The following is a 57,671-nucleotide window of genomic DNA, read 5'->3' as shown; positions in this document are numbered from 1 at the left end:
GAACAGGCCAAGCTGTAATCGGATTGGCAGCGACTGATCAACCACTTGGGGTTACGATTGATGATGGTGGGTTAGTTGCGACAATTGAGAAATAGGTAGGGCACAATGAATCGAAAAAATAAATGGGTTTTGTTCTTCATGATTTTGCTAGGTGGTTATATTTTCTGGCGTGAAGGTCGCACGATTAATTTTCAGCAAGTCGTTCAAGGTTTTAGCCATATCAAATGGATTTGGCTGATCGTTGCGGTTTTGCTAATGTTGCTATCTTTTGCAGCAGAGTCCTTAGCACTAGAAAAATTACTCCACAAACCAGGAGAACCAAAACAACCACGTTGGAATTTATTACGAATTCCACCAATTGAAGCGGTTTTTAATGCGGTGACACCATTTTCTTCTGGTGGCCAACCAGCACAGTTAATCGCCTTGTTACAAATCGGCTATGAAGGCGGTCGAGCCAGTTCGGTTTTACTAATGAAATTTATTATCTATCAACTGATGGTCTTGATTAATTTCGTGTTCACGATGTTGATTGGTTTTCATGAAGTTGTGGGACGGTTTAAGGGACTGGCGGTTCTGATTACCTTCGGCTTTGTGATTCACGTGGTTACAATTAGTATGTTACTGATGATCATGTTTTATTATCGCTTTACAAAAGCAGCGACGATAGGCTTCTTTAATCTATTGCGGCGTTTGTTCCATGACCGGCCAAAATTTGATCAATGGCAGGCAACGTCGCTTGCTAAAATCGAAACCTTTCATGAAGAGAGTCTCAAACTAAAACGGGAAAAGAAAAAAGTCGCTCAAGCTGCTGCTTTAACTATGTTGCAATTATTAGCTTATTATTTAATTCCTTATTTTGTTTTATTAGCTTTGGCAGTACCACGAGTTGACCTCTTAACTGTCTTTAGCATGCACGTCATGATTGTAATGATTACGTCTATTTTCCCAGTGCCAGGTGGCGCCGGTGGTGCTGAATATAGCTTTAAAACACTGTTTTCGGCGTTTGTTTCCAATAACACGGCTTTAATTTTAGGGATGTTTTTGTGGCGGTTTATTACTTTTTATTTAGGCATTATTTTTGGTATTATTGCCACTGGGATTAAACCGACCCGAATTTTTCCTGCTAAAGCCGTTGCTGCTAAACCAACGACTACTGATAAGCCGGGTCTTGATTAGTTTGCTAGCTGCTAAAATATGATAAACTAGGCTCATCAGGAATTGTGATGAGCTATCAGTTTGAAGCAACGAAGTAATCGCTGATCAATTATCAAGAAGAATTGATCAGTTTTAACAAAAGTTTTGGTCCTAAATCTTTCGTGATTTTAGGACTTTCTTATTTTCATAGCTGGTGATTACTAAAGAATTAGTTATATTTGTGGTGTTTTTTTGGTGATTTAATTGATTTTTGGTAAAATCAAAGTTAGTTTATTATCTGATTCAGTAGCTAAAAGATAACAAGTGCTTATTAACTTGCTATTTATAACTTGAGGCATGGAGGATTTTCATGAAGCGTTGCACACAGAAATTAAGGTCATTTTGGAATAGTCGGTGGGGCTTTTTCATCCTGGCAGTGCTGTTATTTTGGGCTAAAACATACTATGCCTATACAACTAAGTTTAATTTAGGTGTTAAGGGAAGCATGCAATATTTATTGCTTGCTCTTAATCCATTACCGACAACGATTTTGTTGTTTGGGATAGCTTTATATTTCAAAGGTCGGAAATCATACATTATTTTAATGGTGATTGACTTCTTAACCAGTCTTTGGCTGTTCGCTAATATTCTTTATTATCGCGAATTCTCCGACTTTTTAACCACAACTTTGATTAAGGGGAGTGGGTCAGTTTCTAATAATTTAGGTAAGAGTGTTGCTGGAATTATTAATCCAACCGACTTTTTAGTCTTTCTTGATGTCGTTATTTTGATCATTTTATTAGCGACTAAGTTGATTAGAATTGATGTGAAGCCTATCAAGAAGGTCGTTGCCGGTTTGGTTTCCGCGCTGGCAGTGTTACTATTTGGTTTTAACTTGTCAATGGCAGAATCTGATCGTTCGGGATTATTGACGCGAACGTTTGATAATAACTATATTGTGAAATATTTGGGCCTGAATTCATATGCGGTTTATGACACCGTTAAGGCTGCCAAAACAAGTGCCGTTCGCGCCAATGCTGATGCGAGTGACTTACAATCCGTTTTGAAATATATTAATGCAAATTATGTACCTGGCAATCCACAATATACTGGGGTGGCAAAGGGTAAAAATGTTTTCGTGATTCATTTGGAAAGCTTGCAACAATTCATGATCGATTACAAGTGGCAAGGTCAGGAAGTCACACCTAATCTAAATAAGCTTTATCATGAAACGAACACCCTAAGTTTTGATAATTTCTTCCATCAAGTTGGTCAAGGTAAAACTGCCGATGCAGAATTGATGTTGGAAAATTCGCTTTTTGGCTTACCAGAAGGTGCAGCAATGGTTACCGCTGGGTCTACCAATACTTGGCAAGCAGCACCAGCCATGTTGGATCAACACGGCTACACAACGGCTGCTTTTCACGGCGATGTGCCTAGCTTCTGGAATCGTGATAATACTTACAAAACTTGGGGCTATGACTATTACTTCAGTAAGGCCTATTTCCAAAGTGGCAAAAACTTTGATGTTGGTTATGGCTTGAAGGATAAAATCTTTCTGAAGGATTCCGCTAAGTATATTGAGCAACTCCCACAGCCGTTTTATGCGAAGTTAATTACAGTCACGAATCATTATCCGTATTTGTTAGATAAAGCCAATCAGACAATTGAGAAAACCGACACTGGTGATAAAACAGTTGATGGTTATGTGCAAACAGCGCGCTACTTGGACGAAGCACTCGGCGAATTTATGAATTGGCTAAAAGCAACTGGCTTGGATAAAAATAGCATGCTCGTTCTTTATGGGGATCACTACGGTATTTCTAGTAACCATAAACCTGCCGTTGCCAAATTATTGGGCCAAAAGAAGTTTACTGATTTTGATAACGCCCAGTTCCAGAAGGTACCATTTATGATTCATATGGATGGGTTAAAAGGTGGCATCAATCATACTTATGGTGGCGAAATTGATGTTTTACCAACATTATTGAATTTATTAGGTATCTCCAATAAGAATGATGTTCAATTTGGGACTGATTTGTTGGCGACTGATCGTAATCAAACGGTTGCCTTTCGTAATGGTGATTATGTCACACCTGAGTACACCAAAGTTGGGAGTGCTTATTACGATACCAAGACAGGTAAAGCTGTTGATACCAGTGACGAGAAAGTTAAGGCAACTTTGGCCCAGTTAACCAATCATGTTGCCACCGAGTTGTCATTATCTGATCGTGTCATTAATGGTGATTTGTTGCGTTTCTATGATTTGAAAGGCTTTACAAAAGTGAAGGCTAGCGACTATAGTTATAAGTATAGTAAGGCCTTAGCTAAATTAAAGCGCAATCAAAAGAAAGACAAGAGTAGTCTACTTTATCGCAATGACAATAAATCAAGCCTTGATTTGTACAAAACTAACGCACCTGAGTTAGAATCGGAGTCAGATAGTAGTAAGAGTAGTGAATCAGCCAGCAGTACTTCAAGCAGTAGCTCTAGTAGTCAAGCTGATTAGTTTAGTGGCGTGATGGCTGTTCTGATTCAACTAATGGAGGAGGGAATTTTATGTCGGAGAAGCGTTATCAAGATGCTTTAACTGTTTTGCGTCGTAATCAAATTAGGATTACACCACAGCGACAGGCGGTGTTGAAGTTATTAGTCAATTCCCGAAGTCATCCTACAGCGGAAGCAATTTTTAATAAGTTGAAAGATGATTTTACTGGTATTAGTATTGGAACGGTTTATAATAATCTGCGCTTATTTAAGAAGTTAGGGATTATTCAAGAGCTGACTTATGGTAATGAACCTAGTCACTTTGATTATGCTCAGGTCCAGCACTTCCACGTTGTCTGTCAACATTGTGGTAAGGTGGTTGATGTCTTCTATCCCGATTTAACACGAATCGAGCGACTAGCGGAGAAAATAACTGGCTATCAAACTTCGGGTAATAATATTGAGGTTTATGGTTTATGCCCAGATTGCCAAGTATTATTGGCACAAGAACACAATCGAGAAGCTTAATGAAAGTTGCATTTGCTATAGCTGGTTAATGGTCGGTAGTATGTAAGTTCGCAATAAATTGGTTAACAATACAATGACAAGGACAATTCTTCGGGAATTGTCCTTTTTTGTTGCCGTTTGAGGATACGTTGCGGCAGTTAAAGTTCGTTTTATTTTTTGAGCAGCGACTTTTGTCATTGCCGCTTTTCTTGTCTAGTTGTAGGTGCACACTAGCAGGTCATTGGTTAGCAAGTTCGTACAATGTAAGTGAGAAAGAGTATTCAGGGAGGCTGTTTTATGAAAAAATTTAAAGCCTGGACTTTTGACTGTGAACGAATTTTATTGATGCTATTGCTAGGGACGGCATCAATTGCCGTCACTCAACCAAATAGTAACAAGGTGCAAGCAGCAACTACTGAAAATCCAACTGATTTGGTGACACCACCGACTGATCCAGTTGTCAGTCAAGCCACAGTTGGCAGTAATCGTTCATTACCAGTAGCAACTGGGATTAGTGGCACCGTCAAGTTGACCCAGGCAAGTCAGCAATTAGCGGCAATCAGCGCACCACAAACAACGGATCTGACGCCAACATTGGCGACTGATTTTAATTGGTCATTTGATGCGGCCACGAAAACAGCGATAATCCAAGGGTTCGTTCAAGGGATTGCGCCTGCAAATCTAGTCATTCCTGATACAGTAACTAATAATGGTGAAACCTATCAGGTTGCAGAAATTGCGGCTAATGCGTTCATTGGTTCTAAGACCTTGACCAGTGTGGTTTTAGGCGCCAATGTTCGTCAGATTGATAATGGGGCTTTTGGCTATTGTAATAATTTGACCACTTTTGATTTTAGTCATAATCATTTGTTAACATCAATTGGTGATAACGCCTTTGCGGACAATCAACTGGCAAGCATTACCTTACCTGACAGTGTGACGACTATTGGTTATCAGGCATTCGCAATTAGCAATCAGTTAACGACAATGGTTCTACCAGCTGGTCTGACTAGTTTGGGCGCGAGCGCTTTTATTTATTCAGGTAAATTGGCCACAGTAACTATTCCTGCTGGCCTACCGATTATTTCTACCCAAGCGTTTGCTAGCTGTAGTGCTTTAACAACGTTGAATTTTCCCAGCAATAGTCAACTGACCACCATTAGTAAAGCGGCGTTTATTTATGATGCCAGTCTACAAGATTTTGCGTTACCGACGTCATTACGTCTGATTGATGATGAAGCATTTTTGGGTGATGCCGCGTTAACAAAAGTGGCCTTCGGACCTAATTTACAAAGTATTGGTAATCAAGCTTTTACTTACGACAGTAGTTTAAAGCAAGCTGACTTTAGCCAAGCAACTAGTTTACAAATAGTTGGTGATAATAGCTTCGAATACGATGCGTTAAGTGGGCAACTTAATTTGCCTACTAGCTTAAAGACAGTTGGCACCGCGGCTTTTCTAGGTAATCATTTAAGTGGTCTTAATTTGAATCAGGGACTGACGACAATTGGTCAAGATGCCTTTGCTTATAATACTATTGCTGGTACATTAAGCGTGCCGGCAACTGTTAGTCTAATCGATAATGAAGCTTTTAAAGGTAATCAAATTGATCAAGTGGATATTCTGGGTCCAACAGTGGATCTGGGAACTAATGCTTTCACTTATAATCGAATTACGCGTTTTAACGCCAATCAATTGAGTAATAATGGCTCAATCGGCGTTCAAAATGAAGCCACGATTTTTACTGATCCAGCCCATGTTAGCCTATCTGATTTGTTTAATCTTAGTGCCGACCAACATCAGAATTTGGAGAATAATTTACAAATCAGCCAGATTAGTGATCAGGTCACCGAACAGGATAATAAATTTATTGTTCCTCAGGGCACGAACGCTTTTAGCTTTGATTGGGATGGTAAATATCAAGGCAGTGATCTGTATAGCGGTCATTATGATGTGGTTTTGAATAATCCCGATATTAAAGTGATTAATTCGCGGATCCATGCTGGTTCAGATTGGTCAGCAGCTGATAATTTACACAGCGCACAGTTGGCTGATGGCACGCCATTAACGTTAGCGCAATTACAGGTGACAATTACTGATCCAAGTGGGGCCCAAGTTGATCAAATTAATACGAGTCAACCCGGCACCTATCAAGTTACTTATGTATATGGTAATGACACTTCAACGGCAAGTGTTGATGTTTATAAAATGGATGGTACTTATCAGATTACTGGTAGCCAAAGCAAAGTTTATAACGGTAGTGCACAAACACCGGGCAGTACAGCCTATAAATTAAATCTGCCAGCGGGACTTAGCTGTCAGTTACAACCTGGTGATTTGACGTTACTGCCTAATCAGCCCGCAACTAATGCTGGCACTTATGCCGTGACATTAAGTGAACAGGGAATCAAAAATTTGGCGACCTCATCAAGTACAGCAGAACTATATAACTGGACAATGGCTAAAGACAGTGCGGCAACTTTTGAAATCAGTCAAGCTGCAGCTAGTTATTATTTAACTGGGCAACAAGTGGCTACTTATAATGGTCAAGTTCAGCAACCGACCACCAGTCATTATCAACTGAAACTATCAACAGGACAAACTATCACTGACTTAACGACTGCCGATTTGTTAGTTAGCACGAATCAAACAATTCAAAATGCTGGTACTTATCCTTTGACGATTAGTGGGGCGGCATTGGCACGTTACACAACGACCGGCAGTAATGCGAACTATCATTGGCAAGTGGCAACAGCTGATCAAGCTGCCACTTATACCGTCACACCTGCTCATGTGACGATTACCGCGAATAATGCCAGTCGTTATACAGGTCAGTCAGATCCTGCGTTCACTAGTGTGGTCATTTATCAGGATCCGGTTGCTACAGGAACAGTGTTGAATTATCAACTTGTCCGGGCGCCTGGTGAAGCCGCAGGTACGTATCCAATTAATGTGGTTCCAGGCAGTAATCCGAACTATCTGATTACGCCAGTTGCAGGCAACTTAACAATTAAGCAAAATCAACAGCTGATTGCTGGAAACGATTTTACGATGTACTTAGGTGATCCACAACCAACAGTGACAGATTTTCAGGCAGTAGCGACTAATATAGACGGTCTAAGTGAAGCTGTCAAAGCTGACCTTAGCCAAGTGAATTTCAATTTACCAGGCGATTATCCGGTAATTTTAACAACGGCTACTGGTCAAATTAAGCAGGTCACTTTGCATCTGCTAGCTAATCTGCAAAGTATTAGTGGCCAAGATGTTACGATTTATCAAGGTAGTCCGCAACCGACACTTGCGGATTTCAAAGCGACGGCCACCGATAAAACAGGGGCGCAGATTGCGGTAACTCAAGCTAATTTTTCTCAGGTTAACGATAATCAGCCGGGCAGATATGAGGTCATTTTAACGGCGGCAGATGGTCAACATCTAACCAAGACTTTAACCATTTTACCGAATCTGCAATCGTTAAGTGGTCATGATGTCACGATTTATCAGGGTGACGCGACACCAACATTAACCGACTTCGGGGCGACGGCCACGGATCAGGCTGGGGAGGCAGAGTCGGTCCAACTAGATTTAAGTCAAGTTGATTTTACTGAACCGGGCAACTACGCTGTCCGTTTAACGACCGCCGCTGGCCAACAAAAGACGGTCAAGTTAGTGATTCTAAAAAATCAGCAAAGTTTAACCAGTCATGATGTGACAATGTATCAATCGCAAACTGCACCAACCTTAGCTGATTTTGCGGCCACGGGCACTGATAAGACTGGGGCGCAGATTGCTGTTACTCAGGCAGACTTTTCAAAAGTTAAGTACAATCAGGTGGGGACTTATCCCGTTGTTCTAACGGCCGCTGATGGACAAAAGGCCACGTCAAAGTTAACCATTCTTGCTAATCAGCAAGCCATCACGGGGAAGGATTTAGCGATTTATCTTGGTGATGATCAAGCATTGGTTGCTAAGGACTTTCAAGCCAGCGCAACCGCTAAAGACGGTACACCAACACCAGTGAGCGCTGATTTGGCTAATGTTGATGCTCAACAGGCTGGCTCATATCTGGTCATACTTTATACGGCTGATGGTCAAACAAAAACAGTGCAGTTGCACGTGTTAGCGAATCAACAACGAATCTCCGCTGTTAATTTTGCGATGCACATTGGGCAAGCACGCCCAACAGTGACCGACTTTCAGGCTCAAGCAACGGACAAAGATGGTCATCCACTAACGGTGACGCAGAATACTAGTCAAGTTGATTTTCAGCGGCCAGGAGTTTATCCAGTCACCTTTACAACTGTGGATGGACAGCAAACTCAGGCGACTTTGACAATTGCTGCCAGCTTACAAGTCATCAGTGGTAGTGACTATACAATGTACTTGGGCGATCCGCGACCTACTGCGACTGCTTTTGCCGCTCAGGCCTTGGATGTTAATGGACAAAAAATGGTGGTTACGCCTGATTTCAGTCAGGTCAACTTTACCCAAGCTGGCAGCTATCCGGTTACGTTGAAAAGTGCTGATGGGCAAAGTAAAATTGTCACCTTGCATCTTTTAACGAATGCGAAGGGAATTAGCGGTCAAGCTGCCACAATTTATGCCGGGGATCCCTTACCAACAGTGACTGATTTTCAGGCTGTTGCTAAAAATGAAGCTGGTAATTCTTTAGCAGTTACGGCTAATTTTAGCCAAGTTAAGGCACAAATTCCTGGTAGTTATCCCGTTGTTTTAACGGCTAGCGATGGGCAAACTTTGACTGTTCAACTCAATGTTCTGACTAATCAGACGAGTATCCAAGGTAGCGATTATACAATGTACCTTGGTGATCCACTACCAACGGCACTTGACTTTCAAGCCCACGCTACTGATAAAAGTGGTCAAACTCTGACAATTGCGCCTGATTTCAGTCAGGTTAATTTTAAAGTAGCCGGGGTCTACCCAGTAAGACTAACGACTAGTGCTGGTCAGGAGTTGACAGTCCATCTGCGGTTATTAGTTAATCAAGAAAAAATGACGGCTAGTAATTATCAAATGACGCTGGGCGCACCTCGGCCGACGGTTGCCGATTTTCAAGCTGTGGCAACTGATAAGATGGGGCAGCCTGCAGTCATTACTCAGCTTGATGATCGCCGGGTCGATTTTACAAAAGTGGGTCAGTATCCCGTAACCTTAACGGCGAGTGATGGTCAAATGCGAACCGTGATTTTGACAATTATCCCGCGGACGCTACCGGCTAATAAGCCCAGCCAACCACAAATTAAACCAGTGCCTGCAACTAAGCCAACTGCCAGCAACGGGTTATCACAAACACAAAGTAAGGCAAAGTCTAGTAGTTCAGTAGTTGCCAACAAGGCAAAGGTAACGCGGGCGGCAACTAAATCCAAGCAATCCGTGCTACCTCAAACAGGTGACCAAACCAATCACAAATTAACAATTGGTGGTTGGATACTGGCCTTAGTTCTTAACAGCGTCACCTGGCTGGGATTTCGTGATAAAAAGCATGATCAAGACTAGTAAGTGAAATCGAAATCAGTTGATAGCTTTTACAAGTTTTACTTGTCGCAATAACGGGATAAGTGAACGGTCAGCCAGCACGTAACAATAACTGTTGGTTAATGGGCATTAACGTAAAATGAGTCTGGGTTATTAGCCATTTAGCCAAAATAAGGTCGAACTTTGGTTGGGAAACATGTTTTCAAAAGACAACTAGTTCACTTAGCGCAAAATAACGCGCAATTCGATTGCAGAATTGCGCGTTATTTTTACGCTTGACTAGCCTTATTTTAATACCGTTCGTCAACGCAGTTTGTTGCTGAGAAAGTTTTTTCAAGAATCAATTGCGCAATCATCACCACTGAAACCAAATTAAATTGTCCCCGCTGTGACGTGAATGGTAGGTAGTTAAATTCGTAGTCACAAATCTTGTCTAGAAGTGATTGCATATTAGTTCTGGTCTCGGACAACCGCCCGCTATAATGCGATTAGAGTGGTGCTGACTGTTTTCTAATTTAACAATTAATCTGGGGGGTGTCTGATTAATGAAGACGCAATTTGGTAGTTATCAAAGTGAGCGAGCGCTTTTAAAATTAATTAATTTTCGTGGTGCCACTGAGCCAGTAGCGACTGTGCCTAGTTATTCTAACTGGCAATCAACCAATCACCGGCAAGGGGAGCTTGATTTCAGGCCATCCATTCATTCAGTACCGCAAGAAGAAAGTCTGCCTAGGACTGCAAATTTGGCAGTGCAACGCCAGCAACAAGGTCAGTCGCCATCACCACTGATCAGGACTTTAAACGAGCAAGTTCAGGGCGAGGAGACGGAAAAGCCCAAGCAGACTGTTATGATTGATTCCGGTGAGCCGTTCAATAATTTAGCTGCGGCCGCTAACCATTTAACTAATCACAGTCAAGGCCCAATTCAATCAGCCAGCGGTACTTGCTTAAGTACCACCTTGGTTCGATCTGAGGTTCAATCTGAAACCAAGGTGGCAACGTTAGCGATAAATTTAGCCAGGATCACGGCTCAGTCTTATACAATGCATCTTGGTCAGGCGACAGCAACCTTGGCTGACTTTCGGGCCCAAGCGACAAATCAAATTGGCCAGATTATTCCTGTGGCGATGGATACAAGTCGGGTCAATTATCAACAGACCGGCAATTATCAGATTGCCTTTGCTACCAGTGATGGCCAACAAACTAGTGCAAATTTAACGATTAAACCAACTTTGCGGAAATTTTCAGTCACGTGGCCGCTAATTACGATTAATCTTGATGATTCCCGGCCTTCAGTTGCCAGTTTTGGCGCAATTGCGATTGATGTTAATGGTCACAGCAGCCCAATTTTTGCTGATTTTAGCCAGGTGAATTACCAACAGGTTGGTCGCTATCAGGTCAGTTTAATAGCGGACGATGGGCAAAGACAAACTGTCGAATTAATTATTCTACCCCGAAAGAATTGATCATCAGGAGAAAATGATATCGGTAAAATTTTATTTTTGAGGGCTAGTAAATAAAGTAATTCCGCTTTACACAAAAATAGCGAGCAATTCTCTCGCAGAATTGCTCGCTATTTTATGTTAGTGCGCACCGACTGACGATCTTTGGGCAGACACTTGCTTTGGTCGTTAAGCTATTTAAATTTGGCTGCGATAAAGACTAATGACCTTACCAAGAATTGTCACGTTAGGCAAAATAATCGGGGCCATGGTATCATTTTCCGGTTGTAGGCGAATGTGATCCTTTTCTTTGAAGAAACGTTTGCAAGTCGCTTCATTCTCTTCCGTCATGGCGATGACAATGTCGCCATTTTGCGCATCACGTTGCTGCCGGACGATGACCTGATCACCACTGAAAATTCCTGCGTTGATCATACTTTCACCGCGAATAGTTAACATGAATAAATTATTGTCATCTAAGTTCAAATCAGGTGGTAGCGGAAAATAGTCAGTGGCATCTTCAACGGCTAAGATTGGTTCACCGGCAGTGACAACTCCCAGCAAAGGAATCGCTTTTTTTTGAATGCCCAGTGCTTCAAGCCCAGCTTCCGTTACCTCAATTGCCCGAGGCTTTGTGGGATCACGTTGTAACAGGCCTTTTTTCTCAAGTCTAGACAAATGACCATGGACGGTTGAAGTTGAAGATAACTGGACTGCAGCGCCAATTTCTCTGACGGTTGGCGGATAACCGCAATCATTGACTGTTTCATAGATAAAACGTAATACATCAAGTTGTTTAGCACTTACCGGTTTAGTCATGGGACACCTCATTATTTTTACAAAAATCACGTGCAATGCAGTTCGCATACGAAAATTATTTCAATCAATTTTAAATTCTGATTAAAATGCGTTATGATAATACTATAGTAGCATACGCGACCTAGGTTATCAAACGGATGTTCGCGTAAATCCTAGGTTTGTTGCAATTATTCTGGAGGTTATCATGAGCGAAATTGATCCTAAATTAATTAGGCGTATTAATGAGTTAGCTGCAAAAGCCAAAACAAGTGAGTTGAGTCCCGCAGAAGAGCAAGAGCGTCAAGAATTACGTCAAGCGTATTTACAAGCTTTTCGGGATGGTTTTCGGACTCAAATTGAAGACCTAAGAATCTATAATCAAGCTGGCCAGGAAGTTACACCCGAAAAAGTTAAAAAAGTCCAGCGTGACAAAAATTTAAGAGACGATTAGTTACCATAAAAAAATTCATATTTTGTGATATTTTTTATGTGACTACTTGCATATTGTTAGTGAATCTGGGTAAAATAAGAATAGCATTTTTTAATTAAGGAGTTTTTTAAGATGAGCATGGGTTTAGCAATTACATTCATTATTTTAGCACTCTTAGTAGGTGCCGTTGCTGGTTTCTTTGGCGCGCGAGCTTACATGAAAAAATATTTCAAAGATAATCCACCGGTTAATACAGATATGATGCGGGCAATGATGGTCCAAATGGGCCAAAAACCATCTGAAAAGAAGTTACATCAGATGATGTCAGCGATGAAGGCACAACAAGCAAAGCAAGAAAAGAAGTAGCCTTTTTCTAATATCAAGTTGATTAATCGCAGGTGCATAGCGCCTGTTTTTTTGTGGCTTTTTTTATGATGTGAGGACAAAATATGGGAATTTTTAAGAAATTAGGCTGGTTTTTCCAAGCCGAAAAGAAACGTTATTTATGGGGATTATTTTTTCTATTAATGGCCGATTTGGCGGGTTTAGTGCCACCACGAGTTATTGGTATTTTAGCGGATAAAATGGGCGCAAAGCAGTTAACACTAACAACGCTATTTAGCTGGCTAGGTTTTCTGTTGCTTGCAGCTATCGTCCAATATTTAAGTCGCTTTGGTTGGCGTAACATGATTTGGGGTGGTGCGGCTACCCTTGAACGGGAATTGCGGACGCAACTTTTTAGTCATTTTTTGAAAATGGATGCGACGTTCTTTCAACGCCATCGAACTGGTGATCTCATGGCGCATGCGACCAATGATTTGAATGCCGTGCAAAATGTTGCTGGTGCCGGAATTTTAACATTTGCGGATTCAATTTTGACTGGCGGAACGACGATTGTTGCCATGTTGATTTTTGTGGATTGGCGTTTGACAGTGGTGGCACTGTTACCAATGCCACTTTTGGCAGTGATGGCCCGAGTTTTGGGTAAACATTTGCACAGTGCCTTTAGTGAATCGCAAGCCGCTTTTTCACGCTTAAATGATAAAACACAAGAGTCAGTTAGTGGTGTTAAGGTTATTAAAACCTTTGGTCAAGAAAACGAAGATGTTGCAGACTTTGAACAGATTGTTGCTAAAACAATTACGATCAATAAAAAAGTTTACCGAATTGATTCTTTGTTCGATCCCATTACAACTTTGATTATTGGGTTAACTTATGCAATTACGATTGCCTATGGTGGTCATTTAGTTGTCACCCAAGCAATCACCTTAGGACAATTAATTTCGTTTGTTGCTTACATTGGCGCGCTAGTTTGGCCGATGTTTGCCATCGGTCGGTTATTTAATGTCATCGAGCGGGGGAATGCTAGTTATGATCGTGTCCAAGCTTTACTCGGTGAACGAAGTGAAACCGTCATGGCCAAAACAACCACTAAACAGCCATTACATGGTGATCTTGATTATCAAGTCACTGCATTTAAATATCCAGATGATCAACGTCTAGCTTTGCAAAACATTCATTTTGAATTGAAACAAGGGCAAACGTTAGGCTTAGTGGGCCGCGTAGGTGCTGGTAAGACGACAATTATTAAGTTGCTGCTGCGAGAATTTGATCATTATCAAGGCAAAATCACCATTGGCGGCCGTGATATTCGTGATGAAACTTTAGATAGTGTTTTGGCTGGTATTGGTTATGTGCCTCAGGAGAACTTCCTTTTTTCAACCAATATTCGTGATAATATTCGGTTTGCCGCGATGACTAAATCTCAAGCTGAAGTAGAAGCCGCGGCCAAGGAAAGTGCCATTCATGATGATATTCTGAATTTTTCAAGCCAATACGACACTTTAGTTGGTGAAAAAGGGGTGTCTTTGTCTGGCGGGCAAAAGCAACGTTTGTCAATTGCTCGGGCAATCATGACTTTGCCAGAAATTCTCATCTTAGATGATGCACTTTCTGCAGTTGATGCGAAAACGGAAACAGAAATCTTAACCGACTTAAAACAAGATCGTGATCATAAGACAACAATTATTGCCGCGCATCGTTTAAGCAGCGTGGCCAATGCTGATGAAATTCTGGTCATTGATGACGGTCAAATCGTTGAACGTGGCAATCATCAGCAATTATTAGCTAATGATGGTTGGTACGCTGAGATGTGGCGTAAACAACAAATTGAATCACAGCTAGGAGGTGAGTCACGTGGCCCAGAAACCAACTAATAAAACAGTTTCAACCAAGAAGTCCGCAACAAATGATGATCAGCAATCAATTTGGTCGCAAAGTATTCCGGTTAAAGAACAAAGTCAAATTATTAAACGAATGCTTAAGTTCTCACTACCATTCAAGGGATTATTCATTAGTGCAATCTTGACCTCTGCAGCTTTGGCAATCGTCAATATTCTACTACCGAAATTGTTACAGGTGTTTATGGACAAGTATTTAACAGTCCGTACTGGCACTACTCGTGTTATTTTAGGTTTTGCCGCCCTTTATTTAATGGGGACGATTTTAAAAGCGATTTTGCAGTTTACCAGTAACTATACCTATTCTGTGGGGGCTGAAAAATCCTTGGAATCGGTGCGAGAGCAGTTGTTTCGTAAGTTACACACTTTAGGGATGCGTTATTTTGACTTGACGCCTGCTGGTTCGATTGTGTCGCGGGTGACCAATGATACGATGACGATTATGGATTTTCTGCAAGTGTTTGCCTCAATTTTAACTGGTACCTTTGCGATTGTGTCCGCGTTTATTGCGATGCATGCACTAAATGCGCGTGGCTCTTGGCTAGTGTTAGCCTTTTTGCCGTTGCTATTACTGGCAATTTGGTATTACGCTAAATATAGCTCCTGGGTTTATCGTAAAATGCGCGAAAAGCTGAGTGAGCTGAACATTAAATTGAATGAATCGATTGAAGGTATGTCGATTATTCGTCAATTTCGCCAAGAAAAACGGATCAGTCAGGAATTTGAAAAAACGAATGGTGAATATTTAGCAACGCGTAAAGCAATGATCCGAACTAATTCACTTTTGCTTTCGTCATTGATTAATTTACTTTATGCTTTAGCATTGACTTTGGTTTTGGGCCAATTTGGGTTATTGTCGCAACACCAATTTGTTGAGGCTGGCGTGATTTATGCTTTTACAACTTATGTTGCTAATTTCTTCAATCCAATGTCTGATATGATGGACTCACTTTCTGCACTACAAGATGGTGTTGTTGCTGGTAAACGGATTTTTCGAATTCTCGACGATGATCATCTCACACCGCAACAACATCCAGATGCTGCTGGGACGATTGAGACTGGTGAAATTGAATTTCGTCATGTTTCTTTCTCGTATGATGGACAACACGAAATTCTGCATGATGTTTCTTTTGTGGCCAAGCCAGGCGAAACTGTGGGAATTGTTGGTCATACAGGATCAGGCAAGAGTTCGATCATCAATATCATGATGCGCTTTTATGAGTTCTATCAAGGGCAGATTCTAATTGATGGTCGGGATATCAAAGATTATCCAATGCCTGAACTGCGGCGAAAGATGGGACTAGTTTTGCAAGACTCATTTATGTTTTACGGTGATGTTGCGTCAAATATCCGTTTATTTAATCCAAAAATTACTGATGCTGAGATTGAAGCTGCAGCGGAGTTTGTTCAAGCAGATACCTTTATTAATCAATTAACAAATCGGTATCATGCCCGAGTTATTGAAGGTGGGACGCAATTTTCTAGTGGTCAGCGGCAGTTGATTTCGTTTGCGCGAACAGTGGTCACAAATCCTAAGATTCTTGTTTTAGATGAAGCTACGGCTAATATTGACACTGAAACTGAAAGTTTAATTCAAGAAGGCTTACGTCGAATTCGCCGTGGTCGCACGACGATTGCCATTGCCCACCGGCTTTCAACAATTAAGGATGCTGAACAAATTATTGTGCTTGATGCTGGTAAGATTGTGGAACATGGGACCCACGACCAATTGCTGGCGCAACATGGGCGCTATTATCAGTTATATCAATTGCAACAAGGCCAAACGGAGTAGCACGACTATTTTAGTGCCTGCTAAATGACAGTTGCCTTTTGAGGATACGGTTCAGTAATGAAAGTTCGGTTGTTTTTTGGTGATAACACAGCCAATTTCAAAAGCAGTCGATCAAAAAAATAAAGCCGGCTTGGCAAATTCTCGTTAATTTCATTGCGAGAGTTTGTCAAGCTGGCTATTTGTTTGATCTTCAATTTTATTGTGAACGCTACTAAGTCACACCGGGGCACAATCCAATCTCAGAAATTTCGATTTTTGACAGGAAATAATTATTTGATTTTATCAGCGGCCTTTTCTTCAGCAAGTTTTTCCAAATTCGGCTGATATTTAAAATTAGGATCGATTTGTTGGTCTAATTGTTGCCAAGCATTGGTCATTGCCTCATTAACGGCGGCCAAACCAGCTTCATCCAATTTTTGACGAGGTGGAATTTCAATTGGTGTTCCAAAGCCAACAGTTACTTGCCGATGCTTTAAAAAATCTTTGAAAGTCACTGGCCCTTGATAGACTACTGGTAGTAGGGGAACTTTTGCCATTTTGGCAATTAAGACAGCGCCGCCCTTAAGCTGGGCTGAATAACGTGTCCCTGATGGAAACATAATTAAGGAAAGTTTGCCTTCTTTTAAGATACGAACTGGGGTTTTGATGGCTGAAGGGCCGGGATTGAAACGATCGACAGGAAAAGCATGAGCATGGACTAAAATCCAGCGCAAAATTGGGTTATGAAACAATTCCTTCTTGGCCATGAAACTAAATTCTCGTGGTCGCGCCGCAATTGCAAAGATAATCGGTTCCCACCAAGTCCGATGCGGCGCAACAAGGATATAAGGGCCATCAATCAAATTTTCACGATTCACCGTTTTGGTATGACCATTAAGGAGCCACACTAGGAAACGGGCAATTGGTCGAACAATTTTATAAAACATATTTTCACCTGAGTTTCTAAATGTTCAAGTAACACTTAAAAAAATTATATCAGAAAAAAAGAATTTGGTATAATTAAATTACTGACTCTTAACGGCAACTTTTTGAGAAAATTTGTTGTAGATAAACTGATTTTATATTTGAGGGGCGTTTTCCTGTGGAACGAATTGATCAATTAATCAATGGTGGCGTAAAAATTATTCAAAGTGATGAAGTTTTTTCTTTCTCATTAGATGCGGTATTACTGGCTGATTTTGTTCAAGTTCGCCAACGTGATCAGATTGTTGACTTGTGTGCTGGCAATGGAGCAGTGGGTCTTTTTCTTAGTCAAAAGACGCAAGGACAAATTACTATGGTTGAAATTCAAGAGAAATTGGCTGATATGGCTCGGCGTTCTGTGAGTCTAAATCAGTTGGATAACCAGATTCAAATTGCTACAATGGACTTAAAGGATTCACCACAAAAACTTGGCCATGATTTTGCTGACGTGGTGAGCTGTAATCCACCATATTTTGTGGACCATCAGCAAAGTATTAAGAATCCGAATCCGTACTATGCCATTGCCCGACATGAAATCAAAACTGATTTGGCAACAGTTCTGGCTACTAGTCAGCAACTTTTAAAGACCAATGGCCATTTCTACATGGTTCATCGGCCGGAACGGCTAGCGGATATTATGTTTGCCTGCCAAGCACATCGTTTGGCACCTAAGCGAATTCGTTTTGTTTATCCTAAGGCTGGACGCGAAGCTAATATGGTTCTATTTGAGGCAATTAAAAATGGTCGGCCTAATGGCATTCGTATTTTGCCGCCGTTAGTTGCTTATACGGATCAGAATGAATATACGCCAGAAGTGAAACGGATTTTGCATGGTGAATCAGTTACAGGAGGTTCGCCAAAGTGAGTTATTATTGTTACTTAGTTCAATGTGCTGATGGCACTTTCTACACGGGATCGACGAACGATGTGGCTAAGCGAGTGGCCACTCATAATGCGGGTAAGGGTGCGAAATATACGCGTAATCGTCGACCGGTTAAATTACTCTATCAGCAAGCGTTTGCCGAAAAACATGATGCATTAAGTTTTGAAGCAAAATTCAAACAATATTCGCGTCGCCAAAAGGAAGCTTTTTTGCGGGCCCACCATGTTACTTGGCGGTGAATTGACGCGGATAAATCTCTAATTTTAACTTGCATGTCATCGTATTTATCGGTATAATCATAAGCGGTGTTGTAACACCAAATTCACACACTTAGTGATTATTCGCTAGTTGCCGGGCTGCCCTGGTTGGCGGATAAAGCGAGCTAAGTGGCGGAATAAAACATTAGGAGGCTTTATCATGGCAGTATTATCAATGAAGCAATTACTAGAAGCAGGGGTTCACTTTGGTCACCAAACTCGTCGTTGGAATCCAAAGATGAAGCCATACATTTTTACAGAACGTAACGGTATCTACATTATCGATTTACAAAAAACTGTAAAAATGGTTGATGACGCTTATAACTTTGTCAAGGCTGTTGCCGCTGACGGTGGTGTTTTCTTATTTGTTGGTACTAAGAAACAAGCACAAGAAGCAATCGCTGAAGAAGCAACTCGCGCTGGTCAATTTTACGTTAACCATCGTTGGTTAGGTGGTACTTTAACTAACTGGAATACCATCCAAAGCCGGATCAAACATTTAAAAGATATCAAAAAGATGAGCGAAGATGGTACTTTCGATCTTTTACCAAAGAAAGAAGTTTCCCTCTTACGTAAGGAACAAGAAAAACTTGAGAAATTCTTAGGCGGTATCGAAGATATGCCTCGGATTCCTGATGTGATGTTCATCGTTGACCCTCGCAAAGAACGGATTGCTGTTAAAGAAGCTCAAAAGCTGAACATTCCAATCGTTGCAATGGTTGATACTAACACTGATCCTGATGATATCGATGTTATCATCCCTTCAAACGATGATGCTATTCGTGCCGTACGTTTGATTACTGCTAAAATGGCTGATGCTGTTATCGAAGGCCGTCAAGGTGAAGACCAAGGCGCTGACGAAGCACAACCAGAACCAGCAGCTAAAGCTGGCGACGAATCAATCGAAGAAATTGCAAATCAAGTTGAAGAATCAACTCCTGACGACGCTGAATAATTTCCCGTCAATGAATTAATTGGCATTCGGAAGAGTTTGAATCAAAACCTGGTTTTGGTGCAAGCTCTTTCTTTGTCAAAATAATGGTTTGATAAATTAGTGTGGGCAGAGCGCCAAAAGTTCGCTGCCCCTCACAACTGGATATAATCGTGTTCAGAACAGCAAATGACTATGCCCAACTTGAATAATTGCTCGATCGGTTGCACCGCTCAATCAATTATCCAAAGTTAGGCTACGTCAAAAAATCGCTGTTCTTCACAACTTAAATTTGGAGGTCATATACATGGCAAAAATTACTGCTGCTCAAGTTAAAGAATTACGTGAAAAAACCAGCGTTGGGATGATGGATGCTAAAAAAGCATTGGTCGCTACTGATGGTGACATGGAAAAAGCAATTGATGTTTTACGTGAAAAAGGTATGGCTAAAGCTGCTAAGAAGAGTGACCGTGTTGCCGCTGAAGGTTTAGCACAAATCGCTGTTAGTGGTGATACTGCAGCTATTATCGAAGTTAACTCAGAAACAGATTTCGTTGCAACCAATGACAAATTCACAACCTTAGTTGGTGAAATTGCTGATGCGATTGCTGCGAACAAACCAGCTGATAACGAAGCTGCTTTAGCATTACCAATTGCTGACGGCACAATTGCTGAACGAATCACTGGCCTTACTGCTGTAATCGGTGAAAAAATCAGCTTACGTCGTTTCCAATTAGTTGAAAAAACTAACAGCCAAAACTTCGGTTCATACTTACACAATGGTGGCCAAATTGCTGCTTTAGTTGTGATTGAAGGTGCTGATGAAGAAACTGCTCGTGACGTGGCAATGCACGTTGCTGCAATCAATCCTAAGTACGTTTCTCGTGAAGACGTTCCTACAGAAGTTTTGGATCACGAACGTGAAGTTTTAACTGAAGAAACTAAAAACGAAGGCAAGCCTGAAAAGATTATCGCTAAAATCGTTGATGGCCGCTTAAACAAGTTCTTGTCAGAAATTAGTTTAGCTGATCAAGAATTCGTTAAAGATCCTGACCAAACGGTTGCTAAATATGTTGCCAGCAAGAACGGCAAGTTAGTTAGCTTCACTCGCTTTGAAGTTGGCGAAGGTATTGAAAAACAAGCCGATAACTTTGCTGAAGAAGTTATGAGCCAAATTAAAGACTAATCATTGTAAAGGCATTCAAAAAATACAGTCATCCTGAATGGGAATGACTGTATTTTTTGAATTTTTTCATAGAATTACTAGTGCATAGTAGAATGAGTTTAATGAGTAGGAACTAAGCGAGGTGTGTAGTAAATAATCATATAACCAATTTGAAAAATAAGTAAAAATTGTTGTAGTGGCAGTTCACTAATGATTGCCCTAGATATTGTTTATCAATGGTTAGCTAAAAACGATTGATGGTCACTGTGTAATTTAAAACAGTATCAATTTGGTCAACTGTTGGTGCGGATCGGTTAACAGAGAGTATGATGTTTCTGAAACCCAAGGCGAATTTTCATTTAGCGTCGCTACTTTTTTTAATTGTCAGCCGAACCAGCACAATTTTCTTAAAAATTTCCGATGACATATGGTAGAATGTTATTTAGCAGACTACGGAGGCTAAAAAAATTATGACAAATGTTAAATATAAACGAATTGTATTAAAATTAAGCGGTGAAGCGCTGGCTGGGGAAAAAGGTTTTGGTATCAATCCGCCAGTGATCAAGGTTATTGCCAAGCAAATCAAAGATGTTCACGATTTAGGTGTTCAAATTGGGATCGTTGTTGGTGGCGGTAATATTTGGCGTGGTGAAACTGGTGCTGAAATGGGCATGGATCGGGCGCAGGCTGATTCTATGGGCATGTTAGCTACAGTGATGAACGGATTGGCCTTGCAAGATGGTTTGGAAAGTCTTGGCGTTGAAGTTAGAGTGCAAACTGCCATTGAAATGCGGCAGGTTGCCGAACCATATATCCGGCGGCGGGCAATTCGTAATTTAGAGAAAAATCGAGTTGTTATTTTTGCTGGTGGTACTGGTAATCCTTACTTCTCAACAGATTCAGCTGCAGCTTTACGTGCTGCTGAAATTGATGCGGACGTTATTTTAATGGCCAAGAACAACGTTGACGGGGTATACTCAGCTGATCCTAAGTTGGACCCAGAAGCTGTAAAATTTGAACAATTAACACAATTAGATATTATAAATAAAGGCCTTAATGTCATGGATTCAACTGCTAGCAGTTTATCAATGGATAATGATATTCCAGTCGTGGTATTTAATATGAATGAACCTGGGAATATCAAACGTGTCGTCGAAGGCGAAAATATTGGTACAACTATTGAAGGAGGTAAATAAACATGGCAACAGATCCAACAATTGAAAAAGTAAAAGAAACAATGGTGAAATCTGAAGAAGCACTTAAGCGTGAGTTGGCTAATATTCGTGCCGGTCGGGCTAACGCTTCTTTGTTGAACCGAATCAATGTTGATTACTATGGTGCGCCAACACCCTTGAACCAAATGGCGGCCATCAATGTCCCAGAACCACGAGTTTTAATGATCAAGCCTTATGATAAGTCTTCATTAGATAACATCGAAAAAGCAATTTTGGCATCTGATCTAGGGTTAAATCCAGCGAATGATGGCGATGTTATTCGGTTGGTTATTCCCCAATTAACTGGGGAACGCCGCCAAGAATTAGCCAAGGAAGTGGGCAAAGATGCTGAAGGCGCAAAAATTGCCGTCCGAAATATTCGGCGCGATGCCTTAGAAGTTATTCGTAAACAAGAGAAAAACAGTGAAATTTCTGAAGATGATCTTCATGATTTAGAAAATCAATTACAGCAAGTCACTGATGCGTCAATCAAGTCAATTGATGCCATTGCTGCAACAAAATCTAAAGAGATTACTGAAGGCTAGAACGAGTTAAACTAACAATGGAGCTGATCATTTGACCACTACTAAAGGACATTTTCCAGAACATATTGCAATTATCATGGATGGCAATGGTCGTTGGGCCAAGGCTCACCATCGTCCGCGTGCATTTGGTCATAAAGCGGGGATGGATAATGTTAAGACCTTAACCAAGGCCGCTAGCCGGATGGGTATTAAGGTCTTAACACTTTATGCCTTTTCGACAGAAAATTGGAAACGACCAACTGACGAAGTTAATTATCTGATGCAGTTACCAATTGACTTTTTCAATACTTTTATTCCTGAATTAATGGCGGAAAATGTTAAGGTCAACGTCATGGGCTTCTTGGAGGAATTACCGGAAAAGACGCGTCAGGTCACGTATCAGGCAATGGCTGATACCGCTGATAATGATGGCATGATTTTAAATTTTGCCTTAAACTATGGTAGCCGTGCCGAAATTACAGCTGCCGTTCAGCAAATTGGTCGGGAAGTTGCCAATCAAAAGCTTGATCCAGAGACGATTGATGAGGCAACAATTAGTCAGCATTTAATGACGACTAGTTTAGGCGCTTTAGCTGATCCAGATTTGTTGATTCGGACTAGCGGCGAATTGCGGTTGTCGAATTTCTTGCTGTGGCAATTAGCTTATAGTGAATTATATTTCAGCGATGCTTATTGGCCAGATTTTACGGCTGATGAATTAGCTTCAGCAATCGCTGTCTTTCAAGGCCGAGATCGTCGTTTCGGTGGTTTAGCAACAGAAAAAAAGTAGAAGGCAGGAAATTTTCATGAAGCAACGCGTAATCACAGCGGTAGTCGCTTTAATTATTTTTATTCCGATTATTTTACTGGGTGGAGTTTGGATTGATGTTGCCGCAATTCTTTTGGCAATCATTGGGCTCTCCGAAATTTTCATCATGCGGAAACGAATCATTATTTCACCAGACTTTTTCATTTCAAGTTTGGGGATCATTGCGCTAGTGTTACCAGATGGCGCTTTTGAACATTTACCGAAATACTTAAATCGATTTGATATTTTTGCGATTGCAATTGCGTTGTTATTAATCGTGACCGTTCTGACGAAGAATCGAACCAATATTGATGACATTGGGATCAATACTTTAGCCATTGTTTACATTGGCAATGGTTTTCACTCCCTGGTTGCTGTTCGTGGAGCGGCTGGTGGCCTGGCCTTGTTAGGCTATATTCTCGTGGTAATTTGGGCGACGGATATTGGCGCTTATTCATTTGGTCGTAAGATTGGCAAGCATAAACTTTGGCCAGCAATCAGTCCTAATAAAACTTGGGAAGGGAGTATTGCCGGTACGCTGTGTGCATTAGCAGGTGCTGCGATTTATTTATACTTCTTCCCAGTTGGTTATCACAATTACTTCTTGATGTTATTAGTCACTTTAGTTTTCTCAATCTTCGGCCAGATGGGTGATTTGGTTGAGTCAGCTTACAAACGTTATTATGGTGTCAAAGATTCAGGTAAAATTTTACCTGGGCACGGTGGTATCTTAGACCGGTTTGATAGTCTATTATTTGTTTTGCCAATGATGCATTGGTTTGGTTTACTTTAATTTGAACGGGTCAATTGTTGAACTACACATCGACTGAGGAGTGTTTTCTTGAAAACTGTTATTTCTTTTTTAATTATCTTTAGCATACTAGTTGTAGTTCACGAATTTGGCCATTATTTTATGGCACGCAAGTCGGGAATTCTGGTCCGTGAATTTGCAATTGGCTTTGGTCCAAAAATGGTCAGTTGGCGGCGACATCACACGACTTTTACTATTCGCTGGTTGCCAGTTGGTGGTTACGTGCGGATGGCTGGCGCCGAGGATGATGATTCAGCGATTGAGCCTGGGACGATGAGTACCATCCAAGTTAATGAGCAAGGCCTCGTTGATCGCATTGATATTAGTGAAGGTAGTGGCAACCTTTCTGGAATTCCCTTACAGATTGGTCAAGCCGATTTAGTTGATCAGTTAACCATTTCTGGTAATGAAAATGCAGATCCTGATCAGCCACGCCATTATCAAGTTGATCATGACGCGTTAATCGTTGAACGTGATGGTACCGAAGTTCAAATTGCGCCGCGCGATGTCCAATTTCAGTCAGCAACAGTTGGCCGGCGGATTTTAACCAACTTCGCTGGGCCATTCAATAATTTTATGTTGGCGATCCTAGGCTTTATGCTGGTAGCTTTTTTGCAAGGCGGTGTTCCCAGTAACAGTAACCAGATTGGATCAATTGAACCAAATTCTGTAGCTGCGGTTGCTGGTATTCGGCCTAATGATGAAATTGTTAAAGTCAATCAAACTAGGACGCCAGATTGGAATAGTCTGGTGGCAGCCATTCAAACTAAACCTGACCAGAAAATAACTGTCACGATCAAGCGCGGCCAACGTCAATTAACTACCAGCCTAACGCCAAAAGCAGTTAAGGAATCTGGGAAGAGTTATGGACAAATTGGTATCATGACCAAAGTTGATCGTTCAATCCTTGGTAAAATCAAGTATGGTTTTACGGCAACTTGGTCAATGGGAAGTCAAATTCTGAAAGTATTAGGGTCATTCTTTACTGGTGGCTTTAGTTTGAATAAACTATCCGGTCCAGTTGGTATTTTCAAGAGTACTTCCCAAGTTGTAGGTGCTGGGTTCACTAATATTGTTTGGTTCCTGGCAATGTTGTCCGTTAACTTAGGCTTGGTCAACTTAGTACCAATTCCTGGTCTTGACGGCGGCAAAATTCTTTTAAATCTGATTGAAGCTATTCGTCGCAAACCAATTCCAGCTGATAAAGAAGGTATTGTTACTTTAATCGGTGCTGGTTTCTTAGTATTACTGATGGTTGCTGTCACTTGGAATGATATCGTCCGTTATTTTATTAAATAGTAAAGTGTTCATCACAGTTGGCATCTGAGTGCCACTGTACATAGATTTAGGGGTCAGTTAGACTTATTTGGAGGAATTATTTAGTATGAAACAATCACAAATGTTTATCCCAACTTTGAAAGAAAATCCGGCTGACGCTGAGGCTCGTAGTCATCAGTTAATGTTGCGGGCAGGTTACATTCGTCAAACTTCCGCTGGTATTTATTCTTATTTACCTTTGGCAGTTCGAGTGTTACAAAAGATCGAAGCAATTATTCGTGACGCAATCAATGAAACTGGTGCCGTTGAAGTCTCACTACCGGAGATTATTCCGGCCGATTTATGGCGTGAAAGTGGGCGCTATGCAACTTACGGTGAAAATTTGTTTAAGCTGAAAGATCGCCATCAACGTGACTTTGTCTTAGGACCAACTCACGAAGAAACAATCACTGACTTGGTTCGCCATGAGATCCGATCATATAAAAAATTACCCTTAACTTTGTATCAAATTAAGACGAAATTCCGTGATGAAGATCGCCCACGCTATGGTTTATTACGTGGCCGTGAGTTTATTATGTACGATGCTTATTCTTTTTCAGCTAATCCGGCTCAATTAGATGATATTTTTGATAAACAAGAACAAGCTTATCGGACCATCTTTGACCAAGTTGGTTTGAATTATCGCATGATCATTGGCGATGCTGGTGCGATGGGTGGCAACGATTCTCGTGAATTTTCCGCGATTGCAGAAATTGGTGAAGATACGATTGCTTACAGTGACAATAATGCCTATGCTGCTAATCTGGAAATGGCTAAAAATCAAGATGATTATATTCCCGTACAGGAACAAGCAGCCGAATTGACCAAAGTCGCGACACCAAATGTTGGTAGTATCGAAGATGTTGCTAATTTCTTAAGTGTTGTGCCGCAAAAATTAATTAAAAGTGTTCTATTCATGGCTGATGGTGAACCTGTATTAGCTTTAATTCGTGGTGACTACGAAATCAATAACGTTAAGTTAAAGAATTTCTTGCAAGCTGACGCATTAACTTTAGCTTCTGAAGCGGAAGTTCAGGAATGGTTGCAAGCACCTGTAGGTTCAGTCGGACCTGTTAAAATCAATGATAAAATTCGTTTAGTTGCTGATGAAACAGTTATGAATTTAACAAACGCTGTGACTGGCGCTAATGAAGCTGAGCATCATTTCTTAAATGTTAATCCTGGCCGTGATTTCGAAGTTGCTGCGGATCAGGTGACTGATTTACGGGTTGTTCGTGAAGGTGATTTGGCGCTTGACGGGAAGAGTCGTTTACATTTCACTCGCGGAATTGAAATTGGTCATATCTTTAAACTAGGTACACGTTACACCAAGACGTTTCAGGCTACTTTCTTAGATGAGAACGGCCGAGAACAACCGCTGTTAATGGGTTGTTATGGAATTGGTGTTTCGCGCTTACTTTCAGCAATTATTGAACAACATTCTGATGATCATGGCATTATTTGGCCGCGGAATGTCGCACCATTTGATGTTCATTTGATCCCAGTTAATATTAAGAAGCAAGAACAGCTTGATGTTACTGCTGAATTAGAAAAAGTATTACATGATGCTGGCTATACTTATTTGACTGATGACCGCAATGAACGGGCTGGTGTTAAATTTGCTGATAGTGATTTGATCGGCTTACCACTTCGAATTACAGTTGGTAAGAAAGCTGCTGACGGTATTGTTGAAGTACAATTACGAGCAACTGGTGAGAAACTTGAAGTGAAGAAGGAAGATTTAGTTAACGTTATTCAAATCCTCTTAGCAAAAACAGAAGCATAGGTTTAACCTTTGAGTTTGGACTGAATTTTTCTGTCCAAACTCACTTTTTTAGTTGGGAAACGATGGTTTAGTAGTAAAGGAGTAACTCATTTGGCAGAAACAGATTTAATGGCGACCCTTTTAGAACAAATTAAGTGGCCCGACGCACAACAACATTTCTTTGCGGCTGGTGTTTTACAACAGCTAACAGTTCATGAAGCTTCAAAACGTTGGACGTTTACTTTAGAATTGGCACAGATTCTTCCCTATGATATTTTTAAACAATTTTTACAGCAGCTGACGACAACCTTCACTGATATTGCCACTGTTGAACTACAACTCAAAGTTAAACAACCACAAGTTACTCAAGAATTAATTAGTGATTATTGGGTTTACGTGCTGAGCCAGACTGGTTTGAAGTCGCCAATGATTAACGAAGTTTGCCAGAATCAAGTACCAGAATTAGTTGATCAACGTTTAATTTTGAATGTCGATAACGAAATTGTTAAGAGCTTTGTTGAGAAACAAGCTTTGGGACCAATTCAGGAGTCATTTGAACGGGTTGGCTTTCCGGCATTGAATTTCAAGATTGAACTGGATGATTCCAATGTTCAAGAAAAAATCGATGACCTGAAAGCTAAACAGGCTAAACGTGATCAGGAAATTGCTAAGAAAGCTGCCACCGTAATTGCTGAAAAGAAACAACAGCAGCAGGCACAGAGTAATCAAGGCGAAGCACCAACTGAAGCAATTCTAGGTGGTGGCGTCAATCCTAAATCACCACTGATTACTTTGGACCAAATTGATCAAGAAGAACGCTCGGTTTATGTGCAAGGTTATGTGTTCAATAGTGAAATTCGTACTTTCAATTCGGGACGCTCACTATTAACTTTGGAGATCACAGATTATACATCTTCAATTATGATCAAAGTATTTTCACGCAAACGTGGTGATGATGCGGCAATTTTCGAATTGTTCAAAAAAGGAATTTGGGTGCGCGCTCAAGGAAGCGTTCAAAATGATCAGTTTACTCATGAGTTAGTTTTGAATGCCAATGAAATGGAAGAATTTCAGCATCCAGAACCAGCGGAAGCTTATCAAGGCGAACAAAAGCGGGTTGAACTACACTTGCACACAAATATGAGTCAAATGGATGCGACCAATAGTATTGGTGACTTTGTTAAACGTGCCAAGTCTTGGGGCCAAACGGCGATTGCCTTAACTGATCATGTCGGGGCTCAGTCTTTCCCAGATGCACATGCAGCAAGTCAGAAGTTAGGCGTTAAAATGCTGTATGGTGTTGAGGTCAACTTAGTCGATGACGGTAATAATATTGCGTATAATTTGCGCGATGAAGTTGCTGATGCAGGTGAATACGTGGTTTTTGACGTGGAAACAACGGGTCTATCGGCGGTTTATGATACGGTCATTGAAATTGGGGCCGTAAAGATGAAGGATGGCCAAGTATTGGCCCGCTATGATCGTTTTATTAATCCCGGTCATCCCTTATCGGCAACCACGATCAATCTAACCAATATTACGGATGAAATGGTTCAAAGTGGTGAAGATGAAGCGACGACTATCAAAGAGTTTATGGACTTTGTTGGCGATGATGTGGTTGTTGGCCACAATGTTACCTTTGATATTGGGTTCATGAATGCGGCTTTAAACCGTTTGGGTCGTTCTTCAGTGCATAATCCAATTGTGGATACTCTGGAAATGTCGCGTACTTTACATCCTGAAAATAGTAATCATAAATTGGACACCTTAGCCAAACGTTATAATATTGTTCTGGAACATCATCATCGAGCTGACGCTGATGCTGAAGCAACGGGACTGCTGTATTACGCGCTACTGAAAGAATTAGAAAATAAATTTGGCACTACCAATATTAATCAGCTTAATGATCATGTCGGTGATGGTTCGGCCTACCGTCAATCCCGTCCGCACCATGCTATTTTGATTGCACAAACGCAGCCTGGTTTAAAGAATTTATTTAAAATCATTTCTGATTCGATGGTTAAATATTTTTATCGGGTGGCGCGAGTGCCTAAGTCATTGCTGAATGAATATCGCGAGGGCATTATTGTTGGCTCCGCTTGTGACTCCGGTGAGGTCTTTACCAGCATGATGCAAAAGGGCTATGAAGATGCTCGGCAGAAAGCCAACTATTATGATTATCTAGAAATTATGCCTAAAGCAGTTTATCAACCACTGATTCAGAAAGAATTGATCAATGATGATGCCGCTCTGGAGGATATTATCAAAAATATCGTTAAGCTCGGCGAGGATCTTAATAAGCCGGTGGTCGCAACTGGCGATGTTCATTATCTAGATCCTCATGACGCAATTTATCGAGAAATTTTGATTCGTGCTGACAAAAGTAATCCTTTAAGTCGGCAATTGCTGCCAGATGTGCATTTTCGGTCGACAGCGGAAATGTTAGCTGATTTTGCTTACTTAGGTGCTGACAAGGCCAAAGAAGTCGTCATCACCAATAGTAATAAAATCGCTGATTCGGTTGATGGCGATATTACCCCGGTGAAAGACAAACTTTACACGCCACATATGCCAGGTGCCGAGGAGGAAATTCGTTCTTTGGCAATGAACAAGGCCTATGATTTATACGGCAATCCCTTGCCACAATTGGTTAAGGACCGAGTTGAAAAGGAGCTTAAATCAATTATTGGTAATGGTTTCTCGGTTATTTATTTAATTGCCCAGAAATTAGTGTTTAAGAGCCGTAAAGATGGTTACTTGGTTGGTTCCCGTGGTTCGGTCGGTTCCAGTTTCGTTGCGACCATGACTGGGATTACTGAGGTTAATCCATTACCGCCCCATTATCGTTGTCCGAAGTGCAAGTATAGTAAGTTCTTCACTAAAGGTGAGTATGGCTCTGGTTTTGACTTGCCCGATAAGAACTGTCCTAATTGTGGCACTGAATTAGTTAAAGATGGTCACGATATTCCTTTCGAAACTTTCTTAGGTTTTAAAGGGGATAAAGTTCCCGATATTGATTTGAACTTCTCTGGTGACTACCAGCCAATTGCCCACAACTATACCAAAGTTTTGTTCGGCGAGAAATTCGTGTTCCGGGCCGGCACGATTGGTACCGTTGCTGATCGAACGGCCTATGGCTACGTTAAGCATTATGAGGAAGTTAACGACCGTCATTTTCGTGGTGCCGAGCTTGATCGTTTGGCCTCTGGTGCCACTGGTGTTAAGCGTACCACTGGTCAGCATCCGGCCGGCATTATCGTTGTGCCTGATGACATGGATATTTATGATTTCACGCCGATTCAGTTCCCAGCGAACAAAACCGATGCAGCTTGGAAGACCACTCATTTTGATTTTCATTCAATTCACGATAATATTCTCAAACTAGATATTTTGGGCCATGATGATCCAACCATGATCCGGATGCTCCAAGATTTATCTGGTGTTGATCCGGTTACCATTCCAACTGATGATCCACAAGTTATGTCCTTGTTCTCTGGGACTGACGCACTGGGGGTCACCCCAGAACAAATCAATTCGAAAACGGGTACTTTAGGCGTACCGGAATTCGGGACGGCTTTTGTTCGCGGCATGCTTGAAGAAACGCATCCCAGTACTTTCGCGGAATTACTGCAGATTTCTGGTTTGTCTCATGGGACTGACGTTTGGTTAGGTAATGCCGAAGAGCTGATTCAACAAGGGGTGGTTACCTTGAAGGACGTTATTGGTTGTCGGGATAACATCATGATGGATTTGATTCACTGGGATGTTGATTCACAGCTAAGCTTTCAAATCATGGAGCATGTTCGTAAGGGCCGGGGAATTCCTGATGAATGGCAGGAAACGCTAAGAGCCAATGAGAGTGTGCCTGATTGGTACATTGATTCTTGCTTAAAAATCAAGTACATGTTTCCTAAGGCCCATGCTACGGCCTATATTTTAATGGCACTGCGGATTGCCTACTTCAAGGTCTATTTCCCAATTATTTATTACACTTCATATTTCAGTGTGCGGGCCGATGATTATGATTTGGTTGCCATGAGTCATGGTAAGGAAGCCGTTAAAGCACGGATGAAAGAATTAACCGATGAAATTAATGAAAAGGGTAAAGGTCGCGCGGTTAAACAGGCTAATCTGTTGACGGTTCTGGAACTGGCCAATGAATGTCTGGAGCGGGGCATTGAAATCAAGATGGTCGATATTGAAAAATCTGATTCCGATGATTTCCAAATCATTGACGATCACACGATTTTAGCGCCATTTAAAGCTATTCCTGGGTTAGGCGCGAACGTTGCTAAACAAATTGTTGCAGCACGTGCTGAACGGCCATTCTTATCGAAAGAAGACTTGGCAACTCGTGGTAAAGTTTCCAAGACTTTGATTGATTATTTGACATTGAATGGCGTCCTTGATGATTTGCCCGATCAGAATCAGTTGTCGCTGTTTTAGATGGTTCTTGGTCGCGTCCTAGTTGAGGAACGGCAGGGGTCTAGCAATTTGATGGTCTTAAAACTGAATTAGTGCCAAGACTTCCCCAATTAGGGGTTGGTGGTGGCTGGGCGATTTAGAGGGCGTGGAGCATGGTGGGCATTGATTTGAGCTTATTGCTGCGCAACAATCTCAAATACAAGCCTTATTCTAACCGCTGAAGCGGCAAGAATAATTTCACCATTGACGCCAATCGCCCAGCCACCACCAGGATAAACTAACGGAACTGATCGCCACTGTTTAGAAAATCAGATTGGGGTGAACTAATAGTTTGATTGACAAGTTTTCTGGAGTTGACGAAATCAGCATGTTACAGAACTGGAAAGTGATGATCAATTAGACTATTTTGGTCTTACTGTTCAAATTTGATCGCGGTCTAACAGAGTTGATTAGCTTCACAATAACTGCCTCAACCACTAATAATAGTGAAATGAACTAACTCAACTCCAGACGGAATGGAGGGCGTGGTTGTCAGCCAATGGCTTTTATTTGAGCCCGAGCTTGCGAGTAGCAGCCAAATTCTCGTTGGTGCTTTAGCACTTACGAGAAGACTTGTATTTGAGACTTTGTGGAGCAAAGGCTCAAATCAATGTCGGCCGCGTTCCACAACCAGCAAGCCCGCAATGGAGTCAGAACCAATTCTGTTTCAAAACTTTGCTAGGTCTTAGCTTTTGTGGTGCTGAAACGTGTTCGGAGCGATAGACTGCTATGCCTAATTTAATTATTTGCTCGATCGGTTGGCACCGCTCAATCAAATAATCGAAATTACGCTACGCAGTCTGACCATCACTCCTCACACTCTTTGATAGTTGGCAGTTTTCAGAAACTATGCTATAATAAGTTCATGAATTGGTTCGAGTGAGCAGAGATGCTCACTCTTTTTATTGACCGATTTCCTGAAAGGAGGTTTAGTCTTGAGTTCAGTCATAGAAACCGTTCGGTCGCTCGTTATGCCGATTCTCAATGCTAACCATTTTCAATTAGTAGATATTGAATACCAAAAAGAAGGTCAAAGCTGGTACTTACGGCTTTATATTGATAAACCAGGTGGAATTGATATTGAGGAGTGTGTCACAGTTAGTGATGCGCTTAGTGAAAAACTTGATTCGTTAGATCCTGATCCAATCCCGCAAGCTTATTTCTTGGAGGTGTCGTCTCCAGGTGCTGAACGACCATTGAAGAATGAGCAGGACTATCAGAATGCTATTGATCAATATATCCACGTTTCCCTTTATCAAGCAATTGACAAGCGTAAGGTCTTTGAAGGCTATTTGCGTGAATTATCGGATCAAGAATTGAAACTGGCGTATCGTGATCGTGGCCGCGCTAAAAGTGTCGTTATTCCGCGGAAAAATATTGCACAAGCACGATTAGCGATTGAATTTTAACAAGGAGACATCGCATTATGAACGAAGAAATGCTCGGCGCGCTTGACGCGCTGGAAAAAGAGAAGGGCATCAAAAAAGAAGTTGTGATTGAAGCAATTCAAGCAGCTTTGATTTCAGCCTATAAGCGTAATTATGGTCAAGCTCAAAACGTTGATGTGGAATTTGATCAACAATCAGGGAATATCCATGTTTATGCAGTCAAAAAAGTTGTTGACGAAGTTGCTGATGATCGCCTAGAAATCAGTTTGACTGATGCATTGAAAATTAATCGGGCTTATGAAGTTGGCGATGATATCAAACGTGAAGTCACGCCAAAGAATTTTGGTCGAATTTCTGCGCAAACAGCCAAGCAAGTCATTATGCAACGGTTGCGTGAAGCAGAACGTTCTAAGATTTTCAATGAATATACGCAGTATGAACATGAGATTATTCAAGGAACAGTTTTGCGGCGTGACAACAAATTCATCTATGTTGATTTAGGTGATATTGAAGCGGTCATGGGTAAGCAGGATCAGATTCCTAATGAGGACTATCAAGTTCATGACCGAATCAAAGTTTTTGTTAGCAAAGTTGAAAACACGACTAAGGGACCACAAGTATTCGTTTCTCGGACGAATCCAGAATTAGTGAAACGCTTATTCGAACAAGAAATTCCTGAAGTTTACGATGGTACCGTCGAAATTGTTTCGATTGCTCGTGAAGCTGGTGATCGTTCCAAGGTTGCGGTTCGTTCGACTAACCCTAATGTTGATCCAGTCGGAACTTGCGTTGGACCTAAGGGACAGCGAGTTCAGGCAATCGTCAATGAATTAAATGGCGAAAATATGGATATTGTTAAGTGGGAAGAAGATCCATCAGATTACATTGCTAATGCGTTAAATCCAGCCGAAGTTATCGCGGTTCAATTTGATCAAGAGAAGCGTGAATGTATGGTGATTGTTCCTGATTATCAACTTTCCTTGGCCATTGGTAAACGGGGTCAAAATGCCCGGTTAGCCGCTAAATTAACTGGCTTTAAGATTGATATTAAACCAGAATCAGAAGTTGAATTTGTCAGTGATGATGACGAGACTGCTGATGAAGGCGCTGATGCTGATCAAACAAGTGATCAGACTGATGCAACAGCCACACCAACTGATTCTGAAGAATAGTGGGTGAGAAACAAATGAAAAAACGTAAGATTCCCATGCGACGAGATATTTTAACCAATGAAATGCGTCCCAAGAAAGCATTAGTTCGGATCGTGCGCAATAGTGACGGTGAAATTAGTTTGGATCCAACTGGTAAGAAGCCCGGTCGTGGCGCCTATGTCTCATTAGATCCAGTTGCTGTTGAACAAGCTAAAGCCAAACATTTATTAGATAAAACGTTTGGTCAGCGAATTGATGCTGAATTTTATGATGAGCTTTACGCTTATGTTGATCACCAGAAGGCGCGGCAAGAATTGTTTGGTGATCAAGGATGACCACAGGAATGAAGCCACAACAACAAGTTTTGCAACGTTTGGGTTTAGCTCGACGGGCGCAAAAATTAGTTTTGGGTGAAGAATTTGTGGTAGCCGCAGCACAGAAACAGCAACTAGCGTTGATTTTTTTAGCTAGTGATACTGGAACAAATACTTATAAACGAATTAAAAACAAAGCAAATTTCTATCAGATTCCCTTGATTGAAATTTTCACTGCAGATCAATTATCACAAGCAATCGGCCAAGCACGTAAAGTTATTGGTGTGACAGATGCCGGATTTGCTAAAGGTATGGTGGGTTTGATGCAGTAGTTGAGGAGTGTGAAATATGGGGAAAACACGCGTATATGAATTAGCGAAAGAACTTAATATTCCTAGTAAGTCAGTTATTGGTGAAGCCAAGGCGTTAGGAATTGATTTGAAGAATCACATGTCGACTTTAGATGATCAGCAAGTTGGCCAAGTAAAAAGTCATTTGGCTGGGGGGACAACCACTGTTGCCAAGAAACCGGCACCAGTCGCTAAACCAGCAGCAAGTCATCAGGATACAACTGCTAAGAAGCCAGTGGCTAAGCCAGCAACGACGAAACCAACAACTAGTCAGACAGCTAAACCAGCTGCGAAGACTAGTGAACATCAACAACATGATGATGGTAAAACTAAAATCAAAATTACTTCAATTCGCCGCGAATTTAGTCAAGATACTAAGAAGACTGAACGTCCTAATGGCAATCGCAATTCACAAAATCAAAATAATCATCGCCGTGAAAATAGCCAAAATCAGGTTAATAATCGGAACAATGATCGTCGACCAAATCATGCTAATAACACGGTTAACAACAATAATAGTGGTAGCACTAATAATGCAAACAATGCTAGCCGTTATAATAACAACGGTCGGCCACAAAGTCGTTACAATAACAGCACCAATAGTAATCGTAACGACAATAATCGGAACAATGATCGTAATCGCAATAACAATAATCAACGTCGTAATCAAAATAACGCAAGTACTGGGGCACCACGTCCAGCTGTTAATGCCGGGTTACGTCATTTGCAACAATATAAAGAACAGGCTGCACAAACGCAAGCTTCAATCAAGCAGGAACGTGATGATGAACAACGTCGCTTGAAGCGGCAGCGTCAGGAACGTGCAGAAGCTGCCAAGAAACGGGCTGAGCAGGCTAAACAGCCACGACCAGCCACGACTAATAAGAGCCATAATAGCAACAGCAATGGCAGCACTAATGGTAACAATGGTAATAATAATTATCGGCGTCCAGTAGCAAAGCCAGCAGCTGCTAAACCGGCTACTTCGGCAGCACCAGCGCAACCGCAAAAGAATGATCAATCACGTGAAGAAAAGAAAAAGGTTTATACGCACAGTGCACCTTCACGTCAAGATCGTAATTTTGGTGGTAATAATAATCCTGGTAGCAGCTACAATCCGAATAACCGTAAGAAAAATAAGCGGAAACAACGGGCGCAACAACGTCATCAAGTTAAGAAAGTCATGCCACAACGTAAAGATCGGCCATTGCCAGAAACATTGGTCTACACTGACGGGATGAACGCGCAAGACTTAGGGAAGTTATTGCATCGCGAACCAGCTGAGATTGTTAAAAAGTTATTCATGCTAGGCGTCATGATCAACCAAAATCAGTCACTTGATAAAGATACGATTGAATTATTAGCGACTGATTACGGTATCAATGCCCAACAAAAAATTGAAGAAGATTTATCAGATATTGATAAAATCTTTAACGAAGAAAACAGTAACCAAGATCATTTGGAATCACGGCCACCTGTTGTGACAATCATGGGTCACGTTGACCATGGTAAGACTACTTTACTAGATCGTCTCCGTCATTCCCACGTTACTGCCGGTGAAGCTGGTGGGATCACGCAGCATATTGGCGCTTATCAAGTTAAGCTTAAAGACCGTGTTATCACCTTCTTAGATACGCCTGGACATGCGGCCTTCACTAACATGCGGGCGCGTGGTGCTGATGTCACCGATATTGTTGTCTTAGTTGTTGCCGCAGATGATGGTGTTATGCCACAGACTATTGAAGCCATTAACCATGCGAAAGCAGCTAATGCGCCAATCATTGTTGCAGTTAATAAGATCGACAAGCCTGGCGCAAATCCTAACCATGTCATGGAACAATTAACTGAGTATGAATTGATTCCTGAATCATGGGGTGGCGATACTATTTTTGTAGAAATTTCTGCAAAAATGGGGACTAATATTGATGAACTTCTGGAAATGATTTTACTAGAAGCTGATATTCTTGAATTGAAAGCTAATCCAAGTCAGAAAGCAGTCGGAACCGTTTTGGAAGCTCGTTTGGATAAGGGCAAGGGGCCAGTGGCGTCATTACTTGTCCAACAAGGGACTTTGCATACAGGTGACCCAATCGTTGTTGGGAATACTTTCGGACGAGTTCGGGTTATGACTAACGATCATGGCCGTCGCGTTAAGGATGCACTTCCATCAGAACCAGTCGAAATTACTGGGTTAAATGATGTGCCTGATGCTGCTGATCACTTTGCGGTCTTTGAAGATGAAAAATCTGCACGGTCTGCTGGTGAAGAACGGGCTAAACGCGCACAATTAGTTGAACGTAGTAAATCTCACCGTGTTACCTTAGACAACCTCTTTGAAACGATGAAAGAGGGCGAACTTAAGGAAATCGATGTCATTATTAAAGCTGACGTTCAAGGTTCTGCAGAAGCATTAGCTGGCAGTTTACAAAAAATCGATGTTGCCGGCGTTCGGGTCAATATCATTCATCAGGCTGTTGGGGCCATCAATGAAAGTGATGTTACTTTGGCTTCAGCAAGTAACGCCATTATTATTGGCTTTAATGTACGCCCAACACCACAGGCTAAGGCTCAAGCTAAGACTGAAAACGTTGATATTCGCTTGCATAACGTTATTTATCGGGCAATTGATGAGATTGAACATGCTATGAAGGGTATGTTGGAACCTGAATACGAAGAACAAGTCACAGGTGATTTAACTGTTCGGGAACTCTATAAGGTTTCTAAGCTAGGAACAATTGCTGGTTGCTATGTTAATAACGGCAGTATTCAACGTAATTCCGGTGTTCGTTTGATTCGTAATGGGATCGTTATTTACGACGGTAAATTAGCTTCCTTGAAACGCTTCAAGGATGATGTTAAAGAAGTTGGTCAAGGCTTTGAATGTGGTCTTACAATTGAAAACTACAACGATATTAAAGTTGACGATCAAATTGAAGCTTATGTTATGAAGGAAGTTCCAGCCAAATAAGGCAGGAGGACTGAAAATGAAACATCGTATTGGTCGTGTTGAACAAGAAATTCAGCGGGAAGTCAATGACATACTTTTAAAACGGGTCCGTGATCCGCGAGTTGAAGGTGTGACTATTACTGGCGTTGGACTTACTGGTGATTTACAACACGCAAAAATTTATTACAGTATTTTATCCAATGCTGCGTCGGATGCTGAAAAAGCACAGGCTGGCTTAGATAAAGCAACTGGCTTGATTCGTCGGGAGCTCGGTGCTCGGATTAAGATTTATAAGATTCCTGATCTGACTTTTGTCCAAGATGAATCAGTTCGTTACGGCGAACATATTGATCAATTGATTAATCAATTGCATCAGCAAGAACGCGAAAAATAAGAGTATGCTATTACAAAACGGACAATTCTGCTGAATTGTCCGTTTTTTACGTTGGGTTAAAGCAGCTGTTGTTTAAAATCAGTGTCAATTGTTAAATTTTTTTTACTGTTGGCATCAGCACTAATGTACAGTTGCTTTTTATGGGTTGTTAGGGCCAGGCCTTATTATTGAACAAGTTGTGCTATACTAAAACTATTAAATTTTAGGGAGTTACAGCATGAACGGAATCATTCCACTCTATAAACCACGGGGCATGACTAGTGGCGATTGTGTTTACAAATTACGAAAAATTCTGCATGAACGACGAATAGGCCATACGGGTACATTAGACCCAGATGTCGACGGCGTTTTACCGATTTGTGTTGGTCAAGGTACCAAGTTAGTTAATCGTTTGTTGGCCGGTGGCAAAATTTATCAAGGTGAAATTACTTTAGGATTTGCGACAACGACTGAGGATTTAAGTGGTGAGGTCATCAAGCGAGTCGAACTAAATCAAGCACCTACAGCGACAGTCATTAATCAGGCACTCAGTCAATTAACGGGGGCAATCAAACAAATCCCGCCGATGTATTCAGCGGTTAAGGTGGCTGGTCGGCGCTTGTATGACTATGCTCGTGCTGGAGAAACCGTTGAACGTCCGGTTCGACAGATTGAGGTGAGTCAGTTTACTCGCACATCGCCAGTGACTTTTGATGCGTCTAACGGTGTTGCTCGGTTTAATTTCGAAGTCCATTGTTCCAAGGGGACCTATGTGCGTACGTTGGCAACTGATTGTGGGGTTATTCTCGGAATCCCGTCAGTTATGTCAGCCTTGACTCGCCTTGAAAGTGGTGGCATTGATTTAAAACAGACTGTGACCTTAGCTGAAGTAGCGACCGCTGTTGACCAGCAACAATTAGCAACAGTATTATGGCCCTTAGAGCAAGTTTTGGCTAATTTACCCCAGGTTGACTTAACAACTGAGCAGTGGGAAAAAGTCAAAAACGGTAACGCCTTAAGCTTAACTTGTACTGCGCCAGAGGTGGCCTTAACATACCAACGAAAAATTAAGGCGATTTATCAAGCTAGTGTTGATCAAGCACAGCTATATCGTGCCCAAACAATGCTACTACAAAACGATTAACAGAGAAGGAGTTTCTTGCCTTGCAAGTGATTCAATTAAAATATCCAATTAATTTGGTGTCAACCAATTCGGCGGCTAAGGTAATGGCCTTAGGTTTCTTCGATGGAGTTCATCGGGGCCATCAAGCAGTCATTAAGCGTGCTGTTAAAATTGGTCGGGAAAAACAATTACCTGTAGCAGTAATGACATTCAACTTGTATCCTGGGATTGTCTTTAATAAGGTCAAGGCCAGTGAATTCACTTATCTGTCTACCATTACGCGTAAGGCCGAATTGATGGCTGAGCTAGGGGTCGATATACTTTATGTTGTTGATTTTACACAGGCAGTTGCTAGCTTACAGCCACAAGATTTTGTCGATAAATTTTTAGTTGCCTTAGGTGTTAAGGTAGCAGTTGCTGGTTTTGATTATACTTATGGTCGACCAATTGAACGGGCGAATATGGCTGCATTACCTGGCTATGCTCAGGAAAGATTTACAGTAGTGACAGTTGCGGAACAGACCTATCAGGATCATAAAATATCTTCAACAGCCATTCGCACTGCTTTGACAGCGGGGCAGGTTGATTTCGCTGATCAGTTGTTAGGTTACCCCTATCAAACACAAGGTGTCGTCGTTCACGGTGAGGCTCGTGGCCGTGAGCTAGGCTATCCGACTGCGAATATTCAACCAACAGATAATCAGCGTTGGCCGGGCATTGGTATTTATGCAACGGCGCTGCAAGTTGCCGGAAAATGGTATCCAGCGATGACATCAGTCGGGCGTAATGTGACATTCGGTGATCATCGTCCGGTAACAGTTGAAGTTAATATTCTTGATTTTAATCAAGATATTTATGAACAAACGGTTAATCTTCGCTGGTATCACTATTTGCGTGGTGAAGTGAAGTTTACTAGCGCAGCCGGCTTAATCGCCCAACTCCAACAGGATGAACAGGACACACGTGATTATTTCGCGACTCAGCCAATTGAGAAAGAGGCCAATTATGACCGGACGTAAGCAACCGCAAAAAGCCGCCGTTTATATCCATATTCCCTTTTGCAGTCATCTTTGCTATTATTGCAATTTTAATAAAGTATTGCTTCAGGGACAACCGGTTCAAGCTTACTTAACGGCGCTATTAAAAGAAATTAAGTTGACTTTAGCACAGCATCCCGACACAGAAATTGGCACGATTTATATTGGCGGTGGCACACCTAGTGCACTTACTGTTCCCCAGTTAGACTACCTCCTGACCGGTTTAAACGAGTTGCTGCCGATTCATGGGCAAGAGTTCACCTTTGAGGCGAACCCTAATGATTTATTAGGCCAAGAAAAACTTAATTTGCTCCAAGCAGCAGGAGTTAATCGCCTTAGTATTGGTGTCCAGTCCTTTAATGATGATGTGTTAAAAAAAATCGGTCGCACGCATACCGCTGCTGAAGCTAAACAGGCGGTTTTTAATGCGAAAACAGCCGGGTTTGATAATTTATCAATTGATTTGATTTATCGTTTACCTGGGCAAGATACCGTTGATTTTAAAAACAGTTTGACTCAGGCTTTGGCATTAAAAATTCCCCATTATGCGACGTATTCCTTAATTTTGGAACAGCGAACGGTCTTCTATAATTTAATGCGGCGTGGTAAGTTGCAGCTACCATCGCAAGATATGGAAGCTGATATGTATCAATTAGCTATGGATATGTTTGCTGAACACGGGATTGAGCAGTATGAAATTAGTAACTTTGCCAAACCAGGCTTTCAGTCACAACATAATTTAGTTTATTGGCATAACGAACATTATTTTGGCTTTGGTGCGGGGGCATCAGGTTATTTAGGTAATACCCGTTATCAAAACTTTGGTCCAATCCAACAATATCTCAAACCACTGCAGCGCGATCAATTGCCGATTTTAACAACTGAAAATATTACCATCGACCAGCAAATTGAGGAACAAATGTTTCTTGGACTACGATTAAATGCTGGGGTCAGTAAGAAACGATTTGAACAACGTTTTGGCCGTTCTATTCGTGCAGTTTATCCGGAGGTAATTCCTAAGTTGCTCGCGGAAGATTTGATTTCTGAGTCAGCAGCGGCATATACGTTGACCCCACATGGTCGTTTCATTGGTAACGATGTTTTCGAGGAGTTTATGTTAGTTTAAAATGTGATGATCAGCCCGAGAATACGACAAAAGATGGTTAGCCAATAATGGTTAATGAAAAAACGTATGACAAAAGACAATTAGCTGGTGCACATTAACGTAAAATACCGAGCAATTCTGCAATAGAATTGCTCGGTATTTTGCGTTAAGCAGCGCCGAGAACCAATTGCCTTTTGAGCACTTGTTTCAGCAACTAAAGTAGGGGGTATTTTTGTCTGATCAGGCAAGATTTACGAGGGTTGCGAAGCTGTCCTACGTTAACGCAGTTATCAAGTTGCGCACTTTAGAATTTTAGGTTGTCATTGGCCTGAGGTCGGCTCAGTCTGGAGTCTGATTTTGATTTTTTTCGAAAATAATTGGTGTGTTTCCTTGACTTTAAAGGCGGTGATTGTTATATTTTATAGTGTTGTTAGCACTCATAACAATCAAGTGCTAAAAAGAGGTGATTTCGATGCCGACGAAACGTCAGGCAATGATTTTAGCTGAGATCGTTAGAATTTACAATGAGACAGGACAACCTGTGGGTTCGAAAACTTTGATGAACCAATTGCCAATTCATATTAGTTCAGCAACGATTCGTAACGAAATGGCCGTACTGGAAGATGATGGCTTAATTACTAAGAATCATACTTCTTCTGGTCGGGTTCCCTCAACAGCCGGTTATCGGTATTACTTGGACAATTTAGTTCAGCCGAGCGCCGTACCGCGACCTGTGTTTGATAAGATTGCGCAGAATTTTAATCATGACTATCGTGAAATCGATGATATTGTCAAACAAGCGGCAACGATTTTGTCCAGTTTGACGAATTATACCGCGATTTCCCTAGGACCAGAAAATGCTCAAGTGACGTTAACCGGTTTTCGGGTCATTCCGCTAGGTAGTGATCAAATTATTGCAATTCTTGCTACTAGCGCTGGTACCGTTGAGAGTCGGGTTTACCGAATTACGGGACAGCTTGATACAGACGACTTAGAGAAGGCCGTCCGGATCATCAATGATCAGCTTGTTGGTTTACCAATTAATCAGGTTAAAACTAAACTGGTAACGGAAATTCCAAGATTGTTGAGTCAATATTTACATTCAGCAACAGGTTTTCTTGATTTGTTTGGTGATGTGCTCAAGCGTGCCGCTGCTCAGCATTATTACATTGGTGGCCGTTCGAATTTGCTGAATTTTGTGCAACCGGATGAGCTGGATCAGTTGAAATCAATTTATCAATTATTAGATAAAGAGAGTGTGTTACCGTCGTTACTTGATCTCGATCAGGCGGCAACTGATGATGAAATCAAGCAACCACCAATGACTGATCATCGAATCTTGGGACCGATTTCTGTGCGCTTAGGCGATGAATTTAATAATTCGTTGCTAAGTGATTATGGGCTCATTACCGCGAAGTATCACGTTGGTCAGCATGGTGATGGGATGATTGCTATTTTAGGTCCCACAAGTATGCCATATTCGCAATTGATCGGGTTGATGCAGCTATTCAGTGATGAATTAGTGAAGAAGTTATTTGAATATTATGGGTATTTTCATACTGATGATAGTTAGGTAAAATTGCGTTTGCGATGTCGATTTGCTTGATCTAATTCAAATGACTGACCAATCAGTTACTTGAATTAGATCAAGCAATCTAAACGGTACCACAGACAGCTTAATTTTTAAGGAGTGATGTTGTTGACGAAAAAAGCGAACCAACAGCGCCCGGTAGATTTTCCATCTGAGAAAGATGCTAAGTTTGCTGAGAAGGCCGCTCAGGCTGAGCATAGTCAAAAGACTAAGGCAGCGACTGAGTCAACGAAGGAACAAGTTGAAGAATTAAATCAGGAAGATCTTGAGGAAATTGTTGCCGCTGATCAACCTGAATTAGAAAAGGAATTAGCGGCTGCTCAAGCTAAGGCTGACGAGTTTGAAGATAAGTACCTCCGTGCAGAAGCTGAGATTCAAAACATGCATACTCGTCATCAAAAAGAGCGTGCTAGTCATGAAAAATATGCTTCACAGAAGTTGGGAACGGCGATTTTACCGGTTGTTGATAATTTACAACGTGCATTGGCGGTACCAGCTGATGATGAAGCTGCCCAGCAACTGCATAAGGGTGTTGCGATGGTCTTAGAGCATTTGCAACAAGCTTTAACAGAGAATAATATCACCCCAGTTGGGCAAGTTGGCGATCAATTTGATCCGCAATTTCATCAAGCTGTACAAACGGTACCAGCTGATGATGAACATCCAGCTGATACTATTTATCAAGTTTTACAAACAGGTTATTGTTTGAAAGATCGGACGATTCGACCAGCAATGGTTGTTGTTGCAAAATAATTAATATAAAAGTGAGGTAACAAGTATGTCAAAAGTTATTGGGATTGATTTAGGTACTACAAACTCAGCTGTCGCCGTTCTTGAAGGTGGCAAGCCAAAAATTATTGAAAACCCAGAAGGTAATCGGACGACACCTTCAGTTGTTGCTTTTAAAGATGGTGAAATTCAAGTTGGTGAAGTTGCTAAGCGTCAAGCAATTACTAACCCAGACACTGTTTCTTCAATCAAGCGTCATATGGGCGAAGCTGGCTACAAAGTAACTGTTGCTGGTAAGTCATATACACCACAAGAGATTTCCGCAATGATTTTACAATACATTAAGAAATTCTCTGAAGATTACTTAGGTGAGACGGTGACAGATGCTGTTATTACCGTGCCTGCTTATTTCAATGATAGCCAACGTCAAGCCACTAAAGATGCTGGTAAGATTGCCGGTTTAAATGTTCAACGGATCATCAACGAACCAACTGCTAGTGCATTAGCGTACGGCTTGGACAAGTCTGACGCTGATGAAAAGATTTTAGTTTATGACCTTGGTGGTGGTACATTTGATGTATCCATCTTGGAATTAGGCGATGGTGTTTTCCAAGTATTGTCTACTAATGGTGATACTCATCTTGGTGGTGATGATTTTGATAACAAGATCATTGACTGGTTAGTTGCGCAATTCAAACAAGCTCATGGCATCGATTTGTCACAAGACAAGATGGCAATGCAACGTTTGAAAGATGCTGCTGAAAAGGCTAAGAAGGATTTATCTGGTGTTAGCCAAACACAAATCAGCTTACCATTTATTTCTGCTGGCGCTAACGGACCTTTGCATTTGGAAGAAACTTTAACACGGGCTAAGTTTGATCAATTAACTTCTGACTTAGTTGAAAAGACACGGATTCCAGTTGAAAATGCTTTACGTGACGCTGGTTTAACAAATGCAGATATTGATAAAGTTATTTTAAATGGTGGTTCAACACGGACACCTGCTGTTCAAGCTGCTGTTAAGGAATGGACTGGCAAAGAACCAGACCACTCAATCAACCCTGATGAAGCCGTTGCTATTGGTGCTGCTATTCAAGGTGGGGTGATTACTGGTGATGTTAAGGATGTCGTTTTACTTGATGTCACACCATTGTCATTAGGTATTGAAACCATGGGTGGTGTCTTCACTAAGTTGATCGATCGTAATACAACAATTCCAACTTCGAAGTCACAAACTTTCTCAACTGCCGCTGATAACCAACCAGCTGTTGACATCCATGTTTTACAAGGTGAACGGCCAATGGCAGCTGACGACAAGACTTTAGGTCGCTTCCAATTAACAGATATCCCTGCTGCACCTCGTGGCATCCCACAAATCCAAGTAACTTTCGATATTGACAAAAACGGTATCGTTAACGTTTCTGCTAAAGATATGGGTACTGGTAAGGAACAAAAGATTACAATCAAGAGTTCATCAGGCTTGTCTGACGAAGAAATTGACAAGATGAAGAAGGAAGCCGAAGAAAACGCTGAAGAGGATAAGAAGCGTAAAGAAGCGGTTGACTTGAAGAACGACGTGGATCAATTATTGTTCCAGACTGATAAGACTTTAGGCGAATTAAAGGGTAAAGTTTCTGATGAAGAAATCAAGAAAGCCGAAGACGCTCGCGATGCTTTGAAGAAAGCTCAAGAAGCAGACGACGCTGAAGACATGAAAGCTAAACGTGATGAATTAAGCAAGATTGTCCAAGACTTGACTGTTAAACTTTATCAACAAGCTCAAGAAGCACAACAAGCACAAGGTGATCAAGGCCAAGCTAAGCCAAATCCTGATCAAGGTTCAACTGATGGTAAGGGTAATGACGACGGCACTGTTGATGGTGATTTTGAAGAAGTCGATAAAGATAAAAAATAATTAAGAACTAGTTTAATTGGTTTTTAATTATTGCAGGGGGATTGGATCCTAGGATCCAACCCCTTTTTTATTAAACGTGTTCGGGGTGCCAAATGGCTATGGCTAATTTAAATAATCACTCGATCTGCTAGTGCAGCTCAAGCAATTATTTGAAATTATCCTACGCCAAAAGATCGGCACCCCTCACACTCTATTGAAACGTGTTCGGGCTGGTAAATGGCAGGCCTAACTTAAATAATGCTGCGATCTGGTTAGCACCAGCTCAAAGCATTATTTGAAGTTACGCTACGCCAAAAGACCACCAGCCCCTCACACTCTGAGTTTAAACGTGTTCGGGCTGGTAAATGGCAGGCCTAACTTAAATAATGCTGCGATCTGGTTAGCGCCAGCTCAAATCATTATTTGAAGTTACGCTACGCCAAAAGACCACTAGCCCTCACACTCTCTTTTATTGAATTTTGCAAAATTGATGCTTTATGCTATAGTTTTGTGAGTAAAGTCTTTCGACAGTAGTCGATGAGGAGGAAAATGATGGCAGACGAACAAGATCTTTATGACACGCTTGGTTTGCAAAAAGATGCTTCAGAAGCGGATATCAAAAAGGCCTATCGACAATTATCCAAGAAGTATCATCCTGATATTAATAAGGCACCTGGTGCAGAAGAGAAATTTAAGAAAATTAATGAAGCTTATGAAACTTTATCTGATCCTCAGAAGCGTTCGGCCTATGACCAATATGGTTCAGCAGGAATGAACGGTGCTGGCGGCGGTAATCCTTTTGGTGGAGGTTATGGCCAAGCTGGTGGTGATTTTGGCGGTGGTTTCGGTGACTTTGGTGATATCTTCAGCCAATTTTTCGGTGGCGGTGGTGGCCGTGCCGCAAGTGCTACTGCACCACGACAAGGCGCCGACCTGCAGTATCGGATGGATTTAGAGTTTGAAGAGGCTATCTTCGGTAAAGATACCGAGATCACTTATACGCGCGAGGCTTCTTGTCACACTTGTAATGGTAGCGGCGCCAAGCCCGGAACTAGTCCAATTACTTGTCCGAAATGTCATGGCACTGGTTTTATGGAAGTTGAGCAACAGTCACCACTTGGCCGGATTCGTACACGGGTGGCGTGTGATCGTTGCCAAGGCAAAGGTAAGATTGTTGAATATCCTTGCCCAACTTGTCACGGAACTGGTAAAGAAAAGCAAAATCACGAAGTTAAAGTTAAGATTCCGGCCGGAATTGAAGACGGTCAACAGATGCGGTTAGAAGGTCAAGGCGAGGCTGGCGAAAATGGTGGCCCTTATGGGGATCTCTATATTGTTTTCCGCGTTAAACCAAGTAGCAAATTCCAACGTGATGGCGCTGAAATCTCAATTACGGTTGCGATTAGTTTCCCACAAGCTGCTTTAGGGGATGAAATCCAAGTGGATACTGTCCACGGACCAGTTAAATTGAAAATTCCTGCTGGTACACAGTCGGGAACTGATTTCCGTTTACGTGGCAAAGGCGCACCACGTTTGCACAGTAAAACCAATGGTGATGAAACAGTCACGGTTAATGTCGTGACGCCTAAACACTTAAGTGATAAGCAAAAGAATGCTTTGAAGGACTTCGTTGAGGCCAGTGGTGAAAAAATTGATCCACAAAATGGTGGTTTCTTCAGCCGGTTTAAAGAAAAATTCCAATAAATAGATTAAGTAGGTCACTTTAGATGATCTACTTTTTTATTGGTTTTAGGTAGAATAGTGCCAAGACTTCTCCAATTAAGAGTTGGTGGTGGCTGGGTGATTAAAGGGGCGTGGTTGTCAGCCAATGATTTTTATTTGCGCCGCCGATCGAGCAAATAATTAAGTTAGGCATAGCCATTTGTCGCCCTGAACTCATTTGGTGCTTCAGTATTTATAATAAAACCTGTCTTGATGACAATTTGGTTTATAATTGGTATTAGTCAGCGGCGGCCGCGTTCCACAACTAGCAAGCCCACAACGAAGTCTGAACCATTCTGTTTTAGCACATTTATCGGGGATTAATGGTTTTTGATTTTTACCTATAATTGTCAGAAATCACTTTCAGTTATGTTTAAGTCTGATTACTGAGACCAACGTCACTGCATCAAATCTGGTATAATATAACTAGTTTGAAATGGCTCTCTATTTCAATTTCGATGAATTGGGTGTAAATAAATGAATCTTGAAGAGTTAAAGGAACGACAAAAACATATTCGTAATTTTTCAATTGTGGCGCATATTGACCATGGTAAATCAACAATTGCTGATCGGATTCTGGAATTAACAGATAGCGTGGCACCGCGGGATATGCAGGCACAATTACTGGATAACATGGACTTAGAGCGTGAACGTGGTATTACCATTAAGTTAAATGCTGTTGAGTTACACTATCACGCTAAAGATGATCAAACCTATATTTTCCATTTAATTGATACACCAGGTCATGTCGACTTTTCATATGAGGTTTCGCGTTCTTTAGCGGCGTGCGAGGGTGCCGTACTAGTTGTCGATGCAGCGCAAGGTGTTGAGGCGCAAACTTTGGCCAACGTGTACTTGGCGATTGATAATGATTTGGAAATTCTGCCAGTCATCAATAAAATCGATTTACCTTCTGCTGACCCAGACAAGGTCAAAAAAGAAATTGAAGATATGATTGGTATTGATGCCAGTGAGGCTGTCCTAACCAGCGCTAAGGTTGGGACCGGTATTCCTGAATTGTTGGAGCGGATCGTGACTGACGTGCCAGCACCAACTGGTGATTTAACTGCGCCTTTAAAAGCGCTGATTTTTGATTCGGTTTACGATAGTTATCGCGGCGTGGTGTTAAGTATTCGAGTGGTCGATGGTGTTGTTAAACCTGGTGATCAGATTAAATTAATGAGTCACGGCCATGAATACGAAGTAACTGAAGTTGGGGTCATGTCGCCGAAAGCAGTGCAGCGTGACTATTTAATGGCTGGCGATGTCGGTTATTTAACGGCGTCGATTAAATCAGTTCAAGAAACCGACGTTGGTGATACGATAACCTCAGCTGAAACACCGGCTGACAAGCCATTGCCTGGTTATCGAAAGATTCAACCCATGGTTTATTCCGGGATGTACCCCGTTGATAATGCCAAATACAATGATTTGCGCGAATCACTGGAAAAATTACGGCTTAATGACGCAGCACTTGAGTTTGAACCTGAAACTTCACAGGCTTTAGGCTTTGGCTTCCGCTGCGGTTTTTTAGGGCTGTTGCATATGGATGTGATTCAGGAACGCTTGGAGCGTGAGTTTAATCTTGACTTGATTATGACAGCACCATCAGTTGATTATCACATTGAAATGACTGATGGTACCGAGAAAGTAATTGATAATCCTGCGCAATTACCTGATCCATCACTCATTAAAGAAATACGCGAGCCATATGTGAAAGCAGAAATTATGGTGCCCAATGATTACGTGGGTGCGGTCATGGAATTGGCCCAACGTAAGCGTGGCGAGTTTGTGACAATGGATTATTTGGATACTTATCGGGTTAATGTCATTTATCAATTACCTTTGTCAGAGATTATTTATGACTTCTTTGATGATTTGAAATCAAGCACGCGTGGCTATGCCTCTTTGGACTATGAAATTAGTGATTATCGGGCCAGTGACCTGATTAAAATGGATATTCTATTAAATGGCGAACCAGTGGATGCATTGAGTTTCATCGTTCATCGTGATTTTGCTGCTGATCGTGGCCGTTTAATTGTTTCCAAACTAAAAGAAGTTATTCCACGGCAACAATTCGAGGTGCCGATTCAAGCCGCAATTGGCAATAAAGTTGTTTCACGTGCGACAATTAAAGCATATCGGAAAAACGTGCTAGCAAAATGTTATGGTGGCGATATTACCCGGAAACGTAAACTACTGGAGAAACAGAAAGCCGGTAAAAAACGGATGAAGGCTGTGGGGAATGTTGAAATTCCTCAAGAAGCATTCATGACTGTTTTAAAATTAAATGATGACGATATTAAAGGGAAATAATTTAAAAGTTGGCGCTCAAATTTGAGGACTGGGGGTATCTCATGAAAAAACTACGAATTACTGGCTATATTTTATTATTGCTGGTAGCCTTGGCTTTGATTTTTAACCAACAGATCAAAGACTTTACTGTTGGCTGGCTCGGTCAGAATCGCAACGCACAAGTTACTCGAACGACAATTGCCAAAAGTCGTCAAGTAAAAGGTGAATTCGATTTCAGTAAAGTCAAAAGTATTGATACTAAGCAAGTGGCGGCAGCAACGTTTAATCGTGATGATGTCGGGACACTTGGAAAAATTGCAATCCCAGCGGTTAATTTATACTTACCAATTCTCAAAGGGCTTAGTGATACAGCACTATCTACAGGTGCTGGGACGATGAAGGCTGATCAGGTAATGGGCCAAGGCAATTATGCCTTAGCTGGTCATTACATGACGAACAAGGGCATTCTATTCTCGCCGATTGCGGATACCAGTCTGGGTGAAAAAATCTATATTACCGATTTAACGAAGGTTTATACTTACCAAATTGATGTTAAAAAAGTGGTTGACCCCACTCAAGTCAGCATCATAGATGATGTACCCGGTAAAAAAATGATTACTTTGATTACTTGTGCTGATGGTGGTGCCAATCGTTGGTCAGTTCAGGGAGAGCTCGTGAAAGTTCAAAAAGCAACTAAGAAATCATTAGCTGTTTTTAATTCATAATTGTTTGGAGTTTTATAGTTGCAAGAACAATGGCAAGAACCAGAAAAAATTGAACAAGCAACGATTGATGAAATTGCGACGACATTGGATTTACCGCCAATTATCGTCGCAATTATGGTTAATCGTGGTTTTAAAACAAGCGCGGCAATTAAGCAGTTTTTAACTGTTGATTTAAATCAGTTAACCGCGCCAGACCAATTTAATGACATGACTAAGGCCGTTGCTCGAATTGAAAGTGCCATTGAAAACGAAGAAAAAATCATGATTTATGGTGACTATGACGCTGACGGTGTGACCAGTGTATCAATTCTGCATGAAGCATTTATGAGCTTAGGCATTGAGGTTGATTATTATGTGCCTAGCCGTTTTACTGATGGTTATGGGCCGAATATGAGCCGTTATCATGAATTTGTTGAGCAAGGATATCAGCTATTAATTACTGTCGATAATGGCATCACTGGGGTGGCAGAGGTGGCCTATGCGCAAAGTCATGGGCTAGATGTTATTATTACAGATCACCATGATTTACCAGCTGAGTTACCTGAGGCAACAGCAATTGTGCATCCCCGTCATCCTAATTCTCATTGTGAGTTTGGCTATTTTTCTGGCGCTGGCGTCGCCTTTTATTTAGCGTGGGGACTGCTAGGTGATCTACCTCAGGAATTAATTGATTTGGCAGCTATTGGAACAATTGGCGATGTCATGCCAATTGTGGCTGACAATCGGATTATTGTGGCGGCAGGTTTACAACAGATGAGTCAGGATCCTCGTTTAGGAATTTTAGCATTGGCTAAACAAGCTAAACTCGACTTGGCTCGTTTAACAACCCGCGAAGTTAGTTTTGGCATTGTGCCACGGCTAAATTCATTGGGGCGTGTCGGTAGTGCTCGTCCCGCAGTGGCGCTGTTGACCACTTATGATGAAACTGAGGCTGATCAGATTGCGCAGCAAGTTGAGCAAGTCAATGCTGAACGCCAAAATTTGGTTAAAGAAGTAGCACAGGCCGCAGCTGCCACGATTACTTCATCAGATCCAGCTGCCTTAGTGGTTGCAGGAGAGGGCTGGGCCGAAGGTGTTCTCGGCATCGTCGCCAGCCGTTTAGTTGATCAATATCATTGTCCGACTTTAGTTTTGAGTATTGACCCTGCTACTCAGTCAGCTAAGGGTTCCGGCCGTTCAGTTGGCGATTTTAATTTGTTTCAGGCACTTAATGAGTATCGCGACCATTTTACAAAATTTGGCGGTCATGCAGGCGCCGTGGGTTTAACATTACCCGTGGCAGCAATTGACGGTCTGCGCGAACATTTAGTTCAGCAAAGTACTCAGCAACAAGCAGCCATCAATTCAAGTGCTGACCTGGTCGTTGATTACCGGTTAAATGCTCAGCAATTGCCGCAGTTAACACCAGCATTAGTTAATGATTTACAGCGCTATTTAGGCCCCTTTGGTGAACAAAATCCGGAACCAGTTTTCGAGTTTGATCAATTTCCTTGGCAAGGGTGGCAGGCCATTGGTAAAACTGGCCAAACATTAAAAGCACGTTTAAACGCTGATGTTGAATTGATTGGCTTTCGTCACGGCGCAGAGGCGCAGACGCTAAATCAGCAAACTCATTTAAAAGTGGCCGGTACTTTAGGGTTGAATATTTGGCAAAATAAGACGAAAGTTCAGATTACTTTCCTGGCCGCGCAGAGTACTGCTTCAAGCGTGAGCCAAGCAACAATGCCAGCTGATCAGTCAGGTAGTACTAGTGCCAATTCTGCACCAACTACAGTCGCCGGCGCAACAACCGTGCCGACCGAACTGTCGGGAAAATTTCCGCAAACTGAATGGCATTGGGCCCAGCACCGCTACCAAGTAACTGACTTGCGTCGGCAAACATTTAAACCACAATTGTTGCAACAAGATTGGAATTATATCTGTTTTGACCAACATTTGGCACAACAATTAACTCGTAAAATGACGACTAAAATTTATACTCGTCCGGATCAACTTGATCGCACTGCGACTAGGTCAAGTACTTTGTTTATTGACTTACCTTTGAATCATCAGCAGTTGACCAGTTATTTGGATGTGCTAACTAGTCCGAGCCTGTATTTGTTATTTTATACTTCACCACAGCGACGAGAACGGCTGCAACTACAAGTACCACAATTACGTTTAATTTTAAAAGAAATTTATCAGCAACCAGCAATTGCTCGACCACAACTCCCACAATTCGCGCAGCATTGCCAAGTTACTGAAGCACAACTTCATTTTGGAATACAGGTGTTTTCTGAATTGAATTTTGTTAAAATGGATAAGGAACGTTTGACGGCAAATCGCCAAGCACCAAAAACGCCACTACTCAATTCGGCTACTTTCCGGCGGCAACAGGCGTTACAACAGAGTTATCGCCAACTTGCTATGGGTAACCTAAATCAGTTAGAGGCTTTTCTCAAAACAAGTCAAAAAGATAGATAGGATGTAAATAATGGTCAAAAAAGAGATTGATTTTCATGATTATATTGCGTCGGTCCCTGATTTTCCTGAGCCAGGGATTGTTTTCCGTGATATTTCCCCATTAATGGCCGATGGCGCTGCTTATTCAGCAGCGACTGATCGGATTACTGAATTCGCCAAAGCACATGGTGCCGAAATGATTTGTGGCCCAGAAGCACGTGGATTTATTGTTGGCTGTCCCGTTGCCGATCGTTTAGGAATTGGCTTCGCACCAGCACGTAAAAAAGGTAAGTTACCTCGGGAAACTATTTCAGTTTCTTATGATCTTGAATATGGTGAAGCGCAGCTATTTATGCACAAAGATGCCGTTAAGCCTGGACAACGGGTGCTAGTTGTTGATGATTTGTTAGCAACTGGCGGAACGATTGCCGCCACAATCAAGTTAGTTGAACAATTGGGCGGCATCGTTGTTGGAACGGCCTTCTTGATTGAATTAACTGATTTGCACGGTCGCGATAAAATCAAAGATTATGATTTATTTACGTTATTACAATATAGTGGTAGCTAAACTGATAACGAGTTTGGGACATCAGTTATTTAAATAAAATAAGACCGAACTTTGGTTGCTGAAACGTGTTTTCAAGAGGCAACCGGCTCTGCTTAACGCCAAATGCCGATCAATTCTGACGAATTGTTCGGTATTTTACGTTAATGCTCACCGGCCGATCGCCTTTTGTCACACGCTTTTTTGTGGTTAATTTATAGATTCTTGCTAGTAATAGCGGCACAATTTAATTTTAAGTTGTTGCCTAGTTTGGTTATGACCACATACAGGCCGCGACAACCAATTGAAATGTCGTCAAAACTGGTTTTGTTTCTAAACATCATTAGTTTTATGCCAGTGTTGGAAAAAATCAAAAAAAGACAAAAAAATAATCCTTTCATTTTTTGAAAGAATTAGGTACTACAGAATGCTGTTATTTAAGTACGAATCGATTATGACCAGAGTTTGAAGTGACTGTCAACATCGCGGTCAATCCGTACAACATTGTAATGATGGCCGGGGCGACGCTTAACTTGGCCAGCGGGACGGTTTTGGTAGACAAGATAGACAATCAGTGGCTCAAGAATCAACGTTGCTAAACAGGCACCAACCAAGTAGAGGGCAGCTGTCTGCACTTGTTGCTGCGTAAAGTGCACCGACATTTTTCGTTCAACATAAGCTTCAAAATCTGTTAACTGGTCTTCGTTCTTCTCATGTCGGACCAATTTCTGTTGTTGGTGACTGACACTGATGACTGGTATTTCAAGAACAGATTGTTTATAAAGATAACCACCGGCCAATAAGCCGATCACTAAAACAACGAAGCAGAGATAGCCATGTTGTTTAATAAATTTCATCATAATCTACTAATCGCTCACAATGCTAAAATAATAAATTTCTTATCTATCAAGTATAGCACTTATTCCAATTAAGTGTAACCGGTTTCGCTAAAATTATCCGAATTGCTGGTCAGTCATTTAAGCGTTTTACTAGATTCTAAGTAGAGACAGATGATTAGGTTATAAGGTGCGCTGAAAGTGTCCAAAATTCATGCTAGAGGTTGATGGGGAAATCAGGCATAATATGGTATACTATTAGCCGATGATTGGGATTTATCAATTTAAAAATTATTGGAGGGATCTTTTATGCAAACAGAAGTTGTTCAAGATCAAGGCTTAAAACGCTTCTTTAACCAAGTTTATCTCTTTATGGCAATCGGTGTTGCTATTTCCGCAGGGGTGGCTTTCTTACTGAATTTCCTGTGGGCTAGCCAAGTGATGACCATTTTAGGCCAGCATTCTTGGTTAATGTGGGTCGTTTTTGGTGGTGAATTGGCACTAGTGCTTGGTTTGAGTCATGCCCAGATGATGTCAAAGTCTAAAATGGTCAGCTATTTCATTCTTTACTCCGTGTTACAGGGACTGACGTTTACGATTATTCCCTGGGTTTATGATTTAGGCTCAATTACTGCGGCCTTTCTCACTGCGGTCGTGGTTTTCGTCACGATGGCGATTTATGGGCGTTTAACGACTAAGTCTTTAGCACGTAGCGGTCAAATTACGATGATGGCATTGATTGGTATTCTAGCGGCAACGCTGATCAATATTTTCATGCATTCTTCAACCATGGAATATATTTTATCTTATGCGACTTTAATTGTTTTTATTGCCTTAACAGCATGGGATAATCAAAAGCTTAAGGTCATGTACCAACAGGCAACCACGACAGAAGGTGGGATTCCCGTTGATAACTTAGCCATTTGGGGTGCGTTGGAATTGTACCTTGATTTCATTAACATTTTCTTATCGATCTTACGAATTTTCTCACGGAACAATTAGTTAAAATACGTGCTATTAACAGTTGAAACCACGCTATTATCGCGTGGTTTTTTAGTCGTCAGTGAAAGTGTGGAAGGTAAATGAAAATTGCTTTAATTGGTTCACCTGGCAGTGGTAAGTCAACTTTTGCGAAAAAATTAACGACAGCAACTGCCTGGCCAGTTCTTTCGTTAGATTATTATTGGCATCAAATGGATTACAGTGAGACTGCCAGTGAGAAGCTGTTACAGATTCAAATGGATTTTATGGCCCAAAATAAGGATTGGGTGATTGACGGCAATTATTCGCATACCATGGCGCCAAGAATGGTCCAGGCCGATATCACAATTTGGTTTCAAATATCGCCATTGGTTGCGGTGAAGCGGGTGGTTGGTCGGTCTTTACAAGATCGGCACAATGGCCATAATCGTCCGGAAATGGCACCTAACTTTGAAGAACATTTTGATCGAGAATATTGGGAATTTATAAAGTTTATTTGGCATTATCCCAAGTCACACAACCAATATGTTCGTGAATTACATCAAAAGGTTGCACCTAATAAACCACTATTATTACTGCATCAGGCTGACAAAGCACAAGTTTTACAACAGTTAGTGACTAATCCAGGAACATTGTTAACCAAGTTATCCGAACTTTGAAAGTGCAGGGAATTTGTGGAACACTCAGCTCAGCGCTTTTACTGCTGGTCAAAGACTTCACACCTATTTCAGGCACGCATTAGAAATAAGAACTGACATTCATTTAGGGAAGGCTTTTACTAAACTTTTGTCAGTCAGTAAGTTACACTGGTATTAGTTAACTAAGGCTTGATTGAAGGAGGAGTTTAGATGAAAGTTTTCGTAGTTGGTGCTAATGGTCAAATTGGCCAACAGTTAGTTGCTAAGTTAAGTGCAAAGGGTGATCAGGTTACTGCCGGTGTGCGGCGGCCTGCCGAGCAAGCGGTTGTTAAGGCTGCTAACGTTCAGTATGTTTTATTTAATTTAACTTGGTCAGTTGCTAAAATGGCGACTGCTTTTGCTGATCAAGAAGCCATTATATTTGCGGCTGGTTCAGCCGGTAAAGATTTATTGCGAGTTGATTTAGATGGTGCTGTAAAAACCATGCAGGCAGCCACGCAAGTTCACGTTAAGCGTTATTTATTGGTCAGCTCAGTCAATGCCGACCAGCCAGACAAATGGGCGGGTAGTTTGGAAAATTACTTCATTGCCAAGCATTATGCAGACGAATGGTTATTACATCGGACTGATTTGGACTATTTGTTAATTAGACCAGTCTCATTAACGAATCAGGCTGGCAGTGGCAAAATCGCTTTAAATGCCGGCACGGCTGATCTTCAGCAACAAGTTAGTCGAGAAAATGTGGCCAGTTTGTTGGCAGAGCTTATACATCGACCTGAATTACAGCAGCTGGAATTAACGGTTACAGATGGTGATACCCCAATTGCTATGGCTTTGGACCAATTGAGCGCCCAAGAATGGCGAGTTTAGGCTAATCTTTGCGATGATGCATAGGCCTGTTTGACAATCTCTCAAGATCAAATCAGAGATTGCCAGACAGGCTTTTTGATTTGACTATTTTAAATTTCTCGGACTGATTAAATTTTGCTGACTAGACATGGTCTAGACTATTAAGATTGCTATAACAGTAAAATAAAACAATTGGTCTAGTGCATATTACTAAAGATTTTCAGGAAAATCGGTTACACTATCAGGGTAATGTTGGCAACCTTGAAGGAGGTAATTTGATGAAAGTATTTGTTGTTGGTGCCAATGGTCAAACTGGCCGGCAAATCGTTGCTAAATTAGTAGCTGCTGGCGACCAAGTGACGGCTGGTGTTCGCAAGCCAGAGGAGCAAGGGGTGATTCAGGATGACCAGGTTAAATATGTCTTGTTTGACTTAGAGTGGCCAGTTGCCCAAATCGCCAAGACCATTGCTGGTAATGAAGCGATTATTTTCGCTGCGGCTTCTACGGGACCACATTTTATTCGAATTGATTTAAATGGGGCAGTGAAAACCATGATTGCAGCCGAAAATAGTCAGATTAAGCGCTATCTGTTATTAAGTGCTGTTGGGGCTAGTCAACCTGATCAGACGGCCAATCCCTATGAGGATTTTGATTTGGCAAAATATTATGCAGAGCAATGGTTAATGCATCGCACTCAGCTTGATTATGTAATTTTGCGGCCGATTTATCTAACCAATGATGCTGGTAGTGGTCAGATTACCTTAAGCCACAGTGACACCACAGATTCTCCACAAGTAAGTCGAGAAAATTTAGGTCGTGTTTTAACGGCTTTGATTCATCATCCTGAACTTAGCCAACAAGCAATGACTATTTCCGATGGTCAGACACCAATCGAAACGGCCTTGAAACAGTTTAAATAGTTTTTGATTAGCTGTTTTTCGTTTTGTTGATGGCTGATTCTACTGAAACATCCTTCACGTTCTGCTGTTGCTGCTTTTCTTGCAACGGTCGCCGCGCAAGGATGTTTTTTTGCGTAGATGATAAGTTTTACTTATCAACGACTATCATTAATCGGTATTAGACATCTTGCTAAGTATGGACTAACATAAAATTGTAGTCGTTAATTATTATTACGCCTGAATTATTCATAGTTCATAAAAATCCCGTCAGTTTTCGTATTTTTTCGAAAACTGACGGGTATGTCTTTATCTT

General features: G+C 41.5%; 45 protein-coding genes and 1 pseudogene (1 of these 46 running past the window's edge). 43 read left to right on the top strand and 3 right to left on the bottom strand.

Annotated features, from left to right (window positions below; genetic code table 11):
* From EKM81_RS03965 to EKM81_RS03940, 6 genes are all read left to right on the top strand, one after another.
* Nucleotides 1-18, top strand: partial view of a glycosyltransferase family 4 protein gene (locus EKM81_RS03965; protein WP_125648746.1) — the 3' end only. It extends 1,002 nt beyond the left edge of the window; only the last 18 of its 1,020 coding nucleotides appear in the window; its start codon lies beyond the left edge, outside the window; its stop codon occupies nt 16-18.
* 87 nt (nt 19-105) lie between these two features.
* Nucleotides 106-1,176 carry a lysylphosphatidylglycerol synthase transmembrane domain-containing protein gene (locus EKM81_RS03960; RefSeq protein ID WP_125648743.1) on the top strand — a complete coding sequence of 357 codons (1,071 nt, stop codon included), beginning with the start codon at nt 106-108 and terminating at the stop codon, nt 1,174-1,176.
* A 328-nt stretch (nt 1,177-1,504) separates the two neighbouring features.
* On the top strand, nt 1,505-3,643 hold the full coding sequence (locus EKM81_RS03955; RefSeq protein WP_125648740.1) for an LTA synthase family protein: 2,139 nt from the start codon (nt 1,505-1,507) through the stop codon (nt 3,641-3,643).
* 50 nt (nt 3,644-3,693) lie between these two features.
* Nucleotides 3,694-4,149, top strand: a complete 456-nt coding sequence (locus EKM81_RS03950) for a Fur family transcriptional regulator (RefSeq protein ID WP_125648736.1) — start codon at nt 3,694-3,696, stop codon at nt 4,147-4,149.
* Between the two features lie 276 nt (nt 4,150-4,425).
* Nucleotides 4,426-9,642 (top strand): leucine-rich repeat protein, encoded by a 5,217-nt coding sequence (locus tag EKM81_RS03945; RefSeq protein ID WP_125648733.1) that lies wholly within the window; start codon nt 4,426-4,428, stop codon nt 9,640-9,642.
* 524 nt (nt 9,643-10,166) lie between these two features.
* The gene (locus EKM81_RS03940; RefSeq protein ID WP_125648730.1) at nt 10,167-11,087 is read left to right on the top strand and encodes a hypothetical protein; all 921 of its coding nucleotides are present in this window, start codon (nt 10,167-10,169) and stop codon (nt 11,085-11,087) included.
* A 174-nt stretch (nt 11,088-11,261) separates the two neighbouring features.
* Here EKM81_RS03940 and lexA read toward each other — a convergent pair whose 3' ends face one another.
* Complete coding sequence (lexA, locus tag EKM81_RS03935; protein ID WP_125648727.1) at nt 11,262-11,882, bottom strand: transcriptional repressor LexA; 621 nt, start codon at nt 11,880-11,882, stop codon at nt 11,262-11,264.
* A 184-nt stretch (nt 11,883-12,066) separates the two neighbouring features.
* Here lexA and EKM81_RS03930 point away from each other — a divergent pair, with 184 nt between their 5' ends.
* From EKM81_RS03930 to EKM81_RS03915, 4 genes are all read left to right on the top strand, one after another.
* Complete coding sequence (locus EKM81_RS03930) at nt 12,067-12,312, top strand: DUF896 domain-containing protein (protein ID WP_125648724.1); 246 nt, start codon at nt 12,067-12,069, stop codon at nt 12,310-12,312.
* A 111-nt stretch (nt 12,313-12,423) separates the two neighbouring features.
* Nucleotides 12,424-12,657: a YneF family protein gene (locus EKM81_RS03925; protein ID WP_125648721.1), complete on the top strand. Its 234-nt coding sequence runs from the start codon at nt 12,424-12,426 to the stop codon at nt 12,655-12,657.
* An 83-nt stretch (nt 12,658-12,740) separates the two neighbouring features.
* Nucleotides 12,741-14,507, top strand: coding sequence for an ABC transporter ATP-binding protein (locus EKM81_RS03920; protein WP_125648718.1), 1,767 nt, complete (start codon nt 12,741-12,743; stop codon nt 14,505-14,507).
* A 49-nt stretch (nt 14,508-14,556) separates the two neighbouring features.
* The gene (locus EKM81_RS03915; RefSeq protein WP_225420170.1) at nt 14,557-16,323 is read left to right on the top strand and encodes an ABC transporter ATP-binding protein; all 1,767 of its coding nucleotides are present in this window, start codon (nt 14,557-14,559) and stop codon (nt 16,321-16,323) included.
* A gap of 269 nt (nt 16,324-16,592) precedes the next feature.
* Here EKM81_RS03915 and EKM81_RS03910 read toward each other — a convergent pair whose 3' ends face one another.
* Nucleotides 16,593-17,249 carry a lysophospholipid acyltransferase family protein gene (locus EKM81_RS03910; RefSeq protein WP_125648715.1) on the bottom strand — a complete coding sequence of 219 codons (657 nt, stop codon included), beginning with the start codon at nt 17,247-17,249 and terminating at the stop codon, nt 16,593-16,595.
* 155 nt (nt 17,250-17,404) lie between these two features.
* On the opposite strand from EKM81_RS03910, the gene EKM81_RS03905 reads away from it, so the two are divergent.
* From EKM81_RS03905 to EKM81_RS03770, 29 genes and pseudogenes are all read left to right on the top strand, one after another.
* On the top strand, nt 17,405-18,151 hold the full coding sequence (locus tag EKM81_RS03905) for a tRNA1(Val) (adenine(37)-N6)-methyltransferase (RefSeq protein ID WP_225420169.1): 747 nt from the start codon (nt 17,405-17,407) through the stop codon (nt 18,149-18,151).
* A complete protein-coding gene (locus tag EKM81_RS03900; RefSeq protein WP_125648710.1) occupies nt 18,148-18,408 on the top strand; it encodes a GIY-YIG nuclease family protein in 261 nt (86 codons plus the stop codon). Before EKM81_RS03905 ends, EKM81_RS03900 begins: the two co-directional genes overlap by 4 nt.
* 178 nt (nt 18,409-18,586) lie before the next feature.
* A complete protein-coding gene (gene rpsB / locus EKM81_RS03895) occupies nt 18,587-19,381 on the top strand; it encodes a 30S ribosomal protein S2 (protein WP_125648708.1) in 795 nt (264 codons plus the stop codon).
* 283 nt (nt 19,382-19,664) lie between these two features.
* On the top strand, nt 19,665-20,543 hold the full coding sequence (gene tsf, locus EKM81_RS03890; protein WP_125648705.1) for a translation elongation factor Ts: 879 nt from the start codon (nt 19,665-19,667) through the stop codon (nt 20,541-20,543).
* Nucleotides 20,544-20,992: 449 nt separating this feature from the next.
* Entirely contained in the window at nt 20,993-21,718 is a 726-nt protein-coding gene (pyrH, locus tag EKM81_RS03885) for a UMP kinase (protein ID WP_125648702.1), read from the top strand.
* Nucleotides 21,719-21,720: 2 nt separating this feature from the next.
* The gene (gene frr / locus EKM81_RS03880; protein WP_125648699.1) at nt 21,721-22,281 is read left to right on the top strand and encodes a ribosome recycling factor; all 561 of its coding nucleotides are present in this window, start codon (nt 21,721-21,723) and stop codon (nt 22,279-22,281) included.
* A gap of 31 nt (nt 22,282-22,312) precedes the next feature.
* Entirely contained in the window at nt 22,313-23,050 is a 738-nt protein-coding gene (locus tag EKM81_RS03875; protein ID WP_225420168.1) for an isoprenyl transferase, read from the top strand.
* 16 nt (nt 23,051-23,066) lie between these two features.
* Nucleotides 23,067-23,861 carry a phosphatidate cytidylyltransferase gene (locus EKM81_RS03870; protein WP_125648696.1) on the top strand — a complete coding sequence of 265 codons (795 nt, stop codon included), beginning with the start codon at nt 23,067-23,069 and terminating at the stop codon, nt 23,859-23,861.
* A gap of 48 nt (nt 23,862-23,909) precedes the next feature.
* Nucleotides 23,910-25,178, top strand: coding sequence for an RIP metalloprotease RseP (gene rseP / locus EKM81_RS03865; protein ID WP_125648693.1), 1,269 nt, complete (start codon nt 23,910-23,912; stop codon nt 25,176-25,178).
* 85 nt (nt 25,179-25,263) lie between these two features.
* Nucleotides 25,264-26,982 (top strand): proline--tRNA ligase, encoded by a 1,719-nt coding sequence (locus EKM81_RS03860; RefSeq protein WP_125648690.1) that lies wholly within the window; start codon nt 25,264-25,266, stop codon nt 26,980-26,982.
* A 108-nt stretch (nt 26,983-27,090) separates the two neighbouring features.
* Entirely contained in the window at nt 27,091-31,407 is a 4,317-nt protein-coding gene (locus EKM81_RS03855) for a PolC-type DNA polymerase III (RefSeq protein WP_125648768.1), read from the top strand.
* Nucleotides 31,408-32,360: 953 nt separating this feature from the next.
* Nucleotides 32,361-32,834: a ribosome maturation factor RimP gene (gene rimP / locus EKM81_RS03850; RefSeq protein WP_125648687.1), complete on the top strand. Its 474-nt coding sequence runs from the start codon at nt 32,361-32,363 to the stop codon at nt 32,832-32,834.
* A gap of 17 nt (nt 32,835-32,851) precedes the next feature.
* The gene (gene nusA, locus EKM81_RS03845) at nt 32,852-33,985 is read left to right on the top strand and encodes a transcription termination factor NusA (protein ID WP_125648684.1); all 1,134 of its coding nucleotides are present in this window, start codon (nt 32,852-32,854) and stop codon (nt 33,983-33,985) included.
* 14 nt (nt 33,986-33,999) lie between these two features.
* Nucleotides 34,000-34,299 (top strand): RNase P modulator RnpM, encoded by a 300-nt coding sequence (rnpM, locus tag EKM81_RS03840; protein ID WP_125648681.1) that lies wholly within the window; start codon nt 34,000-34,002, stop codon nt 34,297-34,299.
* Nucleotides 34,296-34,610 (top strand): YlxQ-related RNA-binding protein, encoded by a 315-nt coding sequence (locus EKM81_RS03835; protein ID WP_225420167.1) that lies wholly within the window; start codon nt 34,296-34,298, stop codon nt 34,608-34,610. The genes rnpM and EKM81_RS03835 overlap by 4 nt, the downstream gene beginning before the upstream one ends.
* Nucleotides 34,611-34,626: 16 nt before the next feature.
* Nucleotides 34,627-34,764: pseudogene (locus EKM81_RS11640) on the top strand (translation initiation factor IF-2 N-terminal domain-containing protein); the annotation flags it as partial.
* A 99-nt stretch (nt 34,765-34,863) separates the two neighbouring features.
* Entirely contained in the window at nt 34,864-37,596 is a 2,733-nt protein-coding gene (infB, locus tag EKM81_RS03830) for a translation initiation factor IF-2 (RefSeq protein ID WP_449813740.1), read from the top strand.
* A 16-nt stretch (nt 37,597-37,612) separates the two neighbouring features.
* Nucleotides 37,613-37,969 (top strand): 30S ribosome-binding factor RbfA, encoded by a 357-nt coding sequence (rbfA, locus tag EKM81_RS03825; protein WP_125648676.1) that lies wholly within the window; start codon nt 37,613-37,615, stop codon nt 37,967-37,969.
* A gap of 217 nt (nt 37,970-38,186) precedes the next feature.
* Nucleotides 38,187-39,092, top strand: a complete 906-nt coding sequence (gene truB, locus EKM81_RS03820) for a tRNA pseudouridine(55) synthase TruB (RefSeq protein ID WP_125648673.1) — start codon at nt 38,187-38,189, stop codon at nt 39,090-39,092.
* Between the two features lie 20 nt (nt 39,093-39,112).
* Entirely contained in the window at nt 39,113-40,090 is a 978-nt protein-coding gene (ribF, locus tag EKM81_RS03815; protein ID WP_125648670.1) for a riboflavin biosynthesis protein RibF, read from the top strand.
* Nucleotides 40,077-41,234, top strand: a complete 1,158-nt coding sequence (gene hemW, locus EKM81_RS03810) for a radical SAM family heme chaperone HemW (RefSeq protein ID WP_125648667.1) — start codon at nt 40,077-40,079, stop codon at nt 41,232-41,234. Before ribF ends, hemW begins: the two co-directional genes overlap by 14 nt.
* 451 nt (nt 41,235-41,685) lie before the next feature.
* The gene (gene hrcA / locus EKM81_RS03805; RefSeq protein ID WP_125648664.1) at nt 41,686-42,786 is read left to right on the top strand and encodes a heat-inducible transcriptional repressor HrcA; all 1,101 of its coding nucleotides are present in this window, start codon (nt 41,686-41,688) and stop codon (nt 42,784-42,786) included.
* Nucleotides 42,787-42,906: 120 nt separating this feature from the next.
* Nucleotides 42,907-43,557: a nucleotide exchange factor GrpE gene (gene grpE, locus EKM81_RS03800; RefSeq protein ID WP_125648661.1), complete on the top strand. Its 651-nt coding sequence runs from the start codon at nt 42,907-42,909 to the stop codon at nt 43,555-43,557.
* A gap of 25 nt (nt 43,558-43,582) precedes the next feature.
* Nucleotides 43,583-45,448: a molecular chaperone DnaK gene (dnaK, locus tag EKM81_RS03795; protein ID WP_125648658.1), complete on the top strand. Its 1,866-nt coding sequence runs from the start codon at nt 43,583-43,585 to the stop codon at nt 45,446-45,448.
* A gap of 531 nt (nt 45,449-45,979) precedes the next feature.
* On the top strand, nt 45,980-47,131 hold the full coding sequence (gene dnaJ, locus EKM81_RS03790; RefSeq protein ID WP_125648762.1) for a molecular chaperone DnaJ: 1,152 nt from the start codon (nt 45,980-45,982) through the stop codon (nt 47,129-47,131).
* A gap of 495 nt (nt 47,132-47,626) precedes the next feature.
* Nucleotides 47,627-49,465, top strand: coding sequence for a translation elongation factor 4 (lepA, locus tag EKM81_RS03785; protein WP_125648655.1), 1,839 nt, complete (start codon nt 47,627-47,629; stop codon nt 49,463-49,465).
* Nucleotides 49,466-49,506: 41 nt separating this feature from the next.
* Nucleotides 49,507-50,169: a class A sortase gene (locus EKM81_RS03780; protein ID WP_125648652.1), complete on the top strand. Its 663-nt coding sequence runs from the start codon at nt 49,507-49,509 to the stop codon at nt 50,167-50,169.
* Nucleotides 50,170-50,187: 18 nt separating this feature from the next.
* Entirely contained in the window at nt 50,188-52,632 is a 2,445-nt protein-coding gene (gene recJ / locus EKM81_RS03775; RefSeq protein ID WP_125648649.1) for a single-stranded-DNA-specific exonuclease RecJ, read from the top strand.
* Between the two features lie 10 nt (nt 52,633-52,642).
* Nucleotides 52,643-53,179, top strand: a complete 537-nt coding sequence (locus EKM81_RS03770; protein ID WP_125648646.1) for an adenine phosphoribosyltransferase — start codon at nt 52,643-52,645, stop codon at nt 53,177-53,179.
* 428 nt (nt 53,180-53,607) lie between these two features.
* Here the strand turns inward: EKM81_RS03770 and EKM81_RS03765 are convergent, their stop codons facing one another.
* Nucleotides 53,608-54,015, bottom strand: a complete 408-nt coding sequence (locus tag EKM81_RS03765; RefSeq protein ID WP_125648642.1) for a hypothetical protein — start codon at nt 54,013-54,015, stop codon at nt 53,608-53,610.
* 285 nt (nt 54,016-54,300) lie between these two features.
* Between EKM81_RS03765 and EKM81_RS03760 the strand changes: the two genes are divergently transcribed.
* The 4 genes from EKM81_RS03760 to EKM81_RS03745 all read left to right on the top strand — a co-directional run bounded on the left by EKM81_RS03760 (nt 54,301) and on the right by EKM81_RS03745 (nt 57,379).
* Nucleotides 54,301-54,993, top strand: coding sequence for a Bax inhibitor-1/YccA family protein (locus EKM81_RS03760; RefSeq protein ID WP_125648639.1), 693 nt, complete (start codon nt 54,301-54,303; stop codon nt 54,991-54,993).
* An 80-nt stretch (nt 54,994-55,073) separates the two neighbouring features.
* Nucleotides 55,074-55,631: an AAA family ATPase gene (locus EKM81_RS03755; RefSeq protein ID WP_125648637.1), complete on the top strand. Its 558-nt coding sequence runs from the start codon at nt 55,074-55,076 to the stop codon at nt 55,629-55,631.
* 189 nt (nt 55,632-55,820) lie between these two features.
* Nucleotides 55,821-56,480 carry an SDR family oxidoreductase gene (locus EKM81_RS03750; RefSeq protein WP_125648634.1) on the top strand — a complete coding sequence of 220 codons (660 nt, stop codon included), beginning with the start codon at nt 55,821-55,823 and terminating at the stop codon, nt 56,478-56,480.
* A 257-nt stretch (nt 56,481-56,737) separates the two neighbouring features.
* The gene (locus tag EKM81_RS03745; RefSeq protein WP_125648631.1) at nt 56,738-57,379 is read left to right on the top strand and encodes an NAD(P)H-binding protein; all 642 of its coding nucleotides are present in this window, start codon (nt 56,738-56,740) and stop codon (nt 57,377-57,379) included.
* Nucleotides 57,380-57,671: the final 292 nt, after the last annotated feature.

Source organism: Lapidilactobacillus gannanensis, from assembly GCF_003946675.1.
GTDB lineage: Bacteria > Bacillota > Bacilli > Lactobacillales > Lactobacillaceae > Lapidilactobacillus > Lapidilactobacillus gannanensis.
The sequence above is the reverse complement of the archived record's forward strand: the minus strand, read 5'-3'. Positions and strand labels throughout refer to the sequence as shown.

Bases quoted from the DNA above. Each gene is read 5' to 3' on its own strand.
- EKM81_RS03960 (WP_125648743.1), top strand. From the start codon at position 106: ATGAATCGAAAAAATAAATGGGTTTTGTTCTTCATGATTTTGCTAGGT.
- EKM81_RS03955 (WP_125648740.1), top strand. From the start codon at position 1,505: ATGAAGCGTTGCACACAGAAATTAAGGTCATTTTGGAATAGTCGGTGG.
- EKM81_RS03950 (WP_125648736.1), top strand. From the start codon at position 3,694: ATGTCGGAGAAGCGTTATCAAGATGCTTTAACTGTTTTGCGTCGTAAT.
- EKM81_RS03945 (WP_125648733.1), top strand. From the start codon at position 4,426: ATGAAAAAATTTAAAGCCTGGACTTTTGACTGTGAACGAATTTTATTG.
- EKM81_RS03940 (WP_125648730.1), top strand. From the start codon at position 10,167: ATGAAGACGCAATTTGGTAGTTATCAAAGTGAGCGAGCGCTTTTAAAA.
- lexA (WP_125648727.1), bottom strand. From the start codon at position 11,882: ATGACTAAACCGGTAAGTGCTAAACAACTTGATGTATTACGTTTTATC.
- EKM81_RS03930 (WP_125648724.1), top strand. From the start codon at position 12,067: ATGAGCGAAATTGATCCTAAATTAATTAGGCGTATTAATGAGTTAGCT.
- EKM81_RS03925 (WP_125648721.1), top strand. From the start codon at position 12,424: ATGAGCATGGGTTTAGCAATTACATTCATTATTTTAGCACTCTTAGTA.
- EKM81_RS03920 (WP_125648718.1), top strand. From the start codon at position 12,741: ATGGGAATTTTTAAGAAATTAGGCTGGTTTTTCCAAGCCGAAAAGAAA.
- EKM81_RS03910 (WP_125648715.1), bottom strand. From the start codon at position 17,249: ATGTTTTATAAAATTGTTCGACCAATTGCCCGTTTCCTAGTGTGGCTC.
- rpsB (WP_125648708.1), top strand. From the start codon at position 18,587: ATGGCAGTATTATCAATGAAGCAATTACTAGAAGCAGGGGTTCACTTT.
- tsf (WP_125648705.1), top strand. From the start codon at position 19,665: ATGGCAAAAATTACTGCTGCTCAAGTTAAAGAATTACGTGAAAAAACC.
- pyrH (WP_125648702.1), top strand. From the start codon at position 20,993: ATGACAAATGTTAAATATAAACGAATTGTATTAAAATTAAGCGGTGAA.
- frr (WP_125648699.1), top strand. From the start codon at position 21,721: ATGGCAACAGATCCAACAATTGAAAAAGTAAAAGAAACAATGGTGAAA.
- EKM81_RS03870 (WP_125648696.1), top strand. From the start codon at position 23,067: ATGAAGCAACGCGTAATCACAGCGGTAGTCGCTTTAATTATTTTTATT.
- EKM81_RS03860 (WP_125648690.1), top strand. From the start codon at position 25,264: ATGAAACAATCACAAATGTTTATCCCAACTTTGAAAGAAAATCCGGCT.
- EKM81_RS03855 (WP_125648768.1), top strand. From the start codon at position 27,091: ATGGCGACCCTTTTAGAACAAATTAAGTGGCCCGACGCACAACAACAT.
- nusA (WP_125648684.1), top strand. From the start codon at position 32,852: ATGAACGAAGAAATGCTCGGCGCGCTTGACGCGCTGGAAAAAGAGAAG.
- rnpM (WP_125648681.1), top strand. From the start codon at position 34,000: ATGAAAAAACGTAAGATTCCCATGCGACGAGATATTTTAACCAATGAA.
- EKM81_RS03835 (WP_225420167.1), top strand. From the start codon at position 34,296: ATGACCACAGGAATGAAGCCACAACAACAAGTTTTGCAACGTTTGGGT.
- rbfA (WP_125648676.1), top strand. From the start codon at position 37,613: ATGAAACATCGTATTGGTCGTGTTGAACAAGAAATTCAGCGGGAAGTC.
- truB (WP_125648673.1), top strand. From the start codon at position 38,187: ATGAACGGAATCATTCCACTCTATAAACCACGGGGCATGACTAGTGGC.
- hemW (WP_125648667.1), top strand. From the start codon at position 40,077: ATGACCGGACGTAAGCAACCGCAAAAAGCCGCCGTTTATATCCATATT.
- hrcA (WP_125648664.1), top strand. From the start codon at position 41,686: ATGCCGACGAAACGTCAGGCAATGATTTTAGCTGAGATCGTTAGAATT.
- grpE (WP_125648661.1), top strand. From the start codon at position 42,907: ATGTTGTTGACGAAAAAAGCGAACCAACAGCGCCCGGTAGATTTTCCA.
- dnaK (WP_125648658.1), top strand. From the start codon at position 43,583: ATGTCAAAAGTTATTGGGATTGATTTAGGTACTACAAACTCAGCTGTC.
- dnaJ (WP_125648762.1), top strand. From the start codon at position 45,980: ATGGCAGACGAACAAGATCTTTATGACACGCTTGGTTTGCAAAAAGAT.
- lepA (WP_125648655.1), top strand. From the start codon at position 47,627: ATGAATCTTGAAGAGTTAAAGGAACGACAAAAACATATTCGTAATTTT.
- EKM81_RS03780 (WP_125648652.1), top strand. From the start codon at position 49,507: ATGAAAAAACTACGAATTACTGGCTATATTTTATTATTGCTGGTAGCC.
- EKM81_RS03770 (WP_125648646.1), top strand. From the start codon at position 52,643: ATGGTCAAAAAAGAGATTGATTTTCATGATTATATTGCGTCGGTCCCT.
- EKM81_RS03765 (WP_125648642.1), bottom strand. From the start codon at position 54,015: ATGATGAAATTTATTAAACAACATGGCTATCTCTGCTTCGTTGTTTTA.
- EKM81_RS03760 (WP_125648639.1), top strand. From the start codon at position 54,301: ATGCAAACAGAAGTTGTTCAAGATCAAGGCTTAAAACGCTTCTTTAAC.
- EKM81_RS03755 (WP_125648637.1), top strand. From the start codon at position 55,074: ATGAAAATTGCTTTAATTGGTTCACCTGGCAGTGGTAAGTCAACTTTT.
- EKM81_RS03750 (WP_125648634.1), top strand. From the start codon at position 55,821: ATGAAAGTTTTCGTAGTTGGTGCTAATGGTCAAATTGGCCAACAGTTA.
- EKM81_RS03745 (WP_125648631.1), top strand. From the start codon at position 56,738: ATGAAAGTATTTGTTGTTGGTGCCAATGGTCAAACTGGCCGGCAAATC.